This is a genomic window from Cellvibrio chitinivorans (assembly GCF_035117775.1).
Lineage (GTDB): Bacteria > Pseudomonadota > Gammaproteobacteria > Pseudomonadales > Cellvibrionaceae > Cellvibrio > Cellvibrio chitinivorans.
Map to the genome: position 1 here is coordinate 57,672 of NZ_JAYKKN010000009.1, position 52,658 is coordinate 110,329.

The window sequence follows — 52,658 nt, forward strand, 5'->3', positions numbered from 1 at the left end:
ACAGTGCAGCCTCCGGCAAATACACCCGCGCGCGAATTGCAAGCGCGGCTGATCGATGCGCAGGAGCTGATTATCGATGCGGTTCCCCAAGGCGGCGCCGTACGATTTATTCGTCAGCCAGATGCCAGTGTCGATGCAATTGCCGCCCTGACTAATCACGCCAATTGCGAACCGCGCGAAGAAGAATTGGAAGATGCTTTTATGATGTTGCTGCGCGAGCATCATCAAGACGATTCCACTAGCGCCGCGCCGGATGTTGTCAGCGCCACGCCGACCAATGAAAGCAGCGATAAACCTGTTATCGCCGTGCACGATTTGGTGCGCAAGTTTGGCGATTTCACCGCTGTCGCCAGTACCAGTTTTGAAGTCAAACGCGGCGAGATTTTTGGCCTGCTCGGCCCCAATGGCGCAGGCAAAACCACTACTTTCCGCATGCTGTGTGGATTACTTCCCGCCACCAGCGGCCACTTGGAAGTTGCAGGAATGAACCTGCGCACCGCTCGCGCCCAAGCCCGCGCACGCATCGGTTATGTCGCACAAAAATTTGCGCTCTACAGCAATCTCAGCATTCGCGAGAATCTGGAGTTTTTTGGCGGCGCCTATGGTTTGCGCGGCGCGAAATTGCGCAAGCGGATTGATACCATCCTCAAACAATTTGAGCTGCAACCCAATGCACGCAGCGGAGAATTGCCCGGCGGTTTCAAGCAGCGTTTGGCGATGGCAGCGGGCCTGTTGCACGAGCCAGAAATCCTGTTTCTCGATGAGCCAACCAGCGGTATAGATCCACTCGCCCGCCGCGCGTTTTGGCGCACCATTACTTCGCTCGCGCAAAGCGGTGTCACCATTATTATCACCACCCACTTTATGGAAGAGGCCGAGTACTGCGACCGAATTGCGATTCAGGATGCCGGCAAGATGCTCGCGCTCGGCACGCCTGCGCAAGTGCGCGAACTGGCTGGTGGCGATGGCAATACCATGAACAACGCGTTTATCGGGATTGTTGAGCAAGGGCGCGCGGCGCATTCTCAGCCTGATGACACCAAACAGGAGGCACAGACATGAGTAACAGCGCCGTTTCTGCTCACAACTTTGCCAGCCGCCTGATCGCACTGGTGCGCAAGGAAACCCGCCAAATGCTGCGCGACCGCAGCAATATGGCGGTCGGGCTGTTGCTGCCTGCGGTGCTTATCCTCTTGTTCGGCTACGGCTTGTCATTTGATGTCACTAACGCGCCAGTCGCGGTGGTGATGGAAGATAAATCCCCCGGCGCTCATGCCCTGGTCGCAGGTATCAATGGCTCACCCTATTTAGCGCCCGTGTGGGTAGATAGCATGCAAGAGGCGGAGCAGTTAATCCGCGCCGCCAAGGTGATCACCATAGTGCGTGTGCCTATGGATTTTTCACGGCGCATGGCAGCGGGTGATGCGCAAATCCAATTGCTGGTGAACGGTGCAGATTCCACCACCGCATCCTCAGTTGAGGGCTATGTGGGCGGCGCCATCGCCAGTTGGTCGCAGCATCAGATTGATCGTTCAGGCAAAGCAGCAAGCAGCGGCAGCGTCGAAATTGTTCAGCGCATGTGGTTTAACGAAGCATCTACCAGCACCTGGTATTTAGTGCCAGGGTTAATTGCATTAGTGATGACCTTGATAGGCGCGTTTTTAACCTCACTGCTGATTGCGCGCGAATGGGAGCGCGGCACGCTGGAGTCGCTGTTCGTTACACCGGTGCGACCACTGGAAATTGTGCTGGCAAAACTTGCGCCCTATCTGGTGATTGGCGCTATCGATTTAATTCTGTGTTTGCTTGCCGCCAAATTTTTATTTGATGTGCCCATGCGCGGCTCGCTCTGGGCGATCATGCTCTCCTCCATGCTGTACCTCGCGGTATCGCTATTGCTCGGTCTGTTTATTTCCGGCAAAACCCGCAACCAATTTCAAGCCAGCCAAGTGGCGCTACTCACCAGTTTTATGCCTGCGATGATGCTCTCTGGTTTCGTATTTGATCTGCGTAATGTACCCGCTGTTATTCAGGTAATCAGCCAACTTTTACCGGCCACACATTTTATGCAGCTCATCAAAACGCTATTTCTCGCGGGCGATAACTGGTCGATGCTGCTGCGCGATTGCTCAATCCTGATGCTGTACGTGGTGATACTCACCTTTGCGACGCATCGCACCCTGCGCAAAAAATTGGACTAAACATTGGACAAAAAAATGCCAGCGCCTTTTATCGATTATCTATCGCGAATTCTGTTTTTATTTCGCAAGGAATTGCTGACGATTTTTAAAGAGCCGTCGAGCAGAATGGTTCTTATCGCACCGGCATTAATACAAGCGCTGCTGTTTGGCTACGGCGCCACCTACGATTTAACTCACGCACCTTACGCCGTACTCGACCAAAGCCGCAGTGCTGCATCGGTAGAATTGTTGGCAAAAATTGATAGCACATCGGTATTCAAACGCGAGTTAACACTCACATCGCCCACCCAAATTTCAGATGCGATTGAAAAACACAATGTGTTGCTGGCGCTAACCATTCCCGCCGATTTTGAAGCGCGCCTGAACAAAGGGGAAAGCGCGCCGCTGCAATTAATTCTGGATGGTCGCAACTCCACCACCGCAGGCGCCGCCGCAGGGCAAATCAGCGCAATTGTCACCGCCTACAATCAAACCCGAAACGGCCTTGCCGCCGTCAGCATTGAACGCCGCGCTTGGTACAACCCGAATTTGGAATCGCGCTGGAATATGATGCCCGCATTAATTGCCGCGCTAAGCATGATGCAAACCCTATTACTCGCCGCCCTGTCAGTTGCACGTGAACGCGAGCAAGGTACTTTCGACCAATTATTAGTAACGCCGCTCACACCCATGCAAATTCTGATCGGCAAAGCATTGCCATCCATATTGGTTGGCTTGCTGCAATCCACCATTATTTTGTTAGTGATTCGCTTTTGGTTTCAAATCCCCATGAGCGGTTCTTATTGGCTGCTTTTTCTGGGGTTAATTTCTTTTACCATCGCCGCAGTAGGCATTGGCCTTTCGATTTCCGCACTCTCATCCAGCATGCAGCAAGCGATGCTCTACACCTTCTTAATCATCATGCCGATGATGCTTCTCTCCGGCCTCCTCACCCCCGTGCGCAACATGCCGGAAATTTTACAAATTGCCACCTACGCAAACCCGCTGCGTTTCGGCATGGACATGGTGCGCAGGATTTATTTAGAAGGTGCAGGCTTCCATCAAATCGCATTTGATTTTGTGCCCATGCTGGTGATGGCAGCTATCACGCTGCCACTAGCAGCCTGGTTGTTTCGGAATAGATTGGGGTGAATGATATCTACAACTATAAATTTAAATTTGCCAATCGCTCTAAAACAGGAACAATTTGCTCCTTATCCCACCACTGAGCACCTAATCGAAACCATGCGTTCTTTTTACTTTGGTGATTTTTCCCGTTGTGCTCATTTAAAAAATTGGAAATTTCAACTGACAGCACCTTTTTACTTTCGATAGAGAGAGAATGCCAATAAGTATTCATTCCCTCTTCAACACTATCAAAAAGAAAACCAAAATCCTGATGAAAAAAGCATGCTAGTTTTTTTAACTCTGTTTGTTCCACGCTTGCGGCTCTCAATTAGAAACTATTATTCGCATTGAACTACGGTTAAAACATTATATACAGAGCAACTCTGTTACTTACACTCCACTTCCCCCCTTCAATAAGAGCTTCAGCAGATTACGATTTCCAGAAGCCAGCGACGTGCTTGGCAAAGTGTTGCAACAACGCCGACGCCTGTGGCGTTTCCTGCACAGCGGCGATAAGCGTTTCGGGGTTTTGTTGCTGCTCGATTAGATAATCGGATTTTTGCTGGATGTAACCGCGCATCGCAGTTGCGCTAAATTCAGGATGGAATTGCACGCCCCACGCGCAATTGCCGATGCGAAATGCTTGATGCGGTTCGTCGGCGCTGCTTGCTAATAAAGTCGCGCTGGGTGGGAGCGAGAGAACGGATTGGGAGTGAACTAATTGTGCGGGAAATTGCGCGGGCAGGTTTTTAAATAGCACATCCTCCGCTGCGTTTTCAGTAACGCTAACTGTGTGCGTACCTATTTCAATTCCTTGCACGCGATAGCCAACTTCACCACTCATCGCATGAGCAAGTAATTGGTGTCCGTAGCAAATTCCTAACACCGGAACGCCCTCTTCTACGCAAGTTCTCAACCAAACCGCCAAACGTTCGCTCCAGTATTCGCAGTCCGTCACCATTGCGTGGGAGCCGCTTAACACTGCTCCGGCGATGGTTGATGGCGAGGGGAAAGCATCGACTTCCCATGCATTGATATGTAATTGATTGGGAGGGTTGCCCAAACCAGCGGCGATCCAGTCAGCGAAATCGCCTTGGGTTTTACTGATGTCGGAAAAAGTTTTACCGGTTTGGATAATTAACAAAGGTTTATCTGACTGCATAAATCACAATTAACTCTACTGCTGTTTTAATGCTCTAGGTTTTATTTCGCCTCGCTATTTTTTCGCTAAGCTACTTTTGTTTTGCCACTTCCTGATCACGCAGTTCGCGGCGCAAAATTTTACCTACGTTAGTTTTAGGCAACTCTTTGCGGAACTCGATCAGGTGCGGAACCTTGTAGGCGGTCAATGATTCTTTGGCAAATTTGCGCACATCTTCAACAGTAAGATTTTGATTGGCGGTGACGATAAAGGCTTTTACCGTTTCGCTACCTTCGCCGTCGGGCACACCAACAACAGCAACTTCAACGATATCAGGATGCGCGCTGAGTGCGTCTTCCACTTCATTCGGGAACACTTTAAAGCCACTGACGTTGATCATGTCTTTTTTGCGATCAACAATTTTGATGTAACCATCACCTTGGATGATGGCGATATCACCCGTCTTAAACCAGCCTTCGGCATCCATTACTTCTGCGGTCGCATCCGGACGCTGCCAGTAACCTTTCATCACCTGCGGGCCTTGCACACACAGTTCGCCGGGTTCGCCACTGGGCAGGCTGTTGCCGTGTTCATCAATAACTTTGCAATTGGTTTCAGGCAGAGGCAAACCAACGGTGCCGTATTGCACATTTTCAAGTGGATTGTTTGATACCACTGGTGAGGTCTCGGTTAAACCGTAACCTTCACTAATAGGCGCTTTGGTTACTTCAAGCCAGTGTTTGGTGGTTTCAGCGGTGAGCGCCATGCCGCCGGAACAGGTCAAGCGCAGTTGGCTTAAATCGACTTTGGCAAATTCCGGGTTGCGCATGAGTGCATTAAACAGCGTGTTCAGGCCGACGAAAAAAGTGATCGAATGACCTTGTAAGGTTTTGATAAAACCGGGAATGTCGCGCGGGTTAGGAATCAGAATACTGTGGTTGCCCAACGCCAACGCCGAGGTGCAGTGAATCGTAAAAGAATAAATGTGATACAGCGGCAGAGGCGCAGCATACAACTCTTGTGCGGGGCGAAATACATTTTTCATGCGCTCATTAAGCTGCGCCATATTCGCAACCAAATTGCGATGCGTGAGCATTGCGCCTTTAGCGACACCGGTTGTGCCGCCAGTGTATTGCAACACAGCAACATCATCTGGCGTTTGCACAACTGGCTGCCAGGATTTACTCGCCATGTTGAGCGCGTTGTTAAACGCAATTTGATTCGGAAATTCAAACGGAGGAACCATCTTTTTAAGATGCTTCACTGCAAAATTTAATAACACACGCTTAAGAGGTGAATGTAGATCGGCAAGCTCAGTCACTATCACCTGTTCTATTTTGGTTTCGCGGATTATCGATGCAGAATTTTTTGCGATATTTGCCAATACCACTAAGGCTTTTGCGCCAGAGTCATTGAGCTGATGTTTGACTTCATGCGCGGTGTACAAAGGGTTGGTATTAACCACCACCATGCCTGCACGCAGCGCGCCGAATACCACGACGGGATACTGCAAAACATTGGGCAATTGCACAGCAATTCGGTCGCCCGGTTTTAAATTTGTGTGCTGCTGCAAATAAGCAGCAAAACGACCGGAAAGACGGTCGAGGTCAGCAAAAGTCAAAGTGCGATCCATACAGGTGAACGCATTTTTGTCGGCATATGTTTTACAGGACTCAGCAAAAACCTCAGTCAGGGTTCTGTTGTAATTCAGCGACATGCAACATTCTCCACATTGTTATTGTTTCAACATTAAAATTCGGCGCTGGATAAACTCATCAAATTATTTGCACCTGAGTTTATCGCTGCAATCAAACTGCGCGTGCGCGGCAAAATACGCGCAAAGTAAAATTCAGCAGAGGCTAATTTAGCGCGATAAAAACCCGGATCTGCCACTGGCGATTCAGATTGTTGCAACTGCTGCAATGCCGTTTTTTGCGCTTTGAGCCATAAAAAAGCCAGCACAAGATAGCCCGAATACATCAGATAATCTACCGCAGCTGCACCAATTTCGTCCGGGTTTTGCTGTGCTTGCTGCACAATTGTGATGCTGATTTGCTGCCACTCTTCAATCAGTGTAGTCAATTGTGCGGCCTGCGCCGCCAGTTGTTCATTCGCATCGCAACTGCGGCAAAATTGCATCATCTCGTCAATCAGAGGTGCGAGTATTTGTCCGTTGGAGCCACAGACTTTGCGCCCCAACAAATCCAGCGCCTGAATACCTGTCGTCCCTTCGTACAAAGTACCAATACGACAATCACGCAGATTTTGCTCCACGCCCGCAGCACGGATATAACCGTGCCCGCCAAGGCATTGAAGCGCCAGATTGGCCGATTCAAACCCTGCTTCGGTACTGAAGGCTTTGACTATTGGTGTTAGTAAATCGAGTAAATCACTTGCTTGCTGACGCTCATCGGCATCAGGCGATAACTGACTCACATCCATCTTCATACAGGTGTAATAACTCAGCATACGAATCCCTTCGAGCAGGGATTTTTGTGTAAGCAGCATACGACGAATATCCGGGTGCACAATAATCGGGTCGGCAGGCTCATCGGCGTTTTTAATGCCAGTCAGCGAGCGCATTTGTAGTCGCTCATGGGCATAGTTGCGCGCTTGCTGATAACCCAATTCAGCGTGGGCCAATCCTTGCAAGCCCGAACCAATCCGCGCGAGATTCATAAAGGTGAACATATGGCTAAGCCCTTTGTTCTCCTCGCCTAGCAGCCAACCTTGGGCGCTATCAAACTGCAACCCACAGGTAGCATTGCCGTGAATGCCCATTTTGGATTCGAGCGATCGACAACTGACCCTATTGGGATCGCCAAGCCGCCCCTGTGCATCGACAAGAATTTTAGGCACGACAAATAGCGAAAGACCTTTGGTTCCCACTGGTGCATCAGGCAAACGCGCAAGCACTATATGAATGATATTTTCGGCGAGATCATGATCGCCAGAGGAGATAAACATTTTGCTGCCGCTGATGCGATAACTGCCATCCGACTGCGGCTCTACACGGGTACGCAAAAGTCCCAAATCGCTACCGGCCTGGGCTTCCGTCAGGCACATAGTGCCGGTCCATCGCCCGGCAATTAAGGCGGGAAGATACTGCTGTTTTTGCTGCTCAGTACCGTGGGTTTCAATGGTATGCATGGCGCCTTGGGATAAACCTGCATACATGCCCCAAGCCCAATTGGGTGTACCGAAAACTTCATTCAGAATCACCCCCAAGGATTGCGGTAAGCCCTGCCCGCCATAGTTAGCAGCACGAACCAAACCCGGCCAACCAGCTGCGCAATAGGCTTGATAGGCAGCTTTAAAACCGGCGGGAGTAACGACTTTACCATCAACCAATTGGCACCCCTGTTGATCGCCAATTGCGCCAAGTGGTGCCACTGTTTTCTCGGCAAATTCGGCGGCTTCATGCAAAAAAGCATTGATTAAGTCGCGATTCAATGCAGTATGACCCAGCGCATTGCAATGTGCCGGGTAATTGAATAATTCAAAGAGTGTGAAATTTATATCGCGCAAAGGCGTTCGGTAATTGTTCATCCTTAAGTACTCCAGCATTTGCCCGCCGTGGGCGCGAGTCAGCGCAATACCGACTTCGGGTTGATTATTTAGTTATGGGCTTGCATCTTGGCAGATGATACTTTTATGTCAAATTTATCTTACGAAATATAATTTAAAGAACTAAAAGTTTGGATGAGGCAGCATCAGGATGTGATACGAGTCAACAACCGCAACAGCTGGGCAGTCACCGCGGCAGTAAAGCCCCAAATTTCATAACCCTGATAGTGATAGGCCGGCACACTGAATACACGCCCATCGCGCTCGAATTGATCCTCGCGCACCTGAATCCCTTTATAAAAGGCGTCCAGTGGTACCGAGAAGATGCTGTCGAGTTCATCAGGGGATAATCGCAAAGGAATACTGGTATCAAAACTGGCCACAAACGGCGTGACAGGAGTTCCCGCGCGCGTATGGGATTTTGGCAAACGCCCAAGCAGCTGGATTCCACTCGCGGGCAAGCCTATTTCTTCGTAGGTTTCGCGTTGCGCCGTGACAAACAAATCGCCATCTTCCGCCTCCCACATGCCGCCCGGAAAACAGACTTCACCAGGATGCTGTCGCAAATGCGCTGCACGTTTGGTGTAGAGCAGCGATGGATTCTCGCCGCGACTAATCAACACCATCACCGCCGCCTGCGGCTCAGTCACTACGGCCAAGGTTTCATGAATAAGATGGCGCGACAGGGCATGAAGCAGTGCATCACTCAAACTGACTCTTCCTTTAACTTTGTTCCAGATCAGCCAGACGCCAAACGTCGAATGCAGGTTCTTCGTAAGGATGTGCCGCCCGCAAAGCAGAGACAGCGGCAGAGATATGTTCATCGGCGCAGACCATCTCCACGCGATACTCAGCTACGCCTTCCAGATGATTCTGCTGACCAATAAATGGATTAGCACCAACCAGAGGACGAAACTGCCCCCGCCCTGACACTTGCCAACAACATTGATCATAGTTGCCTATGCGACCTGCGCCAGCAGAAAAAACAGCGGTTTTGACTTGTTCGAGATGGGAATCGGGGACAAAGAAGACCAATTTATACATCTACCCTGCCCCCAATTTTGGATGGGATTTACCGAAGGATTAAATCACGCGCACTGCAATTACATGTTCAACTTTAGTCAGTGCAGCAACCACTTCTGCCGATGGAGCCTGTTCAACATCAATAATATTGTAGGCGACATCACCGCGGCTTTTGTTGACCATATCGACTACATTAACTTTGTGATCGGCTAATACCGACAACACATGCCCCAAGACGCCAGATACGTTCTCGTTAGAGAAGGTAATGCGCGAGCCAATACTTTGCGTGCGATCCATTGAAACTGCCGGAAAATTAACGGAGTTTTTGATGTTGCCGTTTTCCAGATAATCCACCAGCTGATCTGCCGCCATAATCGCGCAGTTTTCTTCAGCTTCTTCGGTGCTGGCGCCGATATGCGGCATCGCCAAAACATCAGGGCGATTGAGCAAAATTGGCTCGGGGAAATCACAGATATATTTGCCCAAGTGGCCGGCATTCAAACTATCAATAACCGCGTGCGCATCAACAATCGCTTCGCGTGCGAAGTTCAACAACACAGCGCCTTTTTTGCAGCCTTTTAAGGTGTCGGCATTGATCAAATGCTTTGTTTGTGGAATTGCAGGCACATGCAGAGTGATGAAATCTGAACGCGCCAGCAGCGATTGCAGATTCTCCATACGGCCAACCTGATTTGGCAAACGCCATGCAGCTTCAACAGACAGCGCTGGATCAAATCCAACGACGTTCATTCCCAATGCCAAGGCTGCATCAGCGATCAAAGAACCAATTGCACCCAAACCAACAATACCCAAAGTTTTACCTTGAACTTCCATACCGGCAAAATTGGATTTTTCTTTTTCGAGCAATTTGGACATTTCGTCCGCATCGGTCATATGTGTCAGACCATTCACATACTGCATACCGGAAACAATGCCGCGCGAGCCGAGCAACATACCGGCAAGCACCAATTCTTTTACCGCGTTGGCGTTTGCACCGGGCGAGTTAAAAACAACTACGCCTTTTTTAGTGTATTCCTCAACCGGAACATTATTGGTACCAGCGCCCGCACGCGCAACCGCTTTTACGGATTCTGGCAGTGGCTCACCGTGCAATTTATGGCTGCGCAGGATGTACGCATCGGGTGTGCCAATATCACTCGCAACTTCGTAGTTTTCACGCGGAAAACGGTTAAGGCCTTTTACAGAGATTGCGTTGTAAGTTTTAATTTTGAACATGATTTTTCCTCACATCGACGAACAAAAAGGCCGTGTAAAAACACGGCCTGATTCGATCAAAAAGTAGTTATCAAGCAGCGGTGGCTTCGTTGTAAGCCCATGTCAGCCAAGGCAACACTGCTTCCAAATCAGTTGCGTTTACGGTTGCGCCACACCAAATGCGCAAACCTGCTGGCGCATCGCGATAAGCGCCGATGTCGTAAGCCACGCCTTCTTTATCGAGCAACTTGATCATGGCTTTTACCTGATCAGCCGTTGCTTTCAAGGTGAAGCACACAGACGTGTTAGACAGAGTCTCTGGAGTTTGCGCCAGGAAATCGATCCAATCGTTAGCTGCAACGAATTTTTTCAACACCTCCAGATTGGCATTTGAACGAGCGATAGTTTCTTTTACGCCGCCGATTGAGCGCACCCAATCCAGCGCATCCAAATAATCCGCAACAGCCAGCATAGATGGAGTATTGATGGTATCGCCTTTGAAAATACCTTCTACCACTTTCCCACCGCTGGTCATGCGGAACAGTTTTGGCATTGGCCAGCTCGGCTTATAGGTTTCCAAACGCTCAACCGCGCGCGGGCTGAGGATCAACATACCGTGAGCACCTTCGCCGCCCAGCACTTTTTGCCAGCTGTAGGTGATTACGTCTAATTTTTCCCACGGCATATCCATCGCGAAAACCGCCGAGGTCGCATCACAAATGGTCAAGCCTTTGCGATCATCGGGAATCCAGTCGCCGTTAGGTACTTTTACGCCAGAGGTTGTACCGTTCCAAGTGAAGATAACATCGTTATCGAAATTCACTTTAGACAGGTCAGGCAACAAACCGTAATCCGCTTCGTGAGCATTAACGGTCAACTTCAATTCTTTGGTTGCATCGCTCAACCAGCCTTTACCGAAGGATTCCCATTGCAGAATGTCTACACCACGTTGGCCCAAGAGTGACCACATAGCCATCTCAACAGCGCCAGTATCGGAGCCGGGAACCACACCTACGCGATAACCTGCCGGCAAACCGAGCAATTCAGCGGTATCTTCACATGCGCGTTGCAACGCAGTCTTACCAATGGTGGAACGATGTGAACGACCCAGAGTAGATACATCTAACTGATCCAAACTGTAACCCGGGCGCTTGCTGCAAGGGCCTGATGAAAAATTAGGATTTTGGGGTTTTACGGCTGGCTTCATGGTAATCCTCTAGCTGACAAGAACAGCGAGCTTGCCAAAATTGGCAATACCCGCCAAACGGGGCTCGCCTTAACTAACTCTCCTAAAGGCAAACCCGGAAAAATCGGGGTGCCGATTATGCCAGCTACACACCAAATAACCTAGACAGCAGCCAATCAATCATCCGTAAAAAAGCACTTTCGAGCAGCCAAAAAAAAGCCTCCTGGAAATCCAGAAGGCAGAGGGAGACGTCGATGCATCAACCAGACATCGACGGTGAGAGATCATTCCGAATCAAGCAAGCTTCAAAAACCAACTTAGGAAATCGATCAGATGTTGTAAATGTAAGCCCTAATGACAGCGCTGTCAAACCTAATCTTAAAATAAGAGAACAAAACCCAAAAAGATTGTTAAATAGAGACAAAATCCAAGGTATTTATTGCGAATAAAAGCCGTTAATTCATCGCACAATAACGAGCAATGAATTCTTCGTGACTAGGCAAACGCGATAGATTATTTGCGATGTGATCGCGAAAACCTTTCAGATAGGCACGAAACTCATCATCATTCATATTATCGACCATTGGCTGATATTGCTTTGGCTCAAAGCCCTGCCCGATCAATACCTGCGACCAACCATTGGTGCGAAACAGTTCATCGCCACCAAGGAAAATCATTCCGCTTTCAACAAACATATCGATTCTGTGACGAAGCGTATCCGGCACAGGCATGGTCCGCACGTAATTCCAAAAATCGGTGTCATTACGGCGCGTGGCGTGATAATGCAAAATAATAAAATCGCGGATACTTTCTGCTTCTTCGCGCGATTGACGATTGTATTCATCAACCAAAACAGACTGAATACCATGCAGAGGAAACAAGCGTAAAAAACGAATCAGCGCCGATGTCACCATATGAATACTGGTTGATTCCAACGGTTCCAAAAAGCCCGAAGCCAAACCCAGCGCGATACAGTTTTTATTCCACCCCAACTTGCGTCGCCCGGTTTTAAATTGAATCAAGCGAGGATTATTTATCAAATTGCCATCAATATTTTTCAGCAGCGTTTTTTCTGCCCATTCGCGATCGGCAAATTGACTCGAATAGACCACGCCATTGCCCGTGCGGTTTTGCAACGGAATTCGCCATTGCCAACCAAATTCATGTGCAGTAGATGAGGTGTATGCAGTCGCAGATCCAGTTTTTTCTGATTGCACTGCCAAAGCCGAGTCACAGGGCAACCAATGCTGCCAATTTTCATAACCCGTCTTTAATGTTTCTTCGATCAGCAGCCCACGAAAACCTGTGCAATCGATAAAAAAATCACCGCTTAAACTGGAGCCGTCCTCTAAGTGCAAGCGCGTGATAAATCCAGAATCAGCATTCTGTTCAACACGTTCAACCTTGCCCTCTTTTCGAACTACCCCTAAGGGTTCACTGAAATTACGCAGATATTTTGCGTAAAGCCCTGCATCAAAATGAAAGGCATAATTCAGCATGGGGTTTTCAGACACCGCAAACTTTCCGGCGCGCGCCGCTTCATGCTCCAAGCAATAGGCACCAAAAGGTGCATCCACACCCAATGATTTTCCTCGCGACCAAAAGTGCTGAAATTCTCCGCCCCAAAAAATTCGCCCAACCTGTCCAAAAGCATGGATGTAATCTTCGCCCAGCTCGCCCCAATTTTTAAAATTGATGCCCAATTTAAAAGTTGCATTGGTAGCACGCATCATCTCGGCTTCGGATATTCCCAGCAGCTTGTGAAAAGCCATCATAGTGGGAATAGTCGCCTCTCCCACCCCGACAGTTCCTATCGCATCTGATTCAAGCAAAGTGACCTTGACTCGCCCCTGATAAACTTTTCCGATGGCAGCGGCGGCAAGCCAGCCAGCAGTTCCTCCACCCACAATCACAATATCTTTCATGGTTTGCATATAAGACTCTCGAAATATTTATTATTTGTTAGCGATATAGTCTTATCGCAGTTGCTCATTTTTGATATCGACCAACTGCTGGATATTAGTGATAGAACCAATAATCATATAGGCATAACGAAGCAACCCGGAGCGATGCAAGCTAACAACCTCAGCATCTGGCAGCTTCAATAGTTTTTCTTTGCTGATAGTGGCATAACGACTATTTTTATAATGCACACCATTGGGGAATTCGATTTCCAATGTAATCGTTTCGATTAAATCCAAACGAACAAATTCAACTAGCATTCTTTCCGCTTCAGCCACGCCCTCATGCACCGTCGACAAAACTGCAGTGATTCGCTCCAAATAGGGAGAGTTTCCACCATAGGTTAAGAAGAGGCGTTCCCCTTGACCATTTTGCGCAATACGCGGGCTATCCAGATCTACATGCACAACTGGCTCAATATTGCCATTTGAGCGTTGCTGCATTCCAATCACAAATGGCTCCCGCTCGATTACAGCTGGAATATAAGGCACTCGCCATTGATTGCCTGTTAAAAATAAATTTTCATTCGCCTCAAACCCAAACAGAGCAATCGTCAGCCAGAAGCCATCTTCTGACTGCTGAAATAATATTGGATAGTATTTTTGCAATTCATTAAATTCGGTTGGATAAACTACGCAGCCACCGACTGCATCGCCCAATTCTGCACTACGCTGTGTAATCACACACAAGTCCTGATGAGCAACATTATTTAATAATTCATATCGAGCCATTGGAGAGTCCTCTATTCATCATTGTTCTTGTAATTTATTAAAATAATCGCGATTGGTGGGTAGGTTCGCCAAATAGTGTTCGCGTTTAGCTTTCAACTTTTCGATTTCTTTTAACAGCTCTGATTTTTTATCAGAATTACGCGCAATGCACTCTTGCAAATAAGATGGTTGCATCCCCAATAATACATATTGATAGCTTGCAGGAGGAAACAACTCCATAAAATGCCCGAAGTCATTGAGTTGCGGATCGCGATAACGCCACTCTTCAAGTAAAGACTTCAAGCGATCAGTTACGGGAATAGCGCCTGTAACATACCGCCAATACGCAGAATCTCGTCGATCACTCAATAAATAATGTAGCTGTAAGAAATCGCGAATCCGACTCCAACGTTCAACAAAAAGCTGATTATAACGCTGAGCTATACCGCCTAATGCTGCAACTGAAGCAGGCAACACTTCACACAAATACCCAACAGCCAATTCCACCATCACTAGAGCGGAGGCTTCAAGCGGCTCAATAAAACCTGCAGCCATCCCAATAGCAACACAATTACCCACCCAAGGTTGTGTACGAAAACCAGGATTTATTTTTAATTGCCGCGCAGCACTCATATCAACATTAGGATTTTGCTTCGCAACATAAGCAGCTAATGTTTCTTGCGCGCGCGCATCTGTTGTAAATTTACTGGCATAGACATAACCAACACCACGCCTATGCTGCAAACCTATATCCCAAATCCAACCCGCTTCTTGTGCAGTGGATAGGGTTGCACTACAAATTGCGGCATCACTATTTTGATAAGGCACTTGAATCGCTAATGCACAATCATTGGGCGAGACATCGCTCAACGACACAAAGTCGCTTTGCAGAATTCCACCAATCAATTGATTGTGCGTACCGCTAGCATCGATAAAAAAATCGCCATCCAGCCTTCTGTCATCCGCTAAAAGCAACGCTGTTATGTGACCACTATCGTTAACTTCAGCAGTATTAAAGTGGCCGATGATATATTTTACACCCAAACGATTTACTGCATGCTGTTTTAATAATTCTGCAAACTTTCCCGCATCAAGGTGATAGCCATAATTTAAAACCCCCGCGTAATCCGGGGTATGTGATTGCTTGGGCGCGTAGTGACCATCAATGATATGGGATTGCAAACCAGCCCAGTGAGAAAAAGATTCTGATAATTGAGCATGATGATAAGCAGAGCCTATAGCTGCATTACCCATCATCGGTGGCACAGTAAATGGATGATCGTAATATTCGTTATTTCCGTTTCGCCAATTAATAAAGCGAGAGCCCTGTTTAAAAGTGGCCTGACAAAAATGGAGAAAATCTCTTTCATTTATTCCAATTTTTTCAAGCGTCATACGCATGCTCGGCCAGGTTCCCTCGCCTACACCGATTGTAGGCACGTCGGATGACTCAAGTAATGTGATCGCAACTGGCTCGTTATTAATTAGTAAACACTCTGCGGCCAAACGCGCAGCGGTAATCCAGCCCGCAGTTCCGCCACCAAGAATCACTATTTTTTTTTGCACCTGACACCTCAACTACTTGCGATTTATTCTAATTCTACAAAAAACAAAGCCGCTGTCTCCAGCGGCTTTGTTTCAAGGTTATCGCTTAAATACAATCAAACTAAATTAGAATGTGTAGCGAAAGCCTACTTGATAACGAGCACCCAAGTCTTCCAAGGATAATATCTGCGCCTCAGAGCGACCGTGAGTACGGTAGTTCTCGCCAGTCACGTTGATACCTTCAGCGGTAAATGTCAGGTTTTCGTTGAACTCGTAAGCAATAGATACGTCGATTTGAGAGTACTCCTCAACATATTCAGGTTGGTTACCACCACCAGCGGTACGGCTTTCCAGAAAACTATCACGCCAGTTGTAAGCTAAACGAATTTGCCATGCATCTCTATCGTAGAAACCAACTACGTTAGCAGTGTCTGACAAACCAGTCATAGCAAACTGACCTTCAGTTGAGAGATTGTTAAACTCAACATCCGAGTCAACCATAGTGTAGTTTGCCTGAAAACCAAACCCCGACTCACCAAACCAATGCTGGATAGCGGCCTCAATACCATCAATCGTTGTAGACTTATCGTTGACCGGTCTATTAACTCGCCATACCAACAAAGGATCATCTCCATCCGCACGTACCCAGCTGTTGTTGGTTGTGGAGATATATTGTGGGGCAGAATTCGCCAGCACGTAATCATGCAATGCTTGCTCTGAACTTTGTGGAATACCACTAGCTATAGCAGTTTGTCCTAAACGCACATCCCGCAAATCATTAATGGTTTCATCATAGATTTGAGTCCCGATAAATCCATCAACATCTTTTCGGAAATACCCTAAAGACATGTAGCTGGAATCAGCGTAGTACCACTCAGCAGAGAGATCAAAGTTTTGCGATTCCATTGGCTTCAAGCCAGCATCACCACCATTTGCAGTGCGCAAATACAGATCATTAAGACCGGTATCTGGACGCAAATCAGCATAAGATGGACGACCAATAGTTTCACTATAAGAAGCACGCAACTTTAATGAATCTATTGGGCTGATATCAAAGTCAATATTTGGCAATAAATAGTCATAAGACCCTTTATGGTTTTTCTTGGTTTTGTCATCAGCATAAACCACGCCCCAGTCGTTATCGCTTTGCCACCAAAGGATTACTGGATCATTAACTTCCGACGAAGTACTTACATCAGTTTCTTCATAACGCAAACCAACAACTAAATTGGAGTCCAAGCCGCCCAACTCAAAATTAGAGTTAAATTGAACGTAAGCGGATTTGGTATCCTCTTCAACTGTACGATTGATGTTGTATTTGCCATTCCATTGAACTTTGCCATTTACAAAGTCATAGAAATCGTTCGACCAGTTGGGATCCTGACCTGGCAATGGCGCCTTGGAGTTAAGTGCATAAATTGATTCGGCAGATTCAATCAACTTGGAGAGATTTCCATCAACACCAGTAATAAACAAATTGCTACCAGTGGTTGAACCATAGTCCGGGAAATCCTGACCAAAATCACGGCTTTCAAAGTATTGATCGGGGAATAAACCTGGATCTACACCATCCCAGTTACCAACACCCTGACGGTTATCGCCAGAAGCCTTGCTGAAGTTAACATCTTTGCGCTGCTCGATACCAAACTTCAAACCGGCATTTTCGAAGAACCCTGAACCATCGAATTGATATTCACCAAACAATTGAGTTTGTTCAATTTCAGTACGGCTATGCGAAGTAGGATTGTTTGTCATAGCACCGCTGACATCACCTCCGTCAACTATACCGTTACAGTTACCATTCACGTACTCAGGACGATCAGCGCGAACACGGGTAATACAGTCGTTGACTTTCACGCTCATCAACGGCATATCTTTGGACCAATCAACGTACTCTTCAGTAACGATGTTGGCATTCAGGCCCATTTCTAATGCGTTGGTATAGTTATTTGCACTGGAATCGTGATAATCGAGGGTCACTTTAAATTGGTCATTAACGTCAAAGGCAAAGTTAAGACCAAGAGAGTTATTTTGGGTGTGAGAGTCAAGCTCGCCGCCAGCGAAAGATACATCTTTGGTACCGTTATACGCTTCGCGATACAAAACCGGTGTGCGAACTGCGCCATTATCGAAAGTCAATTCAGAAATTGCGCTGGTGTTGAACCAAACAGATTGTTGTGCTCGCTCGGAATGACGATCCAACTCAGAGAAGGTGTAATCCAAAGTTGCGGTCAAACGCTCGGTTGGCTTGAATTGAATAACACCTTGAGCGTTAGTTCTTTCACGAGTATTGTCTTGCACCTCATAACGCAAATCAGTTGGCAAGGCGTACAAATCACCAGCATTTGGAGCATTGTTGATTACCACACCATTAGCAAAACGACCAGTCGAACCTGCCCCCCATTCTTCAATATTCGCCCAGTTGTTTACGAATACATTCGCGTTAGCGCTATCACGACGCTGAAAAGAACCAGTCAATGCAACACCGAAAGTATCGTCATCATTCGCCCACGAAACCAAACCTGATGCCTCAGGCGTGATTTCATCACCCGCACCATTGCGGACAGTTTCGTCTTGTACCGCTTTCACGCCGATAGTTGCACGACTACCTGCCTCAAGTGGACGCAAGGTTTTAATATTAATTGTTGCGCCCAAACCACCGGTAGCAACATCAGCACGGCCAGTTTTATAAACTTCTACTCCAAAAACAGACTCGGATGCCAAGTTGGCAAAGTCATATGCACGAGTAGATGCATCGCCTGTTTCACTATTTTTAACCGCAGGCATTACACGGCCGTTCAAAGTCACCATGTTTAATTCTGCACCGATACCACGGGCAGTAACTTGTGAACCTTCACCATCGGAACGGTTAATAGACAGACCTGAAATACGCTGCAGAGACTCAGCAAGGTTGGAATCTGGCATCTTACCGATATCTTCTGCAGAGATCGCATCAACCACACCCACTGCGTTGCGTTTGGTATCCATTGCTTGCACAACCGATGCACGAATACCCGTTACCATCACCTCTTCTACAGTGCCGTCTTGTGCAAATACAGCACCACTCAAACTGGCGGCAGATGCAACAGCGGTTGTCAGAAGTTTTTTCTTAAAGCTTTTTGTTTTGTACATGGAGCTCTCCTTTATTATCGACAGGAATTATTGTTTTCCGGTACACACATGCCTGAACTGCAATCTGGGAGGATGCGAGGTTCAAACATTTTCGCTTTCAGGACGAAAGCGAATTCTCTAGAGGTAGATTTATTTTTTTTGGCTCTTCATATAAAGCTGTGCATTTACTTTCATTGTTATTGATGCACATCACATATATAACCCTAGCAACAAAAAACAGATAAGGGCGACCTAATAGCGAACAAAATTACTCCCATGTGACAGCGCTGTCAATTAACAATGACAAAATTATGTGTAAATTTCCGCAAGGGTGTTTACACCGCGGGGAGCTAAAAAAACTAAGGATTTAAAGACTTGCGATGGTAAAGAGCAGGTTAAATACGCCAATCAATAGGCGCTTTGCCCAGACTCTGTAGATGCTGATTGGCTGCCGAAAAGTGACCGCAACCAATATATCCACGATGAGCGGAAAGGGGTGATGGATGAGGCGCTTTCAGAACCAGATGCTTACGCGCATCAATAAAAGCCGCCTTTTTCTGCGCATAACTACCCCACAATAGAAACACCACCCCCTGGCATTGATCATTAACCAGTTGGATCGCCTTATCGGTAAAGGCTTCCCAACCCTGCCCCTGATGGGAACCAGCCCGCGCCTGCTCTACCGTCAGGGTTGCATTGAGCAGCAAAACCCCTTGGTTCGCCCATGATTGCAAGCAACCATGCGTCGGAATATCCATTCCCAAATCGCGTTTCAGCTCTTTAAACATGTTTTGTAAGGATGGAGGAGGCTGAATGCCCTGCTGAACTGAAAAACACAAGCCATGCGCCTGATTGGGGCCGTGGTAAGGATCCTGCCCTAAAATCACTACCTTTACCTGATCCAAGGGCGTGGAGTTAAAGGCATTAAATATGTTGATTGATGCAGGATAAATCACCTTATTTTGCTGTTTCTCTGCCAGCAAAAATGCCTTGAGATTCTGCATATAAGGCTGCTCAAACTCTGTTTGCAGATGAGTCAGCCAACTGGGGTGAAGATCGATTTTTTTTGCTGCACCAGACATATATATCGCCCTTAAAATAAAAAACCCGGCAAGAAGCCGGGCTTTTTACAAGACTGATAGCTAAAAGTAAAACTTAGAGCTTATCGCCATGCTCTGCCAAGTACTTGGCAACACCTGCTGGCGATGCGTCCATACCTGCATCACCTTCTTTCCAACCAGCTGGGCACACTTCGCCGTGTTGCTCGTGGAAAATCAGAGCATCAACAGTGCGAATGGTGTCGTCAATGTTGCGGCCGATTGGCAGGTCGTTAACGATTTGTGAACGAACTACGCCAGCTTCGTCGATGATGAAAGTACCGCGGAAAGCAACACCGTCAGCAGATTCAACGTCGAATGCTTTAGCGATTTCGTGCTTAACGTCAGCAACCAAAGTGTATTTAACTGGACCAATACCACCTTCGTTTACTGGAGTGTTACGCCATGCATTGTGAGTGAATTGTGAATCGATAGACACACCGATCACTTCTACGTTGCGCTTTTTGAACTCTTCTACGCGATGGTCAAAGGCCAACAGCTCTGATGGACATACAAAGGTGAAGTCCAATGGATAGAAGAATACAACTGCTTTTTTGCCTTTAGTGGCCGCAGCAAAGTTATAACCATCTACGATCTCGCCGCTTGCCAATACCGCTGCTGCAGTGAAATCTGGTGCTTTTTTACCAACTAATACGCCCATAGCTAATCTCCTATATGGTTGACACCTGAATCGGTGAGGGTAAAAACAGGAATCGGAAGCCAAAGACTATTCACTGATTGTGAACATTTGATGGCCAGTTATTGATTGCCTGATGTTTATTGATAGTGCGCAGCTATGATACACAGGCACACGAGTGAGTCCTATTAATTTTCTATATAGTGCGCGCAAAACTGTGACTATGGCCATTTGGTTGGCTCATTAATCCATTCTCAACACTTCAGTTATAACCGCGAATATAAATCCATACTAAATGCGATCCCCTATCAAATTTTATTGACACAAATTCTCATTAGCATTAGAGTTTTCCTATCTGCGATTTGATCGCACCACAACCACCACTTTTCCCGGTAATTCATATGTACGTCTGCCTTTGCAAAGGTATCACCGACCGCCAAATTAAAGCGGCAATTGATGATGGCGCCAATTCCATTAAACAATTGCGCAAAGCCCTTGGGGTTGCCAGTCAATGTGGCAAATGCTCTGTGATGACCCGTGAATTGCTCGATGAAGCACTAAATGACACACCTATGATTGGCGGTTTGCCGCAATTCTACGCCGTAGCCTAAAGCTGGCCGCACACCAAACAGAATCGAAATCATTGTCATTTTTAGTTATTTTTCCTTACGCATCAACAACTTAGAAAAACCTTCCGCTTGACATAACCCGCCCTAACGCCCAGACTTTCCTTTTGTTATTTATCGCATAAGGAGCACTCCATGAAAGGCGATCCAAAAGTAATAGCCGTGTTAAACAAAGTATTGGGCAATGAGCTGGTAGCCATTAACCAATATTTCCTCCATGCACGCATGTACAAAGACTGGGGCTTGAAAGAGCTTGCCGATCATGAGTACCACGAATCTATCGATGAAATGAAACACGCTGATGCGTTGGTTGAACGTATTTTGTTCCTCGAAGGTCTGCCGAACCTGCAAGACTTAGGCAAGCTACATATAGGTGAAGATACACCGGAAATGCTCAAGTCCGATTTGAAACTGGAATTGAAAGCAATTCCAGATCTGCGTGATGGCATTATCGTATGTGAAGGTGTGCGCGACTTTGTTAGCCGTGACCTGCTGAAAAGCATTCTGGAATCGGAAGAAGAACACGTAGATTGGCTGGAAACCCAGCTGTCACTGATCGACAAAGTGGGTATTCAAAACTACCTGCAATCAAAGATAGCGCCACAGTCATAAAACTGGTTCAGATATTCAATAAAAAAGGAGCCTCGCGCTCCTTTTTTATTGGCTCAACTTTTCGCATCAACCAAGACTTACATATTGATCCAGCCAGTCAGCGCGCGCAGTTTGAAAACCGCATTGCCATGCTTTAGTACTACGCCATCGACAAAAATTTCCTGTACAACAAATTGCCCGGTGCCAATGATATTCCCCACACCTGTAGTTTGATTATTAATCACTACACTGCTCACCCCACCCGCCAGATAATTGTGACGAGCATAAGAAATAGTCGGAATTTGCTGGCGCATATTCCAAGGCAGCGCATTGAAATCAGGAATATTTTTGATGCTATCAAAGGTGCGCGGCGAAGCAACTTCTTGCGCCGTAGCCGCTTGATTAACCGCAACCGGCTGATTAAACGGATCAACAATCGATTCGGATGCTGCCGTCGTCGCCGCCTCTGCGGCATAAAGCTCATTTACACCTGTATCCACAGGCGCAGATGGTTCAGCATCTTCCGCTGCGTAAAGTTGATTTACATCTGCACTTGGCTCAGTAGTTTGAGCAGCCTTTTCCTGTGATTGCGATATCGAAGTTTGAGGCACAGCTGCTTGCGGAGCAGGCTTTACCGGGGCATCCACAGGCGCAACTGATTCAACTACAGGAGCAGCTGCTACTGAGGCAGATGCAGCCTGATTAGCCTGCTGTTGCTCCACTTTTGGGGCAACAGCATTAGAGGGAGCAGATGCAGCAGATGGCGCGACAGGTTCAGCGCGCAGAAAAAATATTGCTGCAGCGATAACCGCAATAACGATCACAACACCCGCGATTATCCACCCCAGACTGCGGCGCCTGTCTGATTCCAAATACAGCGCCTGCGGACGATGCAAAGTATTGAGATCCGGCACCGCATTTTGGTTTTTGCGCTCATTTTCGGCGCGGTTCAGGGCATCCAAAATTAACGACATAAACTAGAGCCCTTGTGTTTCCAACGGAGCAAGTAATTTTTGCTCATCCAATTCCACCAGAAGTTTATCCACTCCCAGCACTTCATTTAACCGGCGCAGAGTTTGCGCATTTATCACACCATTCGGCAGGATATTTTGGGTCGATTGAAATAACTCCACCCGTTTTTGCAGCCGTTCAGTGAAATATTGACGAGTAAGAGGCGCGGGTTGCTGATCAAGCACTGCAAATTGCTCAGCAATCCAGGTAACCAAATCGCTCTTGTCGCCCATTTCCAAATCCTGCTCAAATGCTTTCGGGCGCGACCAAACGTACAACAAATCGCCATTCCATACCTTGGCCAATTCACTCCAACTCACAACTTTTTCTGCACCGTTATCCAGCAAAAGTGCATGGTTTTCACTTAAGCCAATCAGCAGTGCATAGACCCATTTTTTATCGGGCGTCGCCAAGGTGAGCAAGCCTGGGCGATTCACATCTTTCAATTCATCCCAGGAATTAATGCGCGCTTTTTCGCAGACATAATCGGAAGCTTTCACCACCAAACATGGATTTTTAGCATCAGCCGCGCTAATACCCACATAGGAAAATAACGCCAACTGTGCCGCTATCTGATCGCGTGTTGCCAGAGCAATCGCCGCAGGTGACAGTGATGCAGCGGCAGGCGATGAGTTACGAAGCTCATTAAGCGAACCCGATGCCAATTGCTGCTCGCGCAGAGTTTGGATAGTCGCAGCCGATGATTGCGCCGCTGAGTTTGTTGAGTTATTTGCGTCTTGTGCGACTACCGGTGTTACAGGTGCTTCATCCGGCACCAGCCACCACACCGCCGCCATAACTCCAATCACTGCCACTACAAATAGCAGATGCCAAGACGTGCGTGTGGACGCCTGTTTTTCCTCTTCCAACGTGGTAGTACCAGCAACTTCTTTTACTGCTGCCGCAAAGATGTGCTTATCAATTTGATGATGATTTTGCGCATAAGCGCCTAACAACAATCGCTCGCTGATCACATTGATCAAGCGCGGAATACCGCCGCTGAACTGATGGATTTTTTTAATCATCGCATCATTAAAGGGGCGCTGATGATCCGGTAGCCCAGCCACTTTCAAGCGATGCGCGATATAGGCTTTGGTTTCCGGCAGGCTCAGCGCCTCCAAATGAAAGCGTGCGGTGATCCGCTGCGATAGCTGCCGCAACGCCGGGCGCGCTAACAATTTTTTCAACTCAGGCTGACCGACCAACATAATCTGCAACAGCTTTTCAGTTGTGGTTTCCAGATTAGTCAGCAGACGAATTTGCTCTAATACAGGCACCTTTAACAGCTGCGCCTCATCAATCAACAAGACTGTTTTGCGCCCTTTGCGATGATTTTCGAGCAAGAATTGGTTCAGGGCATCGGTCAGACCTTTTACGGTCAAGTCATCGGCAATATAGCCAACCCCCAGCTCATCACAAATCGTAGAGAGCAGCTCGGGCGCACTGCCCATAGGATTGAGGATAATCGCGATATCGGTATTAGGCGGTAGCTGCTCAAGCAGGCAGCGAATGATGGTCGTTTTGCCGGTACCCACTTCGCCGGTGAGCATCACAAAACCGCCGTTTTGAATGCCGTATAGAAGATGCGCCAAGGCTTCCCGATGCTGGTCGCTCATAAAGAGATAGCGCGGGTTTACAGCGATGGAAAAGGCAGGTTCTTTGAGCCCAAAAAAGTCGTGGTACATAGGCCTTTCAATACAGAGTTATTATGGATGGCGCAGGCGCGCGGAGCTGAATCATAACAGGCATATGAGTCGCCTGTTACCTTCTTGTTCCAGCCGCTCGCGCGAAAAACTCAACCACACCCAAAACGGACCGACGCGAGGCGCCAATCATCAACGGCTTGATTGCCCGAAATGCCCCAAATTGATAACATTGCCGCCTTTTTAAGCAGGCGTCCTTTTAGCAGGTTTTTCCCGTAGTTTTTCGGCCGCACCCCTCTCCCGTCTTTATTATTGATTTCCTTATACAGAGAGTTCCTATGTCAGTTGATTTTCGTTCAGCTCCGCTATCCTCATTGGCCAATCATGACGAGTTTGTGCAGCGTCATATCGGCCCGGATGCCCAACAAACTGCCGCTATGCTGGCAACGCTGGGCGTTAGCTCAGTCAAGGAGCTGATCGACAAAACTGTACCTGAAGGTATCCGCCTGAAAGGTGAGCTGAATCTGGGCGATGCGGTGAGCGAAGCCAATGCTTTAGGGCAATTGAAAGCTATCGCCAGCAAAAATAAGATCTTCAAAAACTACATCGGCATGGGCTACCACGATACCCATGTGCCTTTAGTAGTACTGCGCAACGTATTGGAAAACCCGGGCTGGTACACCGCTTACACGCCATATCAGCCAGAGATTGCTCAAGGCCGCTTGGAAGCTTTGTTGAATTACCAACAAATGATCATCGACCTGACCGGCATGGAAATGGCCAACGCCTCGGTATTGGATGAAGGTACCGCCGCCGCCGAAGCTATGGCGATGTGCAAGCGCCAGAACAAAAAGAGCAAATCCGATGTGTTTTTTGTGGATGCCGATACTCACCCGCAAACCATCGCCGTGGTGAAAACCCGCGCAGAACACTTCGGTTTTGAAGTCGTTGTCGCAAAGGCCGATGAACTCGCCAATGGCGATTACTTCGGCGCCCTGCTCTCCTACCCTGGTTCAAGCGGCCAGGTACGCGATTTAACCGCACTGATCGAAACTGCCCACAGCAACAACGCACTCGTCACCGTTGCTTCTGATTTGATGGCATTGATGCTGCTGAAATCGCCAGGCGCGATGGGTGCAGACGTAGTTGTCGGCACCAGCCAACGCTTTGGTGTACCTATGGGCTTTGGTGGCCCACACGCCGGCTTCTTCGCCTTCCGCGATGCTTACAAACGCTCAGCGCCCGGCCGCATTATCGGTGTGTCTATCGACACTCGCGGCAAACAAGCCCTGCGTATGGCGATGCAGACCCGCGAGCAACATATCCGCCGCGAAAAAGCCAACTCCAACATTTGTACCTCGCAAGTACTACTGGCAGTGATGAGCGTGTTCTACGCGATTTACCACGGCCCAGATGGTTTGAAGCGCATCGCCAACCGCGTACATCGCTTAACCGCAATCGCAGCCGCAGCATTAAAAGCCAAAGGTTTTGCAATCAGCAACACCAACTTCTTTGACACTATTACCGTCAATGTTGGCGATAACCAAAAAGCGATTAATCAAGCCGCTCTCACTGCAGAAATCAATTTGCGTTTAGTGGGTAATGATTCATTGGGCATCAGCCTAAACGAAACTACTACCGCTGCAGATTTAGAAAATTTGCTCGCCGTATTTGGCGTAACCGGCGTTGAGCTGTCATCGTTGGATGCACAAATTATTGATGGCAAAAACATCACGGCTAACAACGCAATCCCAGCTGACCTGCTGCGCAGCGATGCGGTGTTGACTCACCCGGTGTTTAACACCTATCACAGCGAAACTGAAATGCTGCGCTATTTGAAGCGTTTGGAGTCACGTGATATCGCACTGAATAACGCAATGATTCCACTCGGCTCTTGCACCATGAAGTTGAATGCAACTGCCGAAATGATTCCCGTGACTTGGCCAGAATTTGGCAAACTGCACCCGTTTGCGCCTATCGACCAAGCAGCGGGCTACCAACAACTATTTGAAGAACTGCAAGAGATGCTCAAGGCCTGCACCGGTTACGACGCCATCAGCTTGCAGCCTAACGCCGGCTCACAAGGCGAATACGCTGGTCTTGTTGCAATCAAAAAATATTTTGAAAGCAAAGGCGAAACCCAGCGCGATATTTGTTTGATTCCAGCATCAGCTCACGGCACTAACCCAGCCTCTGCGCAGATGGTGACTTATAAAGTTGTCGTAGTTGCCTGCGATAGCAAAGGCAACGTGGATCTGGAAGATCTGGCTGCAAAAATCGCCACTTACGGCAATCAAATCGCCTGCATTATGTGTACTTATCCATCGACTCATGGCGTGTTTGAAGAAGGCATCACCCAGTTGTGCGACATGGTTCATGCAGTCGGCGCACAGGTTTATATCGACGGCGCCAACATGAACGCACTCGTTGGTGTGGCAGCACCAGGTAAATTCGGTGGCGATGTGTCGCATTTGAATTTGCACAAAACTTTCTGTATTCCACACGGCGGTGGTGGCCCAGGCATGGGGCCAATCGGTGTTGGCAAACACTTGGAACCCTTCCTCGCTGCGCACCCGGTTCAACCCGTTCCCGGTACCGATGTAAATAACGGCACTATTTCTGCGGCACCTTGGGGTTCTGCGAGCATCCTGCCCATCAGCTGGATGTACATCAAAATGATGGGCGCTGTCGGTATGCGCCAAGCCACTGAGTTTGCAATGTTGAACGCAAACTATGTTGCCAAGAAATTGGAAAGCGCTTATCCAATTTTGTACAAAGGCACCAACGGTTTTGTTGCGCACGAATGCTTGCTGGATTTGCGTCCATTAAAAGAAGCGAGCGGCATCAGCGAAGAAGATATCGCCAAACGTTTGATGGATTTCGGCTTCCACGCCCCAACCATGTCATTCCCGGTTGCAGGCACCTTGATGATCGAGCCAACCGAATCTGAATCCAAAATTGAATTGGATAAATTCGTTGAAGCAATGCTGATCATCCGCAAAGAAATCGACCAAGTGATCAGCGGTGAAATCGCTGCAGAAGCGAGCGCATTGCACAACGCACCACACACGCAAGACGATGTACTGGAAGAAAACTGGACCCGCGCCTATTCGCGTGAAGTTGCAGGCCGCCCAGCCAGCTGGCTGAAAAACCACAAGGTTTGGCCAACCGTTAACCGTATCGATAACGTTTTTGGCGACAGAAACCTCGTTTGCTCATGCCCGAGCATTGAGACGTATATCGACTAAAAATCTCGATTGATGACGACAATTAAAGTTGAGAACTCGACAAATCAAGTTGAGAACTAACAATTCAAGTTGAGAACCGTAAGGTAAAATGCTTTACGAGCGCGCGGGGGCAAGGAATTACGCCCTTAATCGCGCTCGCGAAATGCGCCGGAATTCCTAATTTTGTTAGGATAATCAGTCAGTTATCACTTCAATCTATTTGCGACTCGGGTGATCGAATACCAGACTGGCGTGTGGCGAACCATAGATTCCTAGCGGTCATTAGAGTTACTTAGAGGCAAGAATTGGCGATTTAGAGGTAAGAAAGAGCACATAGAGACGAGAAACAGGAACTTAGAGAGGGGAACCTAGATTTCGAGAGATCTATGAGCAAAACACTCAATGCCCAAAAGGACACACCCTTCACTCAAAAATGAAATACTTTTTAACTCAACCCCGCTTTTTTTGCGGGGTTTTTTATGAGGCGCTTAGTATGAAGAATAAAGTGCCGTGAATAGTTTAGATTCGTCAACTGGAACCTAGGAAGTCCACATCATTTTCATTTGCTTATGTGAGTGTTAGTGTATGCTAAAGTCCAGACCGCTTTTAAATCTTAAGCTCGCCAAGCCGAAAACCTTCATTCATTCCAATTTGATTTGGAAAACCGGAGGCAGTATGACCTTCAACTATGCCGACTTAACCCCACAACACTTTGTAGCCAGCATAAACTGGATCTGGAAAATGAGCGCTCCAAGCAAATGGAATCTCACACCAGAAGAAATAGCAATTTTGATAGGAATGAATGTTAGGGAATACTTGGAAATACAAAAGATGGCTAATGAGGATCAATCGTTTTTGCTTCAACCCGACGTCGCAGAACGACTTAGTTTATTGCTCGGCATTTGGAAACGACTACAATTGATGGGCTTCAGTGACGACACTGCTATCGCAGTGTTCAACAGAAAAAATAATGGCGAACTGCTAAATGGAAAATCGATAAAATCGTTTTTACTCGAAAGTAGTTCGTTAGCTGAATATTATGCGGTAAATTCGTATTTAGAAATGAAAATCATAATTTAAAAAATAAAATTAATTATAACTACCAGTATATATTTACTCAAAACCATCACAATTTAATTTCTAAACTGTACGCATATTACATCGAAGAATAATCAATCATTCAAACATCTACTAGGACAATCCTTCCATAATCGAAAGCAGCATTGGTGTTGAAATCGATTTATAATGACCGGCTCCCACTAGGATGTAGCACGTATTCTTCGTAATAAATAGACAATTTTCTTCGATTACCACAAGAAAGAATGAGCTTGCAAAACTCCCCGTTCTCCAGCGCCCACGACTATCCCACTCAACATAATTTGTGTGTAGCACAAAAGGAAGAAAGCCTTGAGAAGTTAACTGACCCTTTTCCACCTCACTGCATTGGCATTCAACAACAGCCCATTTTTTTACTGTGCAAACGCCCTTAGATGGATACTTATCTTCGCAAAAAGAAATCCATTTTTGCACCTCAGATTCATCACAACCAAGATCCGACGGAGCGCCAACGTCACTAAAAAACCTTGCCAGGTCTTCAATAGTAAAACTCTCTTCCATGCTATTTCCCCCCCAATTTCAAAAAAATGATCGATATGAAAATGATGGGAGCAGTGAAAAAAATATTCCAATAATTTAAATTAATATACTAAAAATTAATAATATATCGAAAAATAAATGTTGCATTTATTTTGATTATCAGGCGCTTAGAAAAAATAGCTAAAAATGTAAATTTTCCAGGACACTATATGTAGGGATTAACTAGGAAAAAATGTGCGCTTTATTCGATCATCTCAAAATATGGTTATAAGCAATATCCGAAAGTGTTTTTCCGAAAAAAAGCTATTGAACATAATTTAAAATGCTATTAGAGATTTGCTTATTGGACTTACATAGGACATTTAGGAATGCAAAGCCGACAATGTGGCGCGATTACCTCTCGTATTCACGCCAAAAAACGATCTAATTTGGCGTGAATAGAGCACAAAATCACGCCATTAGTTAGCCTCGTCTACAGCACCTAAGAATTGAGTTTTACCAATCAATTCAAAAGTCGCAGCTAACATTAGGCTGCCTAACATAAAATCAACTTAGTAACAGTTGTAACCATCCCCTAAAACGAAGGCCGTCATTTGCGACCAGACTCTTTGAGTTGATCCGAAACCGCATCGCTCATTTTGTGTTTTTTTGCTTTAAGTATTGTGCTAATTGCAGCTTCGGTTTTTAGTCTATCGCTGGCGCGACTCGGAATCACATCCGCAATCGGTTTACCGCGATTGGTAATAGTAAACGACTCGCCAGCCTCAACACGGCGAAGGATTTCAGGGAGCTTTGTTTTTGCTTCGTAGGAACCGATTTCTTCTAACATAGTGCAACCTCACATAAGATATAGACTAGATATCCAGTCCATCTAGTAAAGTCAAGCGATCAGACTAGTTGTCCGGTCTACACACTTTGTATGTTAAGAAGCGAAAACGAACTGAATTTTACTTCGGAATCCTTAATTCCATCTTCAATCCGTTCATTAAAAATCGGGCCATGGGCGGACATACGGATTTCACTCACAACATCGAAATCATTTTTTATAAAGGAGAGACGCTACATATCAGCATCTAGCGCGATGACTGCATAACACTCTCTAGCGAGTTTTCATCGCTCATGTTATTGAACTTCCGCACGCCCCTTAAAATTCCCTTAGCCGAACCAACAGTTTTTTTCACAACAGAAATAATTCCCTGTCGATCAACTAAGATTGATACTTCATCACCAGGCTCAATACCCGCTAAGCGACACAAATCGATAGGCAATGTAATTTGCCTTTTGGCACTTACTTTAGACATAAACACCTCATTTTAATTTGGCTCCCCTAGTCGCAGGTCGGCCAAGAGTGGACATTGGCGATAACTTCCCTACAAGTGACAGTCTTGTGTTCAATCCTAAAGAAATTTTCTATCGCAATCGCCTATCGATCTAAAAGCAACTTCACTACTGGGTAGTAAGAACGATATAAACCCTGGGCCAATTCTAAGTCCTGCCTCAACCATCGCTTTCGTCTTACCTCAGGAACGTTAGGCTTTCCCCTTATCCAAGTAAAAACACCCGATAAAACGAAAGTATATTGATCAATCATTCTATCAAGCATGATTATCTGTGGCGACGGTCGGCCAAGCTGCTTAATAGCGCCATCGTCAATTTCGTGAAGCGACGCCTCCAGCTGAGTCAGTTTTACATCAGGCAACTTCAGGTCTTTCGTCAAAGAACCAATTATCTCTAAAAAAATCGAATCAAGTTCTATCCAGATTTTCTCTGCATTTAAAATGAATGAGTCATCAGATTCTTCTTTGACAAAAGACTCGGGTAATTCCTCGAGTGAAGATTCTCCATGAAACCGAAAGCGTGTCCAATGTGCCACTTTTGGCCAATTCATGAGCTCTTTTAGTGATGCTGTGTTTGCATGATTTTCTTCAAGCCAAGAAGCGTGGACGATAGCGTTATTATCTCGGTTGTCTTTTAAGCTCCGATACACATGAATTGTTGCTCGCAAGGGAGTACCTCGCGCTCCCTCTTTCTCTTGAAGCTGATCGGCAATATGATTAAGCGTCGCCCAGAAATGGGCCGGGCGCCAAGGACCTTTCCATAAAACACGTATATTCTTTAGCCATACCTTGGCTTGGGGCAGTACAAAAGGAGTAGTTGAAGAAATAATCTCATAGTGATTTCTGGCGATCACATTTTCGGAAAGACCCGTAAGCTTAAAGGCATGAAGTGAATAGAATCCGGCTATTTCTGTCTTTAAAAATGAAGGCAGGTCCACCGCGCGGGGAAGTAATATCGTTATTTTCTGCTGCTCAAGCGCTTCGAGTCCTGCTGGTGCAACTTCCTCTATTATGCTGTCAACCGAACGAGCAAAAAATTGGGGCTCGTTTCCGAGAAGCTCGACAGCCACAACAAAGACGGGGAGAGGAATGGCTGCCCATCTACGCAAGTGGTTAAGTTTAAGTTGTCTTTTAGCGATACCATCACTATTGGCTAGAGTTGTATCGACGTCATGCCCCTTAATTTGCAGCAATCCGATTTTCGGTTCGCTCGCTACATCAGCTTGATCAATATAGCCTTCAAGCTCGACGAGCATATCCTCCCCCCTGTCATGCTCGTACTTAGAACAGAAGATTTTAGCATCAAGTAGGACATCTCGGACCTTAGTTTCAGCCCGTTCGCCAGTAAGTTGCGATTGCTTGCCACTTTGCTTATTACTCAAGTGTCTGCCTCAAAATTGAAACCAGTAATACTTAGTGCGCTGATACATCATTGGAAAATTTTTCTACAAAAAACCTTTCGAATCATTTCGCTTAACCTCCTCAATTACGAAATTATTTCCCGTCCACCTTCGGCCGAGACTGTGTAAAAACTAAATTTTAGGTTTTTACAATGAACTAAAAACGCGTTGCTACGTGAACTCAATCGATTTCAACTGTTACAAATCAGAAAGCATTTGAATCGGAGAGAGAAAGCAGAACAATTTATTGCCCATGAAACCTAGTCGCTCGAAAGGTTTTTAGTTTTCACACTGTCCCGGCCAATTGCGGACCTTGATGGCTCGAAGCGCCATCAGAGGAATAATCTTCGCTTTCACCACAGTCACTTGTTAGCACTACATGCTTGCGAAGTATTTTATAGAAAAAACGAATGGGCATACCAAAGCATCAAAAACATCAATCCCAGTAACTTCATGGAGCAAAAATGGGGCAACCACATAACGAAACATGACAAAATAAGAAAAAATAAATATAGCTATAATTAATATTTTTTTTACTATTTCATGAAAAATAATTTCCGACGCACTAACCGATGTTCCTTTGGCCACTCTATGCGCAATTTCACTAGGAGTATCACCAAAAACATAGACAAAGGGCTTAAATACAAAAAATGTATCTTCGATTTCGTTGCTTGCTCTGCGATGCGTTTCCTTGTATGCCTTAAAATATATTTCATCTCTGATGTAGGATTTAAAATTTAGCTTGTATTGAAAAGCTATTGCATATACAACTGGAATTTTTGATAACGTGTTATATGCTCCATGCATAATGGATGCTAAATATACGTTAGCAATAAAAAATATGGACATTTCTCGCTCTAAGAATAATGGAAGTAAATAGACCGCCATCAGCAATAAGGCAATATTTATAGATATGTTCAAGAAGGCGCCATACAAGCCCTTATATATAGTGTTGAGCGCTTCTGTTTTAGCTGTTTCTATTCCCTCTCGGACCCCATCAAATATTGCATCTGATATTTTGCTTGAAACATAGTGCCTGATGACCGCTGTCGCGGCTGGAAAAATAAGCCAATACATTCTCTTATCCATATGAACGGTGACACATACTCATCTCTAAAAGCACGCACATACCAATGCAGTTAAAAAATAAACCAGGAGTCAAATAGAGGCTTGTGCGGAGCATCAAGCTCAAAAATTTTATAGCGAGCAACTAAAAACTGCTTTATCCCCTCAAAGTTTGGGGTCTGCGTTGGAGACGCAGGTTCCAGATGCCAAGTTTTCATTATGCTCATAAAACTTATTCCTTCCTGCATCACCAGATCAGAAATTGGCACCCGACCGATATCGAGATTCTGCAACAGATCATTCATCTCACCATCAAAGATAGAATACATAGCTTTTTGCGTTGCATCAGCAGTGGCTTTATTGACCGGGCTCAAACCCAGCTCCTCATGCACGATATGATTACATACTGCATTACAGACGATGACTGAAATATGCCAATCAAGATAACCGTCTTTATGCAGCTTCTCCACAAATGATCTGTGATGCTCACTCATCATGATTTTTGGCCATATGATATCCATCATACCAGCTAGACGCTCATACCGATTTTTGGCGTGCTCCCGTCCCTCATCTTCAGAGAAATTAGACCCAGGACCGTTTATCCACGCTAACTGCGCATGCTCTGAATAGCAAAATTCTTTGTTTACCTCCTTTGCGTTCAGCTTCTTTCTAAGTTCTTCATTAAATAAATCTTCCGTGATTATTTCTTTGTATAACTCTGGATATGGCCTACCAAAAAAGGTTTTACTTGATAGACCTTTGTTCATAGCTTTTCCCAGCTTAGACTGAAATTCATTTTGGCTAAGCATTGAGCAACACGCCAAAGCAGAAACCGTATAAGCAAAAACCTCATTGGTTCTTTTATCCATAGCGGATTGCTTTTGGGGCTTAAATGGAGGAATAAAAATATCCCACTTCAACTTATTGTTATCTGGCCGCTCTTTTATATCGAACTTACCATCCTTAGATAAAATCGTGTTAATTTCCATCTTCACTGGCAACAGCTGGAAGTCATCTTGCGCAAGATCGACTAGCGCTATTTGTAGAACGGCTACAAACTCCTCTGCTACCCTGGTAATTTCATAGGAGTTATCGAAATGCACTTCCCATTCAATACCCAGCGCTTTCCAAGATATAATTCGTGTATCACCTATATCTGAAAAAGGAATTCCCGTGAGGTTTTCTTCAAACTTTTGCCAAATATCTTCATAGTCTGCCGAGTGCCAAAAATTATCTTTAGGCAAATCATCAGTTATCTGTTTGAGTTCTGTTCGCATTTGTTCATCTAATAAAAACTCGTCTAGGCACTGCTCTACGTATTCATAGGCGTCAGGCCAAAAACGCTTGGATAATGACCGGATAACCACAGAGTAAAAAATGGCCCTTTGCAAGCTATGATGTTCTGTAAGGTCCAAGGGGTTGTTATCAAAGCGATGGTGCGTAAATAGCCCTAAGCGCATCATCGAAAAATATGAAAACCAATCACCAGCTCCATAAGTAACCTCGGATGCTTGGAAAATACACTTGCTAATTAATGGGTGTAAATTCTCATTATCTGATCGGAATGCCAAAATGAATGACGAAAGCAAGTAATATTTTGCAGCATATTTCATACCCAACTCATCGTAGCACTGAGCAATGAAGCGCGATGCCACTATGGTTCCACCAAGTGCTTCAGCTGAAAACCAGTTAATTTTTGCACGATGAAGGTGTTCGATAGCCTGAACAATTTTCCCATGATCATAAAAAGCCATCGCCCGATCTCGACATTTATAAGCCGCAGCGTGCCCACCCATGCGAGCAGCCAGCAAATCATCTAATTTATCGGTAATTTCTAGAAACCGCTCATCATCACCAATCATATTGGTTAATGAAACCATAACATCAGAAAACTGTTCTAAAGGAAATAATGGCGCCTTATCAATACTATCAGCCAGCTTTCTCCACCATTTAAAAGCTGTATCTAAATCAAAATCTGGATCAACTCCCTTATAAAACTGTAATAAGTAGGCCCTCGCCTTAGCTTCAATTAATATACAGCGCGTATTGTCACCAAGGTCGCCACCCAAAAAGTGCTCAATACGGGACATCAGACGCTTGGAAAGATCATGTAAGTACTCGGCCTCGACTTCAAACTCACCGAGAATTTTTCCGGTAGAACAAAAGCTTAGAAGCACGCACATATCCGGCAATTGTAGCGGGTCACCAATCTCATCCAAATTCGAAAAGTACTCTTCAACAATACTCTTATATTGAGTTAGGTTTTTTTGTCCTCGCAAACCAGCCACGCAAATTTCATACTGTATTTTACGTTTTATGGGATCACCAGCAGCTTCAAGCATCTTACTAATTGCTGATATCCAACCAGGAATGTCGACTTTTAATTTTTCATTATAAGAGGCTTCACGCAGACCATATTTTATTTGGCAGAAATCAGAAATATTAATTGGCTGCTCGCCATTCTTTATCCAGCGATCTTTATATTCAGTATAAAATTCATCATCTATTCTGGGAGCAGGGTATATATCAGCAGGAATATGCAAAAACTCTTCTGCAATCCAAAAAATATCGGGATCACTCAAATTCTCTGAAAGCGCCTGACCATCAAATATTTGCAGTTCAACTCCATAGTTATTATCACACCATTTTATTAGTTGGTTCCGCTTTGCAACCGGGACATCTTCAACACAAAAAAAGAAAACAGGCCTTCTTTCATCTGTTTGGGAAAAAATGGACTTAATATCGGCGCGTACTTTGGCAACAATATTTTCCTGAAGTGAACAAGCAAAAAATATATTTCCCTGTTTAGAGTGACCCTCGAACAGAGTAGTATTTTCAAGAGGCGAATCGAGATAGGTTTTGAATGTTTCAAAATCTCTACCTTGGTCGCCGCCCGCCCCTACAGGCCCTGTTGCAGGTAATAGATTTCTGCAAATCCGCTGTCTCGCAAACTCTCGTGTAATATCTTCGAAACCGTGATGTTTGTTTTGTGGTTTTAGTTGCTCCAATGCAAAACGGATTTGTGCTCTGACAGCTTGTATGGACACCAAATATCTCTCCTAGGTTTCAATGACGATCAATGGAGTCAGGGTAGTTGAATTTTTTTTGGCGAGCCCAGCTCTTTATTTCGTTATTTACGCTGCTCATGTCAGTTATGAACCCATCGATTCTTTATTCTGCCACATTTACAATAAATGCTACGTCCGCTATGGGCACTTCCACGACGTTTATTCAGTCCGAGTAGTTTCTACGCCACCACAACCCGCCGCATAAATAAATTGGTGAACAGTTGAGGCGCTACCAAATTCTTGCGGTTGAATTAATATTTAAATGCATCAACGAAAGCGGTAAACGCTGGTGAGGTTTGACGGCGATTAGGGTAGTAAAGATGGTATCCCTGAAAGTAAGGGCTCCAATCAGTTAATAGGGAAACCAATCTACCGTCAGCTAAGTAGGGTTCTGCAAGCTCTTCCGGTACATAGGCCAACCCCACTCCGTCTAACGCAGCATTAAGTACATGCATGATGCTGTTAAACACCAGTTGACCATCCACCTTAACTGTAAATACCCGATTATCTTTTTTAAATTCCCACGCATAAATCGAACCGTCGGGACGATGACGAATATTGATGCAGTGATGCTCAGCCAACTGATGGGGCGATTCCGGCTGCGAATGTTGCGCGAGATAGGCCGGAGAGGCTACTACAACCAAACGCCAGTCCGGACCGATGCGCACGGCGATCATATCCTTACTGATGGCCTCGCCCAATCGTATGCCCGCATCAAATCGCGCTTCCACTACATTGGTAAATCCATAATCGACATAAAGTTCGAGGGTGATATCGGGAAACTCCTGCAAAAACGCGGTGAGCTTGGGGCGTAGGCAGAGTTCGATTTGATCGTCAGTACAAGTAATTCGGATGGTACCTTTCGGTTTATCGCGCAATTCCCCAAGCGCTTCTACCTCCTCCTGAATTTGCTCAAACAGCGGCGCAATTGACTGCATTAGTCGTTCGCCTGCCTCGGTAGGTGACACATTACGTGTGGTACGTGCCAACAAGCGAATCCCCAGGCGTTCCTCCAAGCCGCGAATCGTGTGGCTCAGCGCAGAGGGCGTAACCCGCAACTTAGCTGCCGCCTTGGTAAAACTTTGCTCCTGCGCAACTGCCAAGAACGCTTGTAAGTCATCAACCTTTCCTTCCACTCGCTACCCCTCTCACATTTGTGAGTAATTTTCATAACTGCATAAAGATTATACCGGCTAATCAAATTATCAAGACTGAGCCAATATAGTGACCTATTTCCTGCTGAACACTTTTAGGCCCTATGAGCTCGCTAGATACCGCAATCGATAACACTCCAGTTACGACCTCGCCCACGCATTGGGGCGGCGTGTTCGCTATGAGCCTGTGTGTGTTTGCATTGATTGCGTCGGAATTTATGCCAGTCAGTTTGCTAACGCCGCTCGCGGCTGATTTGCATGTAAGTGAAGGTTTTATTGGCCAAGGTATCGCTATTTCCGGTGCCTTTGCGGTTATTACCAGCTTATTGATCACCCGGCTAGCAGGCAATTTGGATCGCAAACAGCTATTGCTTGGCATGACAGCCCTTATGGGTGTGTCAGGCGCAGTAATTGCAATGGCACCTGACTACTCGATCTATATGTTCGGACGCGCCTTAATCGGCGTCGTAGTAGGCGGTTTTTGGTCGATGTCGGCAGCGACAGCAATGCGCCTGGTTCCCAGTGACGATGTGCCGCGCGCATTGACGATCTTCAACAGCGGAAACGCACTAGCAACTGTGATCGCTGCGCCTTTGGGCGCTTGGTTAGGTGCAGTAGTCGGTTGGCGTGGCGCGTTTTTCTGCTTGGTACCCGTCGCACTAGTCGCCTTTGCATGGCAGTGGTTCAGCTTGCCATCTATGCCAGCATCAAGCCCTGATCAAACTTCCCGCAACCTGTTTAATCTGCTGAGGCAGCGAGTCGTTGCTCTCGGCATGTTGGGAGTCAGTGTGTTTTTTATGGGGCAGTTTGCGCTTTTTACCTATCTGCGCCCTTATCTAGAAAGCGTTACAGGTATGAATGTAGCGCAGATAACAACAGTTCTACTTGTGATTGGTGGAGCGGGTTTTATTGGAACGCTAATGATCGGCAAGGCCATCAAACGCAATCTATATCTGACGCTATACATTATCCCCCTTGTGATGGCAGCAATAGCCCTAACACTTATTGCTTATGGCACATGGCCAGCAGCAGTGATTGGGCTACTAGGCTGCTGGGGATTGGTCAGCACAGCCGCTCCTGTGGGCTGGTGGGCGTGGCTGGCTCGCACACTTCCAGATAACGCTGAAGCTGGTGGTGGCCTGATGGTAGCTGTCATCCAATTATCTATCGCGTCTGGCTCAACTTTGGGGGGCTTGTTGTTCGACTGGCAAGGCTACCAAAGTACATTTTTTTTAAGTTCCACCCTGTTATTGATAGCAACTTCATTGATCGCCATCGCCTCTAGGTCTGAACAAAAATGATGGCTTTCAGTTGCGCATCTATCGCTAGGTATGCAAAAGACATTGTAAGAGCAGTGCTCATCACTACTTTAACCTCACTTAATTCCTACGCAGAAATCAATCCACCAAAATTGGAGAGCACAGGTATGTATCGCATCCAGATTCGCTTTGGCGAGCAGGTCATAACAGCCGAGCTTGATAACACTCCCAGCACACAGGATTTCATCAAGCAATTACCGATGACACTTGATTTTGAAGACTATGGTGCGACAGAAAAAATCGCTTATCCCCACGCCAAACTCAGCACTCAAGATGCACCAGAGGGTGTTACCCCAGTAACGGGCGACATTGCCTATTACTCGCCATGGGGCAACCTTGCGCTTTTTTATAGAGATTTCAGTTATTCAAAAGACTTGATTCGTCTAGGGCGAATCACCAGCGGTCTTGAACATCTGCAACAGCTCGATAGCAGTCAAGCCACCCTTGAACTGATTTCAAACGAATAAGTACAGGAGAATCAACATGAACAATTACCAATTAGATCAAACTGCAAACGATACGCACGATGCAGGACGCCGACAGTTACTTAAACTGACTGGCACCGGCATTGCCGCAGCATATGTGGCCTCAGCCATAGCTGCGCCAGCATCAGCATCAACACCAATGGAGTCCAACCTGAAATTAAGCGAAGACTGGGACAAAACCTTCCCAAAGAGCAAAAAAGTTGACCATAAGAAAGTGACATTCATAAACCGCTACGGCATTACCCTCGCAGCTGATCTGTACTCACCTAAAGGTGCCGCCAGTGACAAGCTAGCAGCGCTAGCTGTCAGCGGTCCTTTTGGTGCGATCAAAGAGCAGTCATCTGGTTTGTATGCGCAGACGATGGCGGAGCGCGGGTTCATCACGCTAGCGTTTGACCCTTCCTACACTGGCGAGAGCGGCGGCGAACCGCGCCACGTTGCGTCGCCTGATATCAATACAGAAGACTTCAGTGCGGCGGTAGATTTTCTTGGCCTGCTGCCCAATGTTGACCGAGAGCGTATCGGGATTATCGGAATATGCGGATGGGGTGGCATGGCACTAAACGCAGCTGCAATTGATAAACGCATCAAGGCTGTAGTGGCTAGCACCATGTACGACATGTCGCGCGTAATGTCCAAAGGCTACAACGATAGCACCACCAAAGCCCAGCGCAGCGAAGCACTTGTAGAGCTCGGGCAGCAGCGTTGGAAAGATTCTGAAGCAGGTAAACCGGCACTCGGGCCAGTGTCCTTGGAACTTAAAGGCGGAGAACCACAATTTGTACTGGAATATGCGGGCTACTATAAATCCAAAGAGCGTGGCTTCCATCCTCGTGCGATCAACTCCAACAGCGCGTGGACGATCACCAATCCTCTTTCGTTCATGAATATGCCATTGTTGTCCTATATTGAAGAGATCTCTCCGCGCCCTCTATTGCTAATCCACGGTGAAATAGCTCACTCGCGTTATTTCAGTGAAACCGCTTACAAAGCTGCTGCTGAACCAAAAGAATTGTTGATCATTAAAGGCGCAAACCACACTGACCTCTATGATCAATTGGATGTGATTCCTTTCAATCGATTGACCGACTTTTTTCAAACTCATCTAAATGTTGAGACTGGCGAAAAAACCACAGGTTAACGCACCGACAAGGAGACCAATGAAATGAAATTTTTCTATGTGATTTTAGGGGTTTTACTTGGCATTACCCTTGGCACGAACACATTCGCAGATCAGCAAAGTACATCAACTTCAATAAACACCAGCCATCAAAAAGCGAAGGAGAGTTCTATGATTTTGAATAAAAAAGGCTCAGCGACACCATTCAAAGGCCCAGCCGAATGGTTTACTGGCAATGTGATGATTGATCCTATTCACTTGCAAGCACAAAAGCCCTCAAGAATTACTTCTGCATTAGTGTCTTTCGAACCAGGTGCACGTACTAATTGGCATACCCATCCACTGGGGCAATTGTTAATTGTCACGTCAGGTAGCGGCTGGACTCAATGCGAAGGTGAGGCACGCGTAGAAATAAAAGCTGGCGACAGCATTTGGTGTCCGCCCGGTCACAAACACTGGCATGGAGCCACCAGTAGCGAGGGCATGAGCCACATTGCCGTGCAGGAATCGCTAAATGGTGAAAACGTTAAGTGGCTTGAGCCGGTTACCGATGAGCAGTATGGCGAATAGCGATAAGGCGCAAGGCTGATTAATAATCTTAAGCGGTCAATTTCCATTGCTTTTTTAATCAGCCTAAATTTAATTTAAGGAATGTAATCTTTTTTGACAAAGCAACTAATCCAATCCAAAAATATTAGGTCGCACCAAAAAATCATTTTTTCGTTAAAACTGAATTTTTAAAAAGCCAATTTGGCACTCACTTTCGCACTTATATTTTTGCAGAGGATTTTATGCGTAAACTCACAAAAGGAAGAATGACACCTCTTATCAAACAGCTTTCATCTTTTTTAGCGCTATCCATTTTACTAGGTGCAGCGGCGTCACCTTTATTTGCCCAAGATAAAAGTCAAAAGGATGAATTAACTAGTCCACCCTACATAGCACGAACATCAAACTCGGCCATGGTGCTATTTCATTTTAAAACAGAAGATATTCAACCCTTACTGCCTAAAAACGTGAAAGCCAAGGCAGATGAAAAAGGGGTTGTCTCTGGCGGAATTGAAATGTACACCACGGATCAGGCATTCGGCACTCCCAATTATTCTTTAGTTTTCTTTTTTGTCGAGGTAACGGGAATAAACGGTGATGATAAAGCTTCCGGTAATTGGGCCCTATGGGGAAAAATGGATAACGATATTGCGCTCAATCATTTTATCAATTTCTATAACTACCCCTATTCTGTAGAGAAAAATCTGACGATCAAAAGAGAGGGAGATGAATCGTCGATTACAGTAGGAGACAGTTCAAAGGAAGGCTTCACATTAAAATTGAAAGCAAAAACTGATCAACCCCTGTCAGCGGGTGGTGTAGCAAATAGCTTTAGTCAGTTAACGAACGGAAAAGTTGTAAAAACAGAAATTCCTTGGCTTGTTGATGGCAATCAAGCAACTGTTGTCTCTTTCGATGTTCAATCAGGTAAGAGCCCCATTTTGTCTGTTTTGAAAAAAGGAAAACCTGTTTTTTCAGCTATGAGTAAAAACTCATTTAGCTATCAACGCCCTCATCCACAAACAAAATAATCATTCATTTAAAAATGGTTAGAGTTTAAAAATAAAAAGGTCGATTCCAATTTGGTATCGACCTTTTTATTTAATTCGAGGAAATCATATTTTTTGCTAACCAGGGTTTTTTAAAGCAAGTTCCCACTGCTCCTTGTAGGTATGCTGTTGTCTTCCAGACAATAAAAAAGCCCCACATTCAAGTGGGGCTTATCAACAAGCGACGCTCACAACAATAAAATGCGGACCATCGCAGTGAGTAAACCATGAAACATATAGCTATTTCAAAAACTATCCAAATCACTTCAAGCTATCTAAAAACTCGGCTTGACGTTTTTGAATCTGCCCAGACATATTGCTGTCACTTGGACCATAGTATTTGGCGATATTTGGATATGGAATTACTGTGTATGGTCGTTCGTGGTAAATCTTATCGATCTCATGAGCATCATACGCTGGGTTAACTGTATCCCCTTGTTTTACTTCATACCTTAAAAGCTGCTCGTAATTTTCTTGAATTTCACTTGGCGCTACTTGCAGGGTTTCTTCTTCAACATGGGTATTGCTACCGAATAAGAAATACTCATGCAAATCGTTCCATGTGCGCTTTTTAGAAAACTCTAGGTGTGCGCCAAGAGCCCAAGTCACTTCATTGGTTTTGGTAAAATCAATGAGCTTTTCAAGGGTTTTACGATATTGCGGCCAGTATTCAATAAAGGCACCACAGTGACACACAGTGTCGCTTGTAAATAACAATTTTTCTTTAGTGTCATACAAGATTACGGTATCGGCAGTGTGGCCTGGGTCCAACATTAATTTGATTTCTCGCTTACCTATGCTCAGTGTCTTTATACCCTGATCAACATCTATATCAAGCGCTTGATCAAACAAGCCCGCAAGGCTGTATTGCGGATAAACTGGATAAGGAACGTAATCATCACCTGGTTGGTAACCATAAAATTTCACGTTAGGTAAAAAATCAAGATAGGTATTTCCACCAAAGTGATCCCAATGGCTGTGTGTATTGATTACCGTTAATGGTTTATCGCCAATAACAGGGTAAATATATGGTGCAAGATTGGAGTAGCCTGCACCAGTATCAATCAAAAGTGCCTCGCTAATTTTTCCTGAATCATCGCGATCCAACAACAAATAAAAGAAGTTTCCTTCAAATGTTTTATCAATTGCATCGCGAAAAATAATGGTGTCTCTCTCATAAGCCCACACCAAAAATTCACGGTCAAAAGCCAGCCAACTGGAAGGAAAATTTTTGGTGTTATTTACGCTGCTTTGAGACACGGAGTATGTCCAGCCACGCGAATCTGCAACAGTGATTTGTTTGTCATCACCGTTATCCAAACAGATAACAAAATCGCCCGGTTGAATTGAGTAACGGGAATCTTCTTGCGCGATCAACGGACTACCGTTGTAGATTAATGTTTCGGTTGGAATACATGCGCGCTCTAAAGGAACTGAAGAATCATTTGCAGGATTTAAATCCAATGGTCGAACACGATTCCACATGTAATTTGTTGATTTTGCAGTGACTTTTTCCAGCGTCGTTAGCTCTGTGGCCGGCGCGGAAGACTGGGAACTGCTTGATGAACTCAAGCTGCTGACAGCTTGTGAGCTACTGCTTAAGGACGACGATGATGATGACGATGGTGAGGAATCACTAGAGTCATTACATCCTGCCAGCAACAAGGATGACGATATGCCTAGCAAGGCAATTGATTGCAATATCTTACTCATCTACTTCTCCAAGAGAATAAAATTACAGGGTTGAAAAGGCGCAGGAAATCAACCATGCAAGTCATTGACATGCTGGTCTCTCTCCCGGGCTTTTATCCCGCCGTGTAACCCCTACGATGAGTAGTGCATAAATGCTTTAAGGTCGATGGCTCTCGGTCCAGACATTTTGTAAAAACACAAAATCGGAACCCTAGCTATCTATTTTGGTTGAGCATATATCGACTACGTAACAGCACATAGTTAATAACCTGCAAGTTCAATACAGCAATTTAGGTGCCAAAATATTCCATATTTTTATTTGAAATTTAACAGCGAGAAATTTTTATGCCCATCCAAGACCCGCTTCGCTGTTAGCAACCTAAATAATTTTTGCATTCTTGAAGCCGACTACCTTTACCCATAAAACCGGAAAATTAAATCGGCCAGCCAAATTTCAATACCTTTTAAATTCCCGGCTATCATTAAATTCAAATCTCCATCGGATTAGGCAAGAAAACATATGGATTGATATAACGCATCCACGACTGCTCAGTAGAAAATAGCATTAGCAACCTCAGCAAGTATTTACGGAGATGGTAAATAACTTATGAGTGATGTTTGGTAAACCAGTTATGCCACGAATACATCTATATAGGATCAAATCCATGAAAAATATTGAAGGTAAAGTCATTGTTATTACCGGAGCCAGCTCAGGCTTGGGAGAGGCTACCGCGCGGAGACTTTCTTCCGAAGGAGCAAAGTTAGTTTTAGGAGCAAGAAGAATTGACCGGCTTCAAGCACTGGCCGAAGAGTTGACAGTTTTAGGCGGTGAAGCAGTAGCTGTTGCGACCGACGTCACTTCGTTGTCGGATGTGAAGAATCTTATTGATACCGCTGTCCGTGAATTTGGAAAAGTGGACGTACTCTTGAATAACGCGGGAATTATGCCTCTCGCACCTTTCGAGCGCCTTCAAGTAGATGACTGGAGCAGAATGATCGACATTAATATTAAAGGGGTCTTGCACGGCATTGCCGCTGCTCTACCTCATATGCAAAGTCAGAAATCAGGTCACATAATTAACGTGTCTTCTGTTTACGGTCATATAGTTGCACCAGGTGCTGGAGTTTATTGCTGCACCAAAGCTGCCGTAAGAGCTCTGTCTGAAGGTTTAAGGCAAGAAGTGAAGCCATACAACATCAGAACTACAATTATCTCTCCGGGTGCAGTTTCGACTGAGCTGCTTAACTCCATCACGCAACAGGATGTTGCCGATCAAGTTAAAAAAGTTGTCGATGAAATTGCTATTCCAGCAGATAGCTTTGCTAGAACTATTTCATTTGCGGTTTCCCAACCAGAAGATGTCGATATCAATGAAATAGTTTTCCGCCCAACAAAACAAACTGAATAGTTATCTAACCCGGTCTAGCAGCTTATGTATTTAGAGCTCTGACCGGGAGTTCCTTTTGGAGTTAGGGAATTAGATCAATACACAGCAACTTTTTATTTCACACGATCCAAACTAAAAAAGATTCAATTATGCATTCAGATAGAGACGTAGCCGAAAATTCATTGAAAGCGGATTTGCTGAATGGAATTAGCTCAGCAATAGACAGCTTTACTAAACCTTACGGGCCTGGTGACTATCAGACATCAATTCCAGGCCTAATTTTTTATCGAAGAGAATCGCCATCTCCTCCAGCGCCCTGCCAGGTAGAGCCGAGTGTAGTACTTGTGGCTCAGGGCGAGAAAAAGATGTGGCTAGGCGGAAAGGGCTATCCGTATGACAACGAACATTTTCTGATTACATCTTTAGATCTACCAGCAAACTCGGAGATAGTCGAAGCAAGCCCTGAAGAACCTTGCCTTGGTCTCGTTTTAAATCTGGATATGAGTGTAATTTCTGAGCTTATCATTCAGGGGAAGTATCCCTTATCAAAAACCAAGAAAGACAGTGAAAGTATTGGCATTAGTAAAGTAACCAATCCAATCCTAGATCCTTTTTTTCGCCTAGTCGAACTGTTAAAAGATCCTGACTCAATCCACATTTTGGCACCAATGATACAGCGAGAAATATTTTATCGGCTTTTGCTGGGTGAGCAGGCAAGTAAACTACGGCAAGTCGCATCCGTTGATGGAAACTGTTATCGAATTGCTATGGCGATAGAGTGGCTGAAGCTTAATTTATCAAAACAGCACAAAGTTGAAGATATTGCCAATCAGGTTCAAATGAGCTCACCCACATTTCATCATCACTTTAGACAATTAACATCTATGAGTCCCGTCCAATATCTAAAGTGGTTAAGATTAAGTGAGGCTAAACGTTTAATGCTAAATGAAAATTTAGAGGCATCTACTGCGGCATATAGCGTGGGCTACGAAAGTCCATCGCAATTTAGTAGAGAATACAAAAGGCTCTTCGGTACATCGCCAAAGCAAGACATTCTTACAATCAGAAAACAATCCTCTGCCATCAACTAACCTGCTGTATTTAAAGATGGCATATTTGATTTGATAGCGACGAAAATCGCTATCAAATACATAATTATTTAGCTCAACCCAAAACGAATAATTACTGGGATTCTCATGAGCATGCCAGACTAGTGCTGAGCTAATTTCTCTTGTGTCTCATATTTCTGATTACACTAGGTTACTTTTAAATCGTCAGTTTTGATAGGAAGGCTGCGTATTCTTTTACCCGTCGCAGCGAATATTGCATTCACCAATGCTGGCGCAACAGGCGGCAAACCAGGCTCTCCTACACCACCGAGCGGCTTATCATAACTGCTTTGTTCAATCAGATGAGTGTGAATTTCCCGAGGTGACACGTGCATTCTGGTCAATTCATAATTGTGAAAATTTGATTGCTCAACCCGTCCATTTTTGAAGGTTATTTCGCCTAACGTTGCCAAACTTATTCCCTGAATAACAGCACCTTCCAGCTGGGAGCGAACCCTATCGGGATTGATCACCGGCCCGCAATCGAATGCAACATCAACTCTCGGAATGTTGACTTCCCCTTTGTCAGAAACCTGTACGTGAACAACAATTGCAGCATAGCTCAAAAAGCTGCGATGGACCGCAATTCCAAGTCCATGACGAGGCGGGAGAGGCTTACCCCAACTGGCTTCCTTTGCAGCACGCTCGACTACTCCCCTAAGCCGACTTGTTTCGAGTGGATATAGCTTGGGATTCTCGCCATAGTTCCACATTTCATTCCATTTATCTGCGAAAGCAATTCTGTCTGGTCCGACTAATTCCAGCAGATAATCTTTCGGATCTTTCCCAGCTTCGTGAGCAAGTTCAGCAACGAAACTTTGGATTGCGAATGCATGTGGGATATTTGAAACAGAACGAAACCAACCAATCCTCGTATGCGCTTGCGCTTCTGGATTTTCGACTCTTACATTTGGAATCGCGAAAGGCATATCAACTGCGCCTTGCCCCAATTCAAATGCGGCTTCGTGTTTTGGGTCCTTAGTGAATATTGACGTTATTGATGGTGCCAGTGTTCTGTGCAGCCAAGCTGTGACCTTTCCTTTATCATCCAGTGTAGCCTCAAGACGCTCTACTGAAACCGTATGATAGAAGCCATTCTGAATATCATCCTCTCTGGTGAATGTAAGTTTGACAGCTCGGCCTTGTAAAGCATGGGAAATAATGGCGGCTTCGCTCGCGAAATCAGGCTTTGATTTGCGCCCAAACCCGCCGCCTAGTAATAAGGTGTGGACAATTACATCATCCAAAGAAAGTCCAAATCGTTTTGATATATCTGTTCTTACAGCCTCGGGGGCTTGCACACTACACCACACCTCACATTTCCCTTTTTTAAATCGCGCAGTTGCCGTAGGTGGTTCCATTGGTGCATGAGCTAAATGGGGCAGATAATAAGATGCAGATAACTTGCGATCAGAACGTTCAAATTCCTCATCAACATTGCCGTCATCTCTTACAACTTTGCCGGGTTTAAGCGATAACCGCTCAAGATTTTTTCTGTACTCAATTGAATCGTAATTTCCGTTTACACCATCGTTCCATTTTATTTTGAGCGCTTCACGCCCTTTAATTGCTGCGTAGGTTGTTTCAGCAACAACCGCCACCCCACCTAAGGGCTGGAACCCAGATGGAATGCTAGACGGCGGGATAGGGACAACCTTGAGAACACCAGCAATTTTCAATGCGTCAGAGGCATCGTAACTTTCAACACTTCCTCCAAATACCGGTGGACGAGCCACTACTGCAAATACCATTTCATCAACTATTGCATCGATTCCATACTTGGCCACACCAGTAGTAATGTCATTGTTGTCAACCAGCCCAATGCGAGCTTGCCCAACGTATTTAAAATCCTTGGATGAGCGAAACACGAGTGAGGACTGTGAGGGAAGTTTTCGCAAGGAAGCCGCTTTCGCTAATTCGCCAAACTCAAAACTTTTTTCGATATCTTGATGGTGCAGTTTATGACTTTCCACACGAATTTTCGTGGAATCGGTTTTCCAGCGGCTAGCCGCTTCTTCTACCAACATCGTTCGGGCAGAAGCACCTATCTTGCGAAGCGCCTGAAAGTGGTGCCGCATACTGCGTGAACCATCTGTATTTTGGTTGCCATATTTGGTTTCATCACCTGGGGCTTGCAAAACAGTTACCCTATTGATGTCAGCGCCAAGTTCATCAGCTATTACCATAGCCCAGCTAGTGCGAATACCTTGCCCCATTTCAGCACGTGGACAAAGAATGACTATTTCCCCGCTTTCAGAAATGGTTAAGAAAATACGTGGATCATCTTTTACGCCTCCCGGCATTGCATCGCCACCGTACAACTTAACACTTTGCTGCTCTTCGGCAGTTGCTTCAGACGATAGAGGAATATACAGAGCCAAACCGCTTGCAATTATTCCTTTCAAAAAATCACGGCGATTGAACGCTGACATCGATGCAGTTGAATTGGTGCTCTCTTTCATGATGACAAATCCTCTGATGCGCGCTTGATTGCAGCCCGAATACGAGGATAAGTTCCACACCTGCATATATTCCCACTCATAGAAGCATCAATCTCCTGATCAGTAGGCTTGGAATTCGTATTAAGCAATGAAGCAGCTTGCATCATTTGACCGCACTGGCAATAGCCACACTGAGCAACATTGAGATCACGCCAAGCAACTTGAATAGGATGCTGTCCATCTGCCGATAAGCCTTCGATTGTGGTAATGGCTTTATCACCAATGTCCCCTACACGTAACAAGCACGACCGAACAGCCGTACCGTCGAGATGAACTGTGCATGCTCCGCACAGCCCCAATCCACAACCAAATTTAGTGCCTGTCATGTGAAGAATGTCCCGCAAAACCCATAACAGTGGGGTGTCTGGCGTTGCGTCGGTATTTAGCATCTTGCCATTGATCTTAATATTCATCATTTACACCACAAATTAGTTTTTGCGAAAAATTCGATTTTAAGAAACATCAAAATGATTTGAATTACACATTCCTTCAGATTTCTTGCCTAATCCGATGCCGTCAGCCATACAAAATAGACGATGGAACTAAAGTCCATGACTCATAAGCTGAGGGCATATCATGTCTTTACAGTTCACATTGCATAAGGCAAGAAAAATATTGATTTGGTCTACCGTCGAATGATCAGAAGCAATGAAAATATTTTGGCGAAGAACATTTAATCCGCTCAATATTCCGAATATTGCCCTTATCAATACAGACTCGACTATCGAATTCAGAATGACAAATAGAATTGAAAAATTGCCTTATGGAGCGCTACTTGCTCTCTCAATTACCGGTTTCATTTGCGTAATGACAGAGACATTGCCCGCAGGACTACTACCTTTAATCAGCGCTGACATGTCCATACCCATAGCATCATCGGGTCAATTAGTTACTGCTTATGCGTTGGGGTCACTATTTTTTGCAATACCTCTGACAGTATTAACTCGTTCTTGGTCGAGACGATCAGTTCTGCTTTTTACAGTTTCTGGTTTTACCGTATTTAACGCATTAACAGCGCTTTCGCACAATTTACCTCTAACGTATCTATCTCGTTTTCTAGCAGGTTGCTGCGCTGGTCTGGCATGGAGTCTTATAGCAGGCTATGCGAGGTCTATCGTTAAACCTCATCAGCAAGGGGCCGCTATGGCTTTCGCAATGGCAGGCACACCAGTAGCGTTATCAATTGGCGTGCCTATTGGCACTTGGATCAGTCAGGTGTTGGGCTGGCGAGAAACATTCGGCATAATGTCTCTTATTTCCATCTTACTGATAATTTGGATTATCTTTATTGTTCCGAATGTTTCAGGTCAGAAAAATCGAATCAAATTTCAGATTACGAAGGTTCTTGGCATCAAAGGTGTAAAACCAATTTTAGCTGTGGTGCTAACATGGATGGTGTCGCACAATATTTTATACACTTATATCGCGCCGTTTAGTGAGCCATCAGGACTAAACAACAACATAGACGCCGTGCTATTCGTGTTCGGCATAACATCTTTAGCAGGAATATTTTTTACTGGAAAATTAATTGATAGACACCTGAGAGTCTTGACATTATTTTCAGTTTTTACATTTTTTATTTCGTGTCTATTGCTGTTCTTTTATTATTCAAATCCAATGATCTTTATTGTTTGCATTGGCATATGGGGCTTAACTTTTGGTGGCGCGGCAACACTATTAAATACAGCTCTAGCAGATGCTGCTGGAGAATGGACAGACATTGCAATGTCGTTAACTGTGGTGAGCTGGAACAGCGCAATTTCTTTGGGGGGAATATTTGGTGGCCTACTTATCCAAGAATATGGCATTCACTCACTAGCCGTAGCGCCAATAATATTTGTCTTTACAGCTTTCATAATCGTGAAGATCAATATTCATTACGCCTTCACTAGATCCCCTTCAACGGAATAATCCGATCCCAGCTGATAAAGCTGGGATTCACTATTAACAATGATCACAGTTTAATTTTGAAGTAACCTCATTTTAATTTAAAAATAAGGTTGGCAAGTTTTTGTTTTTGAATTCCTAGCTCGTCGAAATTTTCAGCACTAAGCCATGTATCATAAGCTGATCGAAATGACGCATATTCCTTATCAAGCATTGAATACCAAGCTGTATCCCGATTCCGGCCTTGGGATACTTGAGCTTGTCTGAATATTCCTTCAAATGTAAATCCAAAACGCTCAGCAGCTGCTCTCGAAGGCGCATTTAATGAATTACATTTCCATTCCAATCGACGGTATCCAAGCTCCTCAAAAACATAGTTAAACATCAACGCCATGACTTCAGTTGAAATTTTAGTTCTTTGCATTCTGGGTGAATAAGCCAGATGACCTACTTCGATTACACCATTGGCGCAATCAATACGCATTAGAGCTATGGTTCCGACGGCTTTATTTGTCGAATTATCTATAATTGCAAAATGATACGGATCAGGGAGATCAGCCATGCCGTACAAGAAATTACGATAATCCTCACAGGTATCAAAGGGCCCGTAAGGTAAGTACGTCCAGTGACGTGCATCTGGACTATCCTGAAATGCTTCATAAAGCTCTTTAACGTGATGATCCACATCTAGGCGCTCCAAATGACAAAACTGACCATCTATACTGATTTTATCTGGTTGTTTCGCAGGGACCCAATCTGTTAAATCATTACCAACTGGCTGATTAAATTCATTTAATTCCACAATATTTTTTCCCTATAAATTTTCTAAAAATTGATTAAAAAACTGAAAATAATTACAACTATATTAGAAAGTAACTGATATAACAATTTGTCAATTCTGACTTAGTCAGGCAGATCGAACTTGAGCTTTACAATCAATTTTTACATTCAGACTCAATGAAAAACGAAACGCTATAAGCCACTTTGATTCATCACTATGGCTTCACCATATGGTGAAGGAATGTCTCGGGCGGCATTTTGAGTTGTGAATGACACCACCAACAGAATAAGGCCAATTACTGCGGGAATTGCGTCTTTTGGCTTGTGCACACCTAAATGTGCCGAGCCGGATAACAAAAGGTGGAAAAAAATACCCGCGTAAGCCAAATCACTCAAAGGAACGCTAATACGTGTCAGAATTGCGAACGCGCCAAATACCTTTACCACTATCATGAGCGTTACAAGATATGGTGCAGGATAGTTAAGTTCAATGAGTGTCTGACGCACCCAATCTCTTTTGAAAATATAAATTGTCGCAGACAAAAGATAGAGCAACGCCAGTAATGTGGTGCTGACCCAGTAAAGATAAATAACATTCATAAACGGCTCCTGAAGCAGATGGATATCGATTTGACAGAAGGATGTGCGCTAACATGAAATGACGCAAGTAGGATGAATTAATGGTGCTTAGTATGAAAAAACAGACCAATGAAAATGAAGTCAATATGCATGAAGAGATGAGGCGCGCGTTCGGCCTACTAGCAGGGAAGTGGAAACTAGAAATTATGTGGTTACTTAATCAGCGCATTTACCGCTTTGGAGAGCTGCGCAAGGCCATTCCGGGTATTACTCAGCACATGCTAACCGCTCAACTGCGCGAACTAGAAGCAGATGGCCTAGTGTCACGTACCGTATTCGCGGAGGTGCCTCCACGCGTGGAGTATGAAATCACGGCCAAAGCAAAAGGACTGGGGCCAACGATGGAAGCGCTAACGGCATGGTGGAATGAGTACGGTAATAGTTTGCCAACAAAACCGAAGCCCCGAGGACGACGCCCAAAATCTAATAAGCCTGAATGACTATTTAGAATGCATTGTTATGAGTAGACATGCAGATTTCACTCACAAAATCGATATCTTTTCTCTAGCGGAGAGACACAACACTTCAATAACTAACGCGGTGACTTCATAACACTTTCTAGTGAGTATTCATCGCTCATATTTTTGATTTTCCGCACATTCTTTAAAATTCCTTTTGACGAACCAACTGTTTTTTTCACAACAGAAATAATGCCAGGTCGATCAACTAAGATTGACACCTCATCACCAGCTTTAATTTCGGCTAAGAGACACACATCTACAGGCAATGTAATTTGCCTTTTGGAGCTTACTTTTGACCTACTCCTTCCGTATTATCGCACTCAGTCGCAGTTCGGTAGAGTCGAAGACTGGCGCGCCGAGTTTAGGTAGTGGCTTCCTACTCCTGCTCTTTCGATTAATGCAGGTGACACTCCTTCTACCTTGCTCACGTTTCCAGCCCCCGCTCATCGAACCGGACGT

45 protein-coding genes, 1 pseudogene and 1 riboswitch (1 of these 47 only partly in view) are annotated in these 52,658 nt (G+C 45.4%); of the genes and pseudogenes, 17 read left to right on the forward strand and 29 right to left on the reverse strand.

The window, feature by feature from the left end:
• The 3 genes in view from SPL68_RS17410 to SPL68_RS17420 are tightly spaced (at most 15 nt apart) and all read left to right on the forward strand, a layout consistent with a single transcriptional unit that may run on beyond the window.
• Positions 1 to 1,062, forward strand: partial view of an ATP-binding cassette domain-containing protein gene (locus SPL68_RS17410; RefSeq protein ID WP_323816446.1) — the 3' portion only. The gene continues 708 nt to the left of window position 1, outside the view; 1,062 of the gene's 1,770 nt are visible here — the last part of the coding sequence; its start codon lies off the left edge, out of view; the stop codon is at positions 1,060 to 1,062.
• Positions 1,059 to 2,201: an ABC transporter permease gene (locus SPL68_RS17415; protein ID WP_323816447.1), complete on the forward strand. Its 1,143-nt coding sequence runs from the start codon at positions 1,059 to 1,061 to the stop codon at positions 2,199 to 2,201. Before SPL68_RS17410 ends, SPL68_RS17415 begins: the two co-directional genes overlap by 4 nt.
• A gap of 15 nt (positions 2,202 to 2,216) precedes the next feature.
• Positions 2,217 to 3,332 (forward strand): ABC transporter permease, encoded by a 1,116-nt coding sequence (locus tag SPL68_RS17420; protein ID WP_323816448.1) that lies wholly within the window; start codon positions 2,217 to 2,219, stop codon positions 3,330 to 3,332.
• A gap of 13 nt (positions 3,333 to 3,345) precedes the next feature.
• Here the strand turns inward: SPL68_RS17420 and SPL68_RS17425 are convergent, their stop codons facing one another.
• From SPL68_RS17425 to SPL68_RS17460, 8 genes are all read right to left on the reverse strand, one after another.
• Positions 3,346 to 3,621, reverse strand: coding sequence for a contact-dependent growth inhibition system immunity protein (locus tag SPL68_RS17425; protein ID WP_323816449.1), 276 nt, complete (start codon positions 3,619 to 3,621; stop codon positions 3,346 to 3,348).
• A 117-nt stretch (positions 3,622 to 3,738) separates the two neighbouring features.
• A complete protein-coding gene (locus tag SPL68_RS17430) occupies positions 3,739 to 4,470 on the reverse strand; it encodes a glutamine amidotransferase (protein WP_323816450.1) in 732 nt (243 codons plus the stop codon).
• Between the two features lie 70 nt (positions 4,471 to 4,540).
• Positions 4,541 to 6,166 carry an AMP-binding protein gene (locus SPL68_RS17435; RefSeq protein ID WP_323816451.1) on the reverse strand — a complete coding sequence of 542 codons (1,626 nt, stop codon included), beginning with the start codon at positions 6,164 to 6,166 and terminating at the stop codon, positions 4,541 to 4,543.
• Between the two features lie 32 nt (positions 6,167 to 6,198).
• Positions 6,199 to 7,998 carry an acyl-CoA dehydrogenase C-terminal domain-containing protein gene (locus SPL68_RS17440; protein WP_323816452.1) on the reverse strand — a complete coding sequence of 600 codons (1,800 nt, stop codon included), beginning with the start codon at positions 7,996 to 7,998 and terminating at the stop codon, positions 6,199 to 6,201.
• 164 nt (positions 7,999 to 8,162) lie between these two features.
• The gene (locus tag SPL68_RS17445; protein ID WP_323816453.1) at positions 8,163 to 8,726 is read right to left on the reverse strand and encodes an NUDIX hydrolase; all 564 of its coding nucleotides are present in this window, start codon (positions 8,724 to 8,726) and stop codon (positions 8,163 to 8,165) included.
• Positions 8,727 to 8,739: 13 nt separating this feature from the next.
• On the reverse strand, positions 8,740 to 9,060 hold the full coding sequence (locus tag SPL68_RS17450) for a YqfO family protein (RefSeq protein WP_323816454.1): 321 nt from the start codon (positions 9,058 to 9,060) through the stop codon (positions 8,740 to 8,742).
• A gap of 39 nt (positions 9,061 to 9,099) precedes the next feature.
• Entirely contained in the window at positions 9,100 to 10,275 is a 1,176-nt protein-coding gene (locus SPL68_RS17455; RefSeq protein WP_323816455.1) for a phosphoglycerate dehydrogenase, read from the reverse strand.
• Between the two features lie 70 nt (positions 10,276 to 10,345).
• Positions 10,346 to 11,461, reverse strand: coding sequence for a phosphoserine transaminase (locus SPL68_RS17460; protein ID WP_323816456.1), 1,116 nt, complete (start codon positions 11,459 to 11,461; stop codon positions 10,346 to 10,348).
• 233 nt (positions 11,462 to 11,694) lie between these two features.
• Here SPL68_RS17460 and SPL68_RS17465 point away from each other — a divergent pair, with 233 nt between their 5' ends.
• Entirely contained in the window at positions 11,695 to 11,889 is a 195-nt protein-coding gene (locus SPL68_RS17465) for a hypothetical protein (protein ID WP_323816457.1), read from the forward strand.
• Between the two features lie 6 nt (positions 11,890 to 11,895).
• On the opposite strand, the gene SPL68_RS17470 is transcribed toward SPL68_RS17465, so the two are convergent.
• The 6 genes from SPL68_RS17470 to SPL68_RS17495 form a co-directional block, all read right to left on the reverse strand.
• Positions 11,896 to 13,374, reverse strand: coding sequence for a tryptophan halogenase family protein (locus SPL68_RS17470; protein ID WP_323816458.1), 1,479 nt, complete (start codon positions 13,372 to 13,374; stop codon positions 11,896 to 11,898).
• Positions 13,375 to 13,416: 42 nt separating this feature from the next.
• On the reverse strand, positions 13,417 to 14,133 hold the full coding sequence (locus SPL68_RS17475) for a SapC family protein (RefSeq protein WP_323816459.1): 717 nt from the start codon (positions 14,131 to 14,133) through the stop codon (positions 13,417 to 13,419).
• An 18-nt stretch (positions 14,134 to 14,151) separates the two neighbouring features.
• Complete coding sequence (locus SPL68_RS17480; RefSeq protein WP_323816460.1) at positions 14,152 to 15,678, reverse strand: tryptophan halogenase family protein; 1,527 nt, start codon at positions 15,676 to 15,678, stop codon at positions 14,152 to 14,154.
• Positions 15,679 to 15,783: 105 nt separating this feature from the next.
• The gene (locus tag SPL68_RS17485; RefSeq protein ID WP_323816461.1) at positions 15,784 to 18,789 is read right to left on the reverse strand and encodes a TonB-dependent receptor; all 3,006 of its coding nucleotides are present in this window, start codon (positions 18,787 to 18,789) and stop codon (positions 15,784 to 15,786) included.
• A gap of 374 nt (positions 18,790 to 19,163) precedes the next feature.
• On the reverse strand, positions 19,164 to 19,850 hold the full coding sequence (gene ung / locus SPL68_RS17490) for a uracil-DNA glycosylase (protein ID WP_323816462.1): 687 nt from the start codon (positions 19,848 to 19,850) through the stop codon (positions 19,164 to 19,166).
• 73 nt (positions 19,851 to 19,923) lie between these two features.
• Positions 19,924 to 20,526, reverse strand: coding sequence for a peroxiredoxin (locus SPL68_RS17495; RefSeq protein ID WP_323816463.1), 603 nt, complete (start codon positions 20,524 to 20,526; stop codon positions 19,924 to 19,926).
• 377 nt (positions 20,527 to 20,903) lie between these two features.
• On the opposite strand from SPL68_RS17495, the gene SPL68_RS17500 reads away from it, so the two are divergent.
• Together SPL68_RS17500 and bfr are read left to right on the forward strand one after the other, a co-directional pair.
• Complete coding sequence (locus SPL68_RS17500) at positions 20,904 to 21,113, forward strand: bacterioferritin-associated ferredoxin (RefSeq protein WP_323816464.1); 210 nt, start codon at positions 20,904 to 20,906, stop codon at positions 21,111 to 21,113.
• Positions 21,114 to 21,263: 150 nt separating this feature from the next.
• Complete coding sequence (bfr, locus tag SPL68_RS17505; protein WP_323816465.1) at positions 21,264 to 21,740, forward strand: bacterioferritin; 477 nt, start codon at positions 21,264 to 21,266, stop codon at positions 21,738 to 21,740.
• A 77-nt stretch (positions 21,741 to 21,817) separates the two neighbouring features.
• Here bfr and SPL68_RS17510 read toward each other — a convergent pair whose 3' ends face one another.
• Both SPL68_RS17510 and SPL68_RS17515 read right to left on the reverse strand, forming a co-directional pair.
• Complete coding sequence (locus tag SPL68_RS17510) at positions 21,818 to 22,693, reverse strand: hypothetical protein (RefSeq protein ID WP_323816466.1); 876 nt, start codon at positions 22,691 to 22,693, stop codon at positions 21,818 to 21,820.
• Positions 22,694 to 22,696: 3 nt separating this feature from the next.
• On the reverse strand, positions 22,697 to 24,415 hold the full coding sequence (locus SPL68_RS17515) for an ExeA family protein (RefSeq protein WP_323816467.1): 1,719 nt from the start codon (positions 24,413 to 24,415) through the stop codon (positions 22,697 to 22,699).
• 296 nt (positions 24,416 to 24,711) lie between these two features.
• On the opposite strand from SPL68_RS17515, the gene gcvP reads away from it, so the two are divergent.
• Together gcvP and SPL68_RS17525 are read left to right on the forward strand one after the other, a co-directional pair.
• Positions 24,712 to 27,621: an aminomethyl-transferring glycine dehydrogenase gene (gene gcvP, locus SPL68_RS17520; RefSeq protein ID WP_323816468.1), complete on the forward strand. Its 2,910-nt coding sequence runs from the start codon at positions 24,712 to 24,714 to the stop codon at positions 27,619 to 27,621.
• A 654-nt stretch (positions 27,622 to 28,275) separates the two neighbouring features.
• Complete coding sequence (locus tag SPL68_RS17525; RefSeq protein WP_323816469.1) at positions 28,276 to 28,680, forward strand: hypothetical protein; 405 nt, start codon at positions 28,276 to 28,278, stop codon at positions 28,678 to 28,680.
• Between the two features lie 111 nt (positions 28,681 to 28,791).
• On the opposite strand, the gene SPL68_RS17530 is transcribed toward SPL68_RS17525, so the two are convergent.
• The 7 genes from SPL68_RS17530 to SPL68_RS17560 form a co-directional block, all read right to left on the reverse strand.
• A complete protein-coding gene (locus SPL68_RS17530; protein ID WP_323816470.1) occupies positions 28,792 to 29,217 on the reverse strand; it encodes a DUF6957 family protein in 426 nt (141 codons plus the stop codon).
• A 568-nt stretch (positions 29,218 to 29,785) separates the two neighbouring features.
• Entirely contained in the window at positions 29,786 to 30,025 is a 240-nt protein-coding gene (locus SPL68_RS17535) for a type II toxin-antitoxin system Phd/YefM family antitoxin (RefSeq protein ID WP_323816471.1), read from the reverse strand.
• 244 nt (positions 30,026 to 30,269) lie between these two features.
• Positions 30,270 to 30,497 carry an AbrB/MazE/SpoVT family DNA-binding domain-containing protein gene (locus SPL68_RS17540; protein ID WP_323816472.1) on the reverse strand — a complete coding sequence of 76 codons (228 nt, stop codon included), beginning with the start codon at positions 30,495 to 30,497 and terminating at the stop codon, positions 30,270 to 30,272.
• A 122-nt stretch (positions 30,498 to 30,619) separates the two neighbouring features.
• A complete protein-coding gene (locus tag SPL68_RS17545) occupies positions 30,620 to 31,915 on the reverse strand; it encodes a hypothetical protein (RefSeq protein WP_323816473.1) in 1,296 nt (431 codons plus the stop codon).
• A gap of 393 nt (positions 31,916 to 32,308) precedes the next feature.
• Positions 32,309 to 33,010: a hypothetical protein gene (locus tag SPL68_RS17550; RefSeq protein ID WP_323816474.1), complete on the reverse strand. Its 702-nt coding sequence runs from the start codon at positions 33,008 to 33,010 to the stop codon at positions 32,309 to 32,311.
• Positions 33,011 to 33,072: 62 nt separating this feature from the next.
• Complete coding sequence (locus tag SPL68_RS17555; protein WP_323816475.1) at positions 33,073 to 36,048, reverse strand: hypothetical protein; 2,976 nt, start codon at positions 36,046 to 36,048, stop codon at positions 33,073 to 33,075.
• 269 nt (positions 36,049 to 36,317) lie between these two features.
• A complete protein-coding gene (locus tag SPL68_RS17560) occupies positions 36,318 to 37,202 on the reverse strand; it encodes a LysR family transcriptional regulator (RefSeq protein WP_323816476.1) in 885 nt (294 codons plus the stop codon).
• A gap of 122 nt (positions 37,203 to 37,324) precedes the next feature.
• On the opposite strand from SPL68_RS17560, the gene SPL68_RS17565 reads away from it, so the two are divergent.
• From SPL68_RS17565 to SPL68_RS17585, 5 genes are all read left to right on the forward strand, one after another.
• A complete protein-coding gene (locus SPL68_RS17565; protein ID WP_323816477.1) occupies positions 37,325 to 38,521 on the forward strand; it encodes an MFS transporter in 1,197 nt (398 codons plus the stop codon).
• Positions 38,518 to 39,006, forward strand: a complete 489-nt coding sequence (locus SPL68_RS17570) for a cyclophilin-like fold protein (protein WP_323816478.1) — start codon at positions 38,518 to 38,520, stop codon at positions 39,004 to 39,006. The genes SPL68_RS17565 and SPL68_RS17570 overlap by 4 nt, the downstream gene beginning before the upstream one ends.
• Before the next feature lie 16 nt (positions 39,007 to 39,022).
• Positions 39,023 to 40,165, forward strand: a complete 1,143-nt coding sequence (locus tag SPL68_RS17575) for an alpha/beta hydrolase (RefSeq protein ID WP_323816479.1) — start codon at positions 39,023 to 39,025, stop codon at positions 40,163 to 40,165.
• Between the two features lie 150 nt (positions 40,166 to 40,315).
• The gene (locus SPL68_RS17580) at positions 40,316 to 40,714 is read left to right on the forward strand and encodes a (R)-mandelonitrile lyase (protein WP_323816480.1); all 399 of its coding nucleotides are present in this window, start codon (positions 40,316 to 40,318) and stop codon (positions 40,712 to 40,714) included.
• Positions 40,715 to 40,935: 221 nt separating this feature from the next.
• Complete coding sequence (locus tag SPL68_RS17585) at positions 40,936 to 41,724, forward strand: hypothetical protein (protein ID WP_323816481.1); 789 nt, start codon at positions 40,936 to 40,938, stop codon at positions 41,722 to 41,724.
• 279 nt (positions 41,725 to 42,003) lie between these two features.
• Here the strand turns inward: SPL68_RS17585 and SPL68_RS17590 are convergent, their stop codons facing one another.
• The gene (locus tag SPL68_RS17590; protein ID WP_323816482.1) at positions 42,004 to 43,455 is read right to left on the reverse strand and encodes an MBL fold metallo-hydrolase; all 1,452 of its coding nucleotides are present in this window, start codon (positions 43,453 to 43,455) and stop codon (positions 42,004 to 42,006) included.
• A gap of 79 nt (positions 43,456 to 43,534) precedes the next feature.
• A riboswitch (guanidine-I (ykkC/yxkD leader) is annotated at positions 43,535 to 43,660 on the reverse strand.
• Between the two features lie 439 nt (positions 43,661 to 44,099).
• On the opposite strand from SPL68_RS17590, the gene SPL68_RS17595 reads away from it, so the two are divergent.
• Together SPL68_RS17595 and SPL68_RS17600 are read left to right on the forward strand one after the other, a co-directional pair.
• Positions 44,100 to 44,843: an SDR family oxidoreductase gene (locus tag SPL68_RS17595; protein WP_323816483.1), complete on the forward strand. Its 744-nt coding sequence runs from the start codon at positions 44,100 to 44,102 to the stop codon at positions 44,841 to 44,843.
• A 128-nt stretch (positions 44,844 to 44,971) separates the two neighbouring features.
• Positions 44,972 to 45,913, forward strand: a complete 942-nt coding sequence (locus SPL68_RS17600; protein WP_323816484.1) for an AraC family transcriptional regulator — start codon at positions 44,972 to 44,974, stop codon at positions 45,911 to 45,913.
• 164 nt (positions 45,914 to 46,077) lie between these two features.
• Here the strand turns inward: SPL68_RS17600 and SPL68_RS17605 are convergent, their stop codons facing one another.
• Both SPL68_RS17605 and SPL68_RS17610 read right to left on the reverse strand, forming a co-directional pair.
• Positions 46,078 to 48,393, reverse strand: a complete 2,316-nt coding sequence (locus SPL68_RS17605; RefSeq protein ID WP_323816485.1) for a xanthine dehydrogenase family protein molybdopterin-binding subunit — start codon at positions 48,391 to 48,393, stop codon at positions 46,078 to 46,080.
• Positions 48,390 to 48,848, reverse strand: a complete 459-nt coding sequence (locus SPL68_RS17610; protein ID WP_323816486.1) for a (2Fe-2S)-binding protein — start codon at positions 48,846 to 48,848, stop codon at positions 48,390 to 48,392. Before SPL68_RS17610 ends, SPL68_RS17605 begins: the two co-directional genes overlap by 4 nt.
• A 232-nt stretch (positions 48,849 to 49,080) precedes the next feature.
• On the opposite strand from SPL68_RS17610, the gene SPL68_RS17615 reads away from it, so the two are divergent.
• Positions 49,081 to 50,343 carry an MFS transporter gene (locus SPL68_RS17615; protein ID WP_323816487.1) on the forward strand — a complete coding sequence of 421 codons (1,263 nt, stop codon included), beginning with the start codon at positions 49,081 to 49,083 and terminating at the stop codon, positions 50,341 to 50,343.
• 67 nt (positions 50,344 to 50,410) lie between these two features.
• On the opposite strand, the gene SPL68_RS17620 is transcribed toward SPL68_RS17615, so the two are convergent.
• Together SPL68_RS17620 and SPL68_RS17625 are read right to left on the reverse strand one after the other, a co-directional pair.
• A complete protein-coding gene (locus tag SPL68_RS17620; RefSeq protein WP_323816488.1) occupies positions 50,411 to 51,121 on the reverse strand; it encodes a GNAT family N-acetyltransferase in 711 nt (236 codons plus the stop codon).
• A gap of 170 nt (positions 51,122 to 51,291) precedes the next feature.
• Positions 51,292 to 51,699 (reverse strand): DoxX family protein, encoded by a 408-nt coding sequence (locus SPL68_RS17625; protein WP_323816489.1) that lies wholly within the window; start codon positions 51,697 to 51,699, stop codon positions 51,292 to 51,294.
• Positions 51,700 to 51,791: 92 nt separating this feature from the next.
• Between SPL68_RS17625 and SPL68_RS17630 the strand changes: the two genes are divergently transcribed.
• On the forward strand, positions 51,792 to 52,178 hold the full coding sequence (locus tag SPL68_RS17630; RefSeq protein ID WP_323816490.1) for a winged helix-turn-helix transcriptional regulator: 387 nt from the start codon (positions 51,792 to 51,794) through the stop codon (positions 52,176 to 52,178).
• A 92-nt stretch (positions 52,179 to 52,270) separates the two neighbouring features.
• On the opposite strand, the pseudogene SPL68_RS18450 reads toward SPL68_RS17630, so the two are convergent.
• Positions 52,271 to 52,483: pseudogene (locus SPL68_RS18450) on the reverse strand (AbrB/MazE/SpoVT family DNA-binding domain-containing protein); the annotation flags it as partial.
• Positions 52,484 to 52,658: the final 175 nt, after the last annotated feature.

What these genes read in the sequence shown, in the direction of transcription:
- SPL68_RS17415 (WP_323816447.1), top strand. Translation starts at nt 1,059, where the DNA reads ATGAGTAACAGCGCCGTTTCTGCTCACAACTTTGCCAGCCGCCTGATC.
- SPL68_RS17420 (WP_323816448.1), top strand. Translation starts at nt 2,217, where the DNA reads ATGCCAGCGCCTTTTATCGATTATCTATCGCGAATTCTGTTTTTATTT.
- SPL68_RS17430 (WP_323816450.1), bottom strand. Translation starts at nt 4,470, where the DNA reads ATGCAGTCAGATAAACCTTTGTTAATTATCCAAACCGGTAAAACTTTT.
- SPL68_RS17435 (WP_323816451.1), bottom strand. Translation starts at nt 6,166, where the DNA reads ATGTCGCTGAATTACAACAGAACCCTGACTGAGGTTTTTGCTGAGTCC.
- SPL68_RS17440 (WP_323816452.1), bottom strand. Translation starts at nt 7,998, where the DNA reads ATGAACAATTACCGAACGCCTTTGCGCGATATAAATTTCACACTCTTT.
- SPL68_RS17450 (WP_323816454.1), bottom strand. Translation starts at nt 9,060, where the DNA reads ATGTATAAATTGGTCTTCTTTGTCCCCGATTCCCATCTCGAACAAGTC.
- SPL68_RS17455 (WP_323816455.1), bottom strand. Translation starts at nt 10,275, where the DNA reads ATGTTCAAAATTAAAACTTACAACGCAATCTCTGTAAAAGGCCTTAAC.
- SPL68_RS17460 (WP_323816456.1), bottom strand. Translation starts at nt 11,461, where the DNA reads ATGAAGCCAGCCGTAAAACCCCAAAATCCTAATTTTTCATCAGGCCCT.
- SPL68_RS17465 (WP_323816457.1), top strand. Translation starts at nt 11,695, where the DNA reads ATGCATCAACCAGACATCGACGGTGAGAGATCATTCCGAATCAAGCAA.
- SPL68_RS17470 (WP_323816458.1), bottom strand. Translation starts at nt 13,374, where the DNA reads ATGCAAACCATGAAAGATATTGTGATTGTGGGTGGAGGAACTGCTGGC.
- SPL68_RS17475 (WP_323816459.1), bottom strand. Translation starts at nt 14,133, where the DNA reads ATGGCTCGATATGAATTATTAAATAATGTTGCTCATCAGGACTTGTGT.
- SPL68_RS17485 (WP_323816461.1), bottom strand. Translation starts at nt 18,789, where the DNA reads ATGTACAAAACAAAAAGCTTTAAGAAAAAACTTCTGACAACCGCTGTT.
- ung (WP_323816462.1), bottom strand. Translation starts at nt 19,850, where the DNA reads ATGTCTGGTGCAGCAAAAAAAATCGATCTTCACCCCAGTTGGCTGACT.
- SPL68_RS17495 (WP_323816463.1), bottom strand. Translation starts at nt 20,526, where the DNA reads ATGGGCGTATTAGTTGGTAAAAAAGCACCAGATTTCACTGCAGCAGCG.
- SPL68_RS17500 (WP_323816464.1), top strand. Translation starts at nt 20,904, where the DNA reads ATGTACGTCTGCCTTTGCAAAGGTATCACCGACCGCCAAATTAAAGCG.
- bfr (WP_323816465.1), top strand. Translation starts at nt 21,264, where the DNA reads ATGAAAGGCGATCCAAAAGTAATAGCCGTGTTAAACAAAGTATTGGGC.
- SPL68_RS17510 (WP_323816466.1), bottom strand. Translation starts at nt 22,693, where the DNA reads ATGTCGTTAATTTTGGATGCCCTGAACCGCGCCGAAAATGAGCGCAAA.
- SPL68_RS17515 (WP_323816467.1), bottom strand. Translation starts at nt 24,415, where the DNA reads ATGTACCACGACTTTTTTGGGCTCAAAGAACCTGCCTTTTCCATCGCT.
- gcvP (WP_323816468.1), top strand. Translation starts at nt 24,712, where the DNA reads ATGTCAGTTGATTTTCGTTCAGCTCCGCTATCCTCATTGGCCAATCAT.
- SPL68_RS17525 (WP_323816469.1), top strand. Translation starts at nt 28,276, where the DNA reads ATGACCTTCAACTATGCCGACTTAACCCCACAACACTTTGTAGCCAGC.
- SPL68_RS17530 (WP_323816470.1), bottom strand. Translation starts at nt 29,217, where the DNA reads ATGGAAGAGAGTTTTACTATTGAAGACCTGGCAAGGTTTTTTAGTGAC.
- SPL68_RS17535 (WP_323816471.1), bottom strand. Translation starts at nt 30,025, where the DNA reads ATGTTAGAAGAAATCGGTTCCTACGAAGCAAAAACAAAGCTCCCTGAA.
- SPL68_RS17540 (WP_323816472.1), bottom strand. Translation starts at nt 30,497, where the DNA reads ATGTCTAAAGTAAGTGCCAAAAGGCAAATTACATTGCCTATCGATTTG.
- SPL68_RS17550 (WP_323816474.1), bottom strand. Translation starts at nt 33,010, where the DNA reads ATGTATTGGCTTATTTTTCCAGCCGCGACAGCGGTCATCAGGCACTAT.
- SPL68_RS17565 (WP_323816477.1), top strand. Translation starts at nt 37,325, where the DNA reads ATGAGCTCGCTAGATACCGCAATCGATAACACTCCAGTTACGACCTCG.
- SPL68_RS17570 (WP_323816478.1), top strand. Translation starts at nt 38,518, where the DNA reads ATGATGGCTTTCAGTTGCGCATCTATCGCTAGGTATGCAAAAGACATT.
- SPL68_RS17575 (WP_323816479.1), top strand. Translation starts at nt 39,023, where the DNA reads ATGAACAATTACCAATTAGATCAAACTGCAAACGATACGCACGATGCA.
- SPL68_RS17580 (WP_323816480.1), top strand. Translation starts at nt 40,316, where the DNA reads ATGATTTTGAATAAAAAAGGCTCAGCGACACCATTCAAAGGCCCAGCC.
- SPL68_RS17585 (WP_323816481.1), top strand. Translation starts at nt 40,936, where the DNA reads ATGCGTAAACTCACAAAAGGAAGAATGACACCTCTTATCAAACAGCTT.
- SPL68_RS17590 (WP_323816482.1), bottom strand. Translation starts at nt 43,455, where the DNA reads ATGAGTAAGATATTGCAATCAATTGCCTTGCTAGGCATATCGTCATCC.
- SPL68_RS17595 (WP_323816483.1), top strand. Translation starts at nt 44,100, where the DNA reads ATGAAAAATATTGAAGGTAAAGTCATTGTTATTACCGGAGCCAGCTCA.
- SPL68_RS17600 (WP_323816484.1), top strand. Translation starts at nt 44,972, where the DNA reads ATGCATTCAGATAGAGACGTAGCCGAAAATTCATTGAAAGCGGATTTG.
- SPL68_RS17605 (WP_323816485.1), bottom strand. Translation starts at nt 48,393, where the DNA reads ATGAAAGAGAGCACCAATTCAACTGCATCGATGTCAGCGTTCAATCGC.
- SPL68_RS17610 (WP_323816486.1), bottom strand. Translation starts at nt 48,848, where the DNA reads ATGATGAATATTAAGATCAATGGCAAGATGCTAAATACCGACGCAACG.
- SPL68_RS17615 (WP_323816487.1), top strand. Translation starts at nt 49,081, where the DNA reads ATGAAAATATTTTGGCGAAGAACATTTAATCCGCTCAATATTCCGAAT.
- SPL68_RS17625 (WP_323816489.1), bottom strand. Translation starts at nt 51,699, where the DNA reads ATGAATGTTATTTATCTTTACTGGGTCAGCACCACATTACTGGCGTTG.
- SPL68_RS17630 (WP_323816490.1), top strand. Translation starts at nt 51,792, where the DNA reads ATGAAAAAACAGACCAATGAAAATGAAGTCAATATGCATGAAGAGATG.